This is a genomic window from Acinetobacter gyllenbergii (genome assembly GCF_001682515.1).
Taxonomy (GTDB): domain Bacteria; phylum Pseudomonadota; class Gammaproteobacteria; order Pseudomonadales; family Moraxellaceae; genus Acinetobacter; species Acinetobacter gyllenbergii.
The window spans coordinates 179467-237137 of the sequence record NZ_KV575264.1 but is presented as its reverse complement, the minus strand read 5'-3'; the positions used below and the strand labels follow the sequence as shown (position 1 = coordinate 237137).

General features: G+C 37.4%; 55 protein-coding genes and 6 pseudogenes (1 of these 61 running past the window's edge). 36 read left to right on the top strand and 25 right to left on the bottom strand.

Annotation, left to right across the window (positions count from 1 at the left end):
- Both NG55_RS12810 and NG55_RS12800 read left to right on the top strand, forming a co-directional pair.
- On the top strand, positions 1-21 hold the end of the coding sequence (locus NG55_RS12810; RefSeq protein ID WP_228704185.1) for a pyridoxal-phosphate dependent enzyme. Its footprint begins 888 nt before the window's first position; 21 of the gene's 909 nt are visible here — the last part of the coding sequence; its start codon lies off the left edge, out of view; its stop codon occupies positions 19-21.
- A 188-nt stretch (positions 22-209) separates the two neighbouring features.
- Positions 210-524, top strand: a complete 315-nt coding sequence (locus tag NG55_RS12800) for a DUF5713 family protein (RefSeq protein WP_016543046.1) — start codon at positions 210-212, stop codon at positions 522-524.
- Between the two features lie 33 nt (positions 525-557).
- On the opposite strand, the gene NG55_RS12795 is transcribed toward NG55_RS12800, so the two are convergent.
- A complete protein-coding gene (locus NG55_RS12795) occupies positions 558-2159 on the bottom strand; it encodes an alpha/beta hydrolase family protein (protein ID WP_065343475.1) in 1602 nt (533 codons plus the stop codon).
- A 123-nt stretch (positions 2160-2282) separates the two neighbouring features.
- Entirely contained in the window at positions 2283-3233 is a 951-nt protein-coding gene (locus NG55_RS12790; protein ID WP_065343474.1) for a DMT family transporter, read from the bottom strand.
- A gap of 371 nt (positions 3234-3604) precedes the next feature.
- Between NG55_RS12790 and pnuC the strand changes: the two genes are divergently transcribed.
- Complete coding sequence (pnuC, locus tag NG55_RS12780; RefSeq protein WP_016543050.1) at positions 3605-4210, top strand: nicotinamide riboside transporter PnuC; 606 nt, start codon at positions 3605-3607, stop codon at positions 4208-4210.
- A 43-nt stretch (positions 4211-4253) separates the two neighbouring features.
- Here the strand turns inward: pnuC and NG55_RS12775 are convergent, their stop codons facing one another.
- Together NG55_RS12775 and NG55_RS12770 are read right to left on the bottom strand one after the other, a co-directional pair.
- A complete protein-coding gene (locus NG55_RS12775; RefSeq protein WP_016543051.1) occupies positions 4254-5396 on the bottom strand; it encodes a glycerophosphodiester phosphodiesterase in 1143 nt (380 codons plus the stop codon).
- Positions 5397-5568: 172 nt separating this feature from the next.
- A complete protein-coding gene (locus NG55_RS12770; protein WP_065343472.1) occupies positions 5569-7182 on the bottom strand; it encodes a phosphoethanolamine transferase in 1614 nt (537 codons plus the stop codon).
- A 332-nt stretch (positions 7183-7514) separates the two neighbouring features.
- Here NG55_RS12770 and NG55_RS12765 point away from each other — a divergent pair, with 332 nt between their 5' ends.
- The 3 genes from NG55_RS12765 (at position 7515) to NG55_RS12755 (ending at position 12921) form a co-directional block, all read left to right on the top strand.
- Positions 7515-10619, top strand: a complete 3105-nt coding sequence (locus NG55_RS12765; RefSeq protein WP_065343471.1) for an efflux RND transporter permease subunit — start codon at positions 7515-7517, stop codon at positions 10617-10619.
- A 293-nt stretch (positions 10620-10912) separates the two neighbouring features.
- Positions 10913-12250: a magnesium transporter gene (gene mgtE / locus NG55_RS12760; RefSeq protein WP_065343470.1), complete on the top strand. Its 1338-nt coding sequence runs from the start codon at positions 10913-10915 to the stop codon at positions 12248-12250.
- A 77-nt stretch (positions 12251-12327) separates the two neighbouring features.
- The gene (locus tag NG55_RS12755; protein ID WP_023271418.1) at positions 12328-12921 is read left to right on the top strand and encodes a DUF4112 domain-containing protein; all 594 of its coding nucleotides are present in this window, start codon (positions 12328-12330) and stop codon (positions 12919-12921) included.
- 58 nt (positions 12922-12979) lie between these two features.
- On the opposite strand, the gene htpX is transcribed toward NG55_RS12755, so the two are convergent.
- Both htpX and NG55_RS12745 read right to left on the bottom strand, forming a co-directional pair.
- A complete protein-coding gene (gene htpX / locus NG55_RS12750; protein ID WP_016543056.1) occupies positions 12980-13885 on the bottom strand; it encodes a protease HtpX in 906 nt (301 codons plus the stop codon).
- Positions 13886-14102: 217 nt separating this feature from the next.
- Positions 14103-14981: a lytic transglycosylase domain-containing protein gene (locus NG55_RS12745; protein ID WP_081401612.1), complete on the bottom strand. Its 879-nt coding sequence runs from the start codon at positions 14979-14981 to the stop codon at positions 14103-14105.
- Positions 14982-15478: 497 nt separating this feature from the next.
- Here NG55_RS12745 and ttcA point away from each other — a divergent pair, with 497 nt between their 5' ends.
- Together ttcA and NG55_RS12735 are read left to right on the top strand one after the other, a co-directional pair.
- Positions 15479-16384 carry a tRNA 2-thiocytidine(32) synthetase TtcA gene (ttcA, locus tag NG55_RS12740; RefSeq protein ID WP_004651954.1) on the top strand — a complete coding sequence of 302 codons (906 nt, stop codon included), beginning with the start codon at positions 15479-15481 and terminating at the stop codon, positions 16382-16384.
- Between the two features lie 197 nt (positions 16385-16581).
- Complete coding sequence (locus NG55_RS12735) at positions 16582-16965, top strand: SCP2 sterol-binding domain-containing protein (RefSeq protein ID WP_065343469.1); 384 nt, start codon at positions 16582-16584, stop codon at positions 16963-16965.
- 54 nt (positions 16966-17019) lie between these two features.
- Here the strand turns inward: NG55_RS12735 and NG55_RS12730 are convergent, their stop codons facing one another.
- Positions 17020-18129, bottom strand: a complete 1110-nt coding sequence (locus NG55_RS12730; RefSeq protein ID WP_016660197.1) for an MltF family protein — start codon at positions 18127-18129, stop codon at positions 17020-17022.
- Between the two features lie 373 nt (positions 18130-18502).
- On the opposite strand from NG55_RS12730, the gene greB reads away from it, so the two are divergent.
- Both greB and NG55_RS12715 read left to right on the top strand, forming a co-directional pair.
- A complete protein-coding gene (gene greB / locus NG55_RS12725) occupies positions 18503-18991 on the top strand; it encodes a transcription elongation factor GreB (protein ID WP_005202026.1) in 489 nt (162 codons plus the stop codon).
- A 383-nt stretch (positions 18992-19374) separates the two neighbouring features.
- On the top strand, positions 19375-20586 hold the full coding sequence (locus tag NG55_RS12715) for a tyrosine-type recombinase/integrase (RefSeq protein WP_065343468.1): 1212 nt from the start codon (positions 19375-19377) through the stop codon (positions 20584-20586).
- 127 nt (positions 20587-20713) lie between these two features.
- Here the strand turns inward: NG55_RS12715 and NG55_RS12710 are convergent, their stop codons facing one another.
- The 7 genes and pseudogenes from NG55_RS12710 to NG55_RS12685 form a co-directional block, all read right to left on the bottom strand.
- A complete protein-coding gene (locus tag NG55_RS12710; protein ID WP_065343467.1) occupies positions 20714-21130 on the bottom strand; it encodes a hypothetical protein in 417 nt (138 codons plus the stop codon).
- A 138-nt stretch (positions 21131-21268) separates the two neighbouring features.
- A pseudogene (locus tag NG55_RS20660) lies at positions 21269-21355 on the bottom strand (helix-turn-helix transcriptional regulator); the annotation flags it as partial.
- A gap of 54 nt (positions 21356-21409) precedes the next feature.
- On the bottom strand, positions 21410-21673 hold the full coding sequence (locus tag NG55_RS12705) for a Txe/YoeB family addiction module toxin (RefSeq protein ID WP_065343466.1): 264 nt from the start codon (positions 21671-21673) through the stop codon (positions 21410-21412).
- A complete protein-coding gene (locus NG55_RS12700) occupies positions 21657-21920 on the bottom strand; it encodes a type II toxin-antitoxin system Phd/YefM family antitoxin (RefSeq protein ID WP_065343465.1) in 264 nt (87 codons plus the stop codon). The genes NG55_RS12705 and NG55_RS12700 overlap by 17 nt, the downstream gene beginning before the upstream one ends.
- A gap of 408 nt (positions 21921-22328) precedes the next feature.
- Positions 22329-22595 (bottom strand): helix-turn-helix transcriptional regulator, encoded by a 267-nt coding sequence (locus NG55_RS12695; RefSeq protein WP_065343464.1) that lies wholly within the window; start codon positions 22593-22595, stop codon positions 22329-22331.
- Positions 22596-22674: 79 nt separating this feature from the next.
- Positions 22675-23718 (bottom strand): hypothetical protein, encoded by a 1044-nt coding sequence (locus NG55_RS12690; RefSeq protein ID WP_065343463.1) that lies wholly within the window; start codon positions 23716-23718, stop codon positions 22675-22677.
- Positions 23718-24929: an inovirus-type Gp2 protein gene (locus tag NG55_RS12685; protein ID WP_065343462.1), complete on the bottom strand. Its 1212-nt coding sequence runs from the start codon at positions 24927-24929 to the stop codon at positions 23718-23720. The genes NG55_RS12690 and NG55_RS12685 overlap by 1 nt, the downstream gene beginning before the upstream one ends.
- 938 nt (positions 24930-25867) lie before the next feature.
- Here NG55_RS12685 and NG55_RS12680 point away from each other — a divergent pair.
- On the top strand, positions 25868-26704 hold the full coding sequence (locus tag NG55_RS12680; RefSeq protein ID WP_065343461.1) for a hypothetical protein: 837 nt from the start codon (positions 25868-25870) through the stop codon (positions 26702-26704).
- A 23-nt stretch (positions 26705-26727) separates the two neighbouring features.
- Here the strand turns inward: NG55_RS12680 and NG55_RS12675 are convergent, their stop codons facing one another.
- The gene (locus tag NG55_RS12675) at positions 26728-27048 is read right to left on the bottom strand and encodes a pyrimidine/purine nucleoside phosphorylase (RefSeq protein WP_065343460.1); all 321 of its coding nucleotides are present in this window, start codon (positions 27046-27048) and stop codon (positions 26728-26730) included.
- A 516-nt stretch (positions 27049-27564) separates the two neighbouring features.
- Here NG55_RS12675 and cpaA point away from each other — a divergent pair.
- From cpaA to NG55_RS12620, 12 genes are all read left to right on the top strand, one after another.
- Complete coding sequence (gene cpaA / locus NG55_RS12670; RefSeq protein ID WP_065343459.1) at positions 27565-29343, top strand: metalloendopeptidase CpaA; 1779 nt, start codon at positions 27565-27567, stop codon at positions 29341-29343.
- 15 nt (positions 29344-29358) lie between these two features.
- Complete coding sequence (cpaB, locus tag NG55_RS12665) at positions 29359-29988, top strand: metalloprotease secretion chaperone CpaB (RefSeq protein ID WP_065343458.1); 630 nt, start codon at positions 29359-29361, stop codon at positions 29986-29988.
- Positions 29989-30810: 822 nt separating this feature from the next.
- On the top strand, positions 30811-31068 hold the full coding sequence (locus NG55_RS12660) for a hypothetical protein (protein ID WP_065343457.1): 258 nt from the start codon (positions 30811-30813) through the stop codon (positions 31066-31068).
- A gap of 10 nt (positions 31069-31078) precedes the next feature.
- Entirely contained in the window at positions 31079-31228 is a 150-nt protein-coding gene (locus NG55_RS21025) for a hypothetical protein (RefSeq protein WP_171257972.1), read from the top strand.
- Positions 31229-31280: 52 nt separating this feature from the next.
- Entirely contained in the window at positions 31281-31775 is a 495-nt protein-coding gene (locus NG55_RS12655; protein WP_065343456.1) for a hypothetical protein, read from the top strand.
- 11 nt (positions 31776-31786) lie between these two features.
- A complete protein-coding gene (locus NG55_RS12650; protein WP_228704184.1) occupies positions 31787-32413 on the top strand; it encodes a hypothetical protein in 627 nt (208 codons plus the stop codon).
- 66 nt (positions 32414-32479) lie between these two features.
- Entirely contained in the window at positions 32480-32812 is a 333-nt protein-coding gene (locus tag NG55_RS12645; protein ID WP_065343454.1) for a hypothetical protein, read from the top strand.
- Between the two features lie 107 nt (positions 32813-32919).
- Positions 32920-33210 (top strand): hypothetical protein, encoded by a 291-nt coding sequence (locus NG55_RS12640; RefSeq protein WP_065343453.1) that lies wholly within the window; start codon positions 32920-32922, stop codon positions 33208-33210.
- Between the two features lie 27 nt (positions 33211-33237).
- Positions 33238-34287: a DUF932 domain-containing protein gene (locus NG55_RS12635; RefSeq protein ID WP_065343452.1), complete on the top strand. Its 1050-nt coding sequence runs from the start codon at positions 33238-33240 to the stop codon at positions 34285-34287.
- A gap of 160 nt (positions 34288-34447) precedes the next feature.
- Positions 34448-35575 (top strand): YqaJ viral recombinase family nuclease, encoded by a 1128-nt coding sequence (locus NG55_RS12630; protein ID WP_065343451.1) that lies wholly within the window; start codon positions 34448-34450, stop codon positions 35573-35575.
- A gap of 142 nt (positions 35576-35717) precedes the next feature.
- Complete coding sequence (locus tag NG55_RS12625) at positions 35718-36614, top strand: recombination directionality factor (RefSeq protein WP_065343486.1); 897 nt, start codon at positions 35718-35720, stop codon at positions 36612-36614.
- Between the two features lie 246 nt (positions 36615-36860).
- The gene (locus tag NG55_RS12620; protein ID WP_065343450.1) at positions 36861-37355 is read left to right on the top strand and encodes a CC0125/CC1285 family lipoprotein; all 495 of its coding nucleotides are present in this window, start codon (positions 36861-36863) and stop codon (positions 37353-37355) included.
- A gap of 97 nt (positions 37356-37452) precedes the next feature.
- Here NG55_RS12620 and NG55_RS12615 read toward each other — a convergent pair whose 3' ends face one another.
- Positions 37453-38046 (bottom strand): hypothetical protein, encoded by a 594-nt coding sequence (locus NG55_RS12615; protein WP_065343449.1) that lies wholly within the window; start codon positions 38044-38046, stop codon positions 37453-37455.
- A 380-nt stretch (positions 38047-38426) separates the two neighbouring features.
- Positions 38427-38630, bottom strand: a pseudogene (locus NG55_RS21300) (IS3 family transposase); the annotation flags it as partial.
- Between the two features lie 296 nt (positions 38631-38926).
- Between NG55_RS21300 and NG55_RS21465 the strand changes: the two are divergent.
- The 3 genes from NG55_RS21465 to NG55_RS21460 are packed head-to-tail and all read left to right on the top strand — an operon-like array spanning position 38927 to position 39997.
- Positions 38927-39139, top strand: coding sequence for an alpha/beta fold hydrolase (locus NG55_RS21465; protein WP_081409003.1), 213 nt, complete (start codon positions 38927-38929; stop codon positions 39137-39139).
- Entirely contained in the window at positions 39127-39666 is a 540-nt protein-coding gene (locus NG55_RS20640) for an alpha/beta fold hydrolase (protein WP_081409002.1), read from the top strand. Before NG55_RS21465 ends, NG55_RS20640 begins: the two co-directional genes overlap by 13 nt.
- Positions 39644-39997, top strand: a complete 354-nt coding sequence (locus NG55_RS21460; protein WP_081409001.1) for a metal-dependent hydrolase — start codon at positions 39644-39646, stop codon at positions 39995-39997. The genes NG55_RS20640 and NG55_RS21460 overlap by 23 nt, the downstream gene beginning before the upstream one ends.
- On the opposite strand, the pseudogene NG55_RS12605 reads toward NG55_RS21460, so the two are convergent.
- Positions 39984-40403, bottom strand: a pseudogene (locus NG55_RS12605) (ATP-binding cassette domain-containing protein); the annotation flags it as partial. The gene NG55_RS21460 and the pseudogene NG55_RS12605 overlap by 14 nt on opposite strands.
- A gap of 18 nt (positions 40404-40421) precedes the next feature.
- A complete protein-coding gene (locus NG55_RS12600) occupies positions 40422-41294 on the bottom strand; it encodes a LysR family transcriptional regulator (RefSeq protein WP_065343447.1) in 873 nt (290 codons plus the stop codon).
- A gap of 138 nt (positions 41295-41432) precedes the next feature.
- Here NG55_RS12600 and NG55_RS12595 point away from each other — a divergent pair, with 138 nt between their 5' ends.
- Genes NG55_RS12595 through NG55_RS12585 form a run of 3 tightly spaced genes read left to right on the top strand, consistent with a single transcriptional unit; the run spans position 41433 to position 43856 of the window.
- Positions 41433-42497 carry an alkene reductase gene (locus tag NG55_RS12595; protein WP_065343446.1) on the top strand — a complete coding sequence of 355 codons (1065 nt, stop codon included), beginning with the start codon at positions 41433-41435 and terminating at the stop codon, positions 42495-42497.
- A gap of 29 nt (positions 42498-42526) precedes the next feature.
- Entirely contained in the window at positions 42527-43255 is a 729-nt protein-coding gene (locus NG55_RS12590; RefSeq protein WP_065343445.1) for a pirin family protein, read from the top strand.
- A 13-nt stretch (positions 43256-43268) separates the two neighbouring features.
- On the top strand, positions 43269-43856 hold the full coding sequence (locus tag NG55_RS12585) for an isochorismatase family protein (RefSeq protein ID WP_065343444.1): 588 nt from the start codon (positions 43269-43271) through the stop codon (positions 43854-43856).
- A 48-nt stretch (positions 43857-43904) separates the two neighbouring features.
- Here the strand turns inward: NG55_RS12585 and NG55_RS20875 are convergent.
- From NG55_RS20875 to NG55_RS20630, 3 genes and pseudogenes are all read right to left on the bottom strand, one after another.
- Positions 43905-44053: pseudogene (locus NG55_RS20875) on the bottom strand (IS3 family transposase); the annotation flags it as partial.
- Between the two features lie 127 nt (positions 44054-44180).
- Positions 44181-44933, bottom strand: coding sequence for a hypothetical protein (locus tag NG55_RS12580; protein WP_065343443.1), 753 nt, complete (start codon positions 44931-44933; stop codon positions 44181-44183).
- Positions 44934-44941: 8 nt separating this feature from the next.
- Positions 44942-45118, bottom strand: a complete 177-nt coding sequence (locus NG55_RS20630; protein WP_081409005.1) for a Mov34/MPN/PAD-1 family protein — start codon at positions 45116-45118, stop codon at positions 44942-44944.
- Positions 45119-45253: 135 nt separating this feature from the next.
- On the opposite strand from NG55_RS20630, the pseudogene NG55_RS12575 reads away from it, so the two are divergent.
- Positions 45254-45486, top strand: a pseudogene (locus NG55_RS12575) (helix-turn-helix transcriptional regulator).
- Positions 45487-45584: 98 nt separating this feature from the next.
- Here the strand turns inward: NG55_RS12575 and NG55_RS12570 are convergent.
- The 3 genes and pseudogenes from NG55_RS12570 to NG55_RS21295 all read right to left on the bottom strand — a co-directional run.
- A complete protein-coding gene (locus NG55_RS12570; protein ID WP_065343442.1) occupies positions 45585-47645 on the bottom strand; it encodes a UvrD-helicase domain-containing protein in 2061 nt (686 codons plus the stop codon).
- On the bottom strand, positions 47629-49449 hold the full coding sequence (locus NG55_RS12565; protein WP_065343441.1) for an ATP-dependent nuclease: 1821 nt from the start codon (positions 49447-49449) through the stop codon (positions 47629-47631). Before NG55_RS12565 ends, NG55_RS12570 begins: the two co-directional genes overlap by 17 nt.
- 226 nt (positions 49450-49675) lie before the next feature.
- Positions 49676-49821 (bottom strand): annotated as a pseudogene (locus NG55_RS21295) (integrase); the annotation flags it as partial.
- Positions 49822-49948: 127 nt separating this feature from the next.
- On the opposite strand from NG55_RS21295, the gene NG55_RS21290 reads away from it, so the two are divergent.
- The 6 genes from NG55_RS21290 to NG55_RS21020 form a co-directional block, all read left to right on the top strand.
- Complete coding sequence (locus NG55_RS21290) at positions 49949-50044, top strand: DUF1016 domain-containing protein (protein ID WP_228704183.1); 96 nt, start codon at positions 49949-49951, stop codon at positions 50042-50044.
- Positions 50045-50320: 276 nt separating this feature from the next.
- Entirely contained in the window at positions 50321-51955 is a 1635-nt protein-coding gene (locus NG55_RS12560; protein WP_065343440.1) for a hypothetical protein, read from the top strand.
- Between the two features lie 775 nt (positions 51956-52730).
- Positions 52731-53504 carry a hypothetical protein gene (locus tag NG55_RS12555; protein ID WP_065343439.1) on the top strand — a complete coding sequence of 258 codons (774 nt, stop codon included), beginning with the start codon at positions 52731-52733 and terminating at the stop codon, positions 53502-53504.
- Positions 53504-56113, top strand: coding sequence for a cupin-like domain-containing protein (locus NG55_RS12550; protein ID WP_065343438.1), 2610 nt, complete (start codon positions 53504-53506; stop codon positions 56111-56113). Before NG55_RS12555 ends, NG55_RS12550 begins: the two co-directional genes overlap by 1 nt.
- A gap of 435 nt (positions 56114-56548) precedes the next feature.
- Positions 56549-56896 (top strand): hypothetical protein, encoded by a 348-nt coding sequence (locus NG55_RS12545; protein WP_065343437.1) that lies wholly within the window; start codon positions 56549-56551, stop codon positions 56894-56896.
- A gap of 11 nt (positions 56897-56907) precedes the next feature.
- Positions 56908-57671: hypothetical protein (locus NG55_RS21020; protein ID WP_213029722.1), on the top strand; the 764-nt coding region annotated here is incomplete at its 3' end.

Sequence of the window (57671 nt, the reverse complement as noted above, 5' to 3'; positions counted from 1 at the left end):
GCGCAACAATTTGCCTTATAAAAATCAATTTGGCGGTGTTTCATCTTTGCAAAATGCTGATGATTCAGATCAAAAGGGAAGGCCTGAAAAAGTAGATCATTATCCATGTTCAAAAAAGCGGTCGGAAAAACCGCTTTTTTTATGGCTAAATATCGTGATTTTGGTTGGATTATGTTATAAGCATGGCGTTTTATTGCATATTATTTTTTATGTTTGAAAATTTACTCCTCCCGATGTTTGACGATGAATATTATCCCGATATTCTCGTTGCTGAAGTGAAGCAGCATATCCAGCAGTTTTCCAAAAAGGTCAGTCGTACCGATTTATCTGAGACTGAAATCTATCGTTATGCACATCAAACCCTGATTGAAATTAACGAAATGAAGCCGCAGTTTGAAGACTTGGAGTCAAGTTTAGATGATACCGCCGCAGATTATATTGCTGAAGCCATGATGATGGTGGTGCAAGATGTGGGTTATCTGGACATTGAAATGGAAGAATTGATTGCCAATCGAGAGTGGTAAATTTCACTCTCGTTGGTTTTTCTATAATAATAACTAATTCGCAGCTGCTCCCTGCCAAAGTTTTGGTAACACAATTTGCCCTGAGATCCATGCTTCAATTTTGGGCTGTTGTATTTTTTGATAATACAGACTTTCGTTATTGATCAATAAACCCAGCGTATCTCCCTCATTGAGTTGTCCATACACACTAGGTAATTCGATGCTTTGTATTTTTCCATTCTGAGCCTTTAAACCCAATCGAATTTGATCATAACTTATTTTCTTGGCTGGATTAAATGGGGCAGTTTGATCATTTAAAATCGTATATTTTCCTGTGATCTTGGATTTAATCGCCATGGAAATAAATAAGGTCGAGTCTGCATATTTCGCTGTGGTTTCCATGTTTAAACTTAGCAGCGCTGAACCTGTGATTGAGATAGGCTGTTGGGCAGTATGGATAGGCACAAAGACGGCTTGGGCTGTTGTCGGTGCAATCCATGTTTTTTTCAAATCATAGCTGTTGCTGGGTTGCAGATCGGCAAAATGATTGACGGGACTTTGATCGACACATAACTCGGGTAATGATGCAGTCGCTGATTGATCTTTTAACTTGCGGTTAAACCAGTCCAAGATGGTTTTTTGTAGATTGTAGTGTTGTTGATTACCACAACGAACCGATTGGCCAATATACCAAAAGGGGGTGTTCCCTCGTGGTGAATGTTGGGTAAATGGCTGTAAATGTCCTCCTTGTACTCCAATTAAATGAACTTCATGCTGCGCCTGTTGGATACATTGTGCTGCTTTAACCCCTTCATTAAAAGGGAAGAGCACATCCCTGAAGCCTTGAATAATCAGGGCATCAGCTTGAGGTGCTTGATTGTGACTGCAAAACCAGCTGGCTTGATGAGTGTTAAGAAAATCATAGGTGGACTGTTTTAACTGTCCTTGTTGAGTAGCTAAATACGCCTGCTTCAGTTCAGGGTCAAATTTATTCCAGTTCCACCAGTCTCCAATTAAATTGAGAAAACCAATCCAATTACTTTTAGGTACACCATTGGGTGCTAGACTATCCACGATGTCATACCAAGTGGTAATCGGTACAATGGCCTGTAAACGTGGATCTAAAGCTGAAGCAAGATACTGCACACCACCTGCATAGGATTCACCAATCATACCGGTACGGACACCGTTTTGATTTTTGGCCAGTTGTGGCAAGTTTTTTTCTGCCCAGTTCATCATGGTGATGACATCTTGCGCTTCTTTTTCTGGATCAGTCAGACGAATTTTGCCCTGGCTGCCTCCATGCCCACGTTGGTCGTAGCTGATGACCCAATAACCATTTTGCCAAGCAGTTTTTGCCACTTGCCCTGTGGGTAATAAAAAACCATACAAACTGAGCTCAGGGCGTTTCATTCGAGACAGACCAAAGCCATGGGTATGTATGAGTAAAGGGGCAGTTTGATTCGATGTTAAATGGGGTTGATACACGGTAAATGCGAGTACCGTGCCATCAGGTGCAGTGGTTTTGGCTTGGTAATAGCGCTGTTTGAGTTCTGCTGTTTTCAGCGTTATTGAATGAGGTTGTGTCGTCGCATGTACACAACCTTGTAACACCAATATCAGACTACAGCAAAGCCATAAAACGTAAGAACGCATCGATTATTTCATCCTTGAACAAATCTTTGTGATGTCACGCGGAGCGTTAGCACAGTGTACTTGAGCCGATCAATAGATGCTATCACGGATCAGTATTGTTGCCTGACCGAGCCATTTGCATATTTATTGTGGGCGTGGTCGATTGCGATAGGCGTAAAGAAATAGACCGAAACACAGCAACATTAAGCCAATAACCAGATGTGAGCTGACAGGTTCATGGTTTAACCAAATGCCCCAACAGGTGGCAAACACTGGTGTCAGAATGGTAATCAGCATGACTGTGGTTGGATTGAGTTTCTGAATTAAATGAAAGTAAAAAATCATGGCCAGCACAGAAGAAAATAAGGCGCTATACAGCAGGGCCAAACTGGTTTGCAGACTAGGGAGTTGCGTTGGTGCCTCAGTGAGGAAAAAAGGCAATAAACATAGATAACCGAACCATGAAACTAGCGTTGAACCTGTGGTTTGGATAATGGGGTGAATCTCGGCACCAACTTTGGCAACGGCAAACATGGAAAAGACATATAGTAATACGGCAATCATTTCATACAACACCCCAAGTGAGTCTAATTGAATATGATCAGTACCAATCCCCAGTGTCAGAGACAAACCAAAAAGTGCCAGTGTGAGACCATACCACTGACGTTTTAAAAAGTGTTCACGTTTCAGAATAAACACGGCAATCAGACCTGACCAGAGTGGCGCCGTGCCATAAATAATTGAAATCATACCCGATGAAACACGGGTTGCACCCATATAACAAAAAGTCATAGAACCAAATAATCCAACAGCACCTGCGCTATAACTGATCAAGGCCTGAGGTGTCAGAATAAGCTTTTGTCGAAAATAAAATAGGCAAATCAATGCCAATGGAATGGCGATACTGAATCGGAAAAATAGTCCCCAAGCCCAATGAATCTCGTGCACGGTCAAAACTGCGGCCAAAGGTGTGAATGACCAGATCAGCACGACTGCAATAAATTGACCGACTGTAGCAAGGCGAGGGGAAACAAGGGCCACAGCCGGCTGTATCTGTGTGCTGGATATAAAATTCTTTTCGGGTAACTGGCTCATGTTGAAGTTCCTGTTATAACAACGCTAGATGGGGTTAAAAAATTTAGGCAACAAAAAAGGTCGCTGTTGAGGCGACCTTGGGATTCAAATGATGCTTTTTTTAAGGGGTCATCGAATGAAGCTGTACAAAGTCTCCTCGCATAAAAATGCAGACACGTCGCCATGCTTCATGGGCAGAAATAGCATGCGACATCATGATGAAGGGTGGGGAAGACACTTTGTTGCTGAACATATCAACATTCTTAAATTAGCTTTAGATTTTTATAACATAGGCTTTAGGTGGAAAAATAGTCGTTTTCTCAAATAAAGATAAAAATATAAGCAAAGTAAATAAACAATTGGGCATTGCTAAAATTGCAGATTTTTCCATAATGTTGCCATCAAATTCTGAAAGAAGTTTGCTCTTGTCTGCCTTTGAAATTTTTGCGGTAGTGATTAGCTTGATTGGCGTGACCTTAACCATTCGACGCAATATGTGGTGCTGGTGGTTTAATTTTCTAGCGTGTAGTTTGTATGCTTATTTTTTCTTTAGCATTAAGTTATATGGTGAAACGATCCTGCAATTTTTCTTTATTGCGATGAATGTTTATGGATTCTATTATTGGCTCAAAGGCAAACGTGAAGACCATGATATTCGGATTGAACCAATTGCCAAGACCACTGTTTTGGCGCAAATGTGCTTAGCATTGATCTTTGGTGTGCTGTTTGGTTTGCTTCTGAAGCATTTTACCGATGCTGCTGTACCGATGTTAGATTCACAATTGGTGGCATTTAGTTTACTTGCAACCTATTGGACCAGCCGTAAGCATATTGCCACATGGATTCTCTGGATTTTTGTCAACATCATCTATGTGGGCATGTTTATTTACAAAGAGGTTTTTCTGACCGCGGGACTCTATGCGGCTTTTGTTGGCTTGGCTGCTTATGGTTGGTGGCAATGGCAACAGGTCAAACAAAAACAACAGTTTCACTTATAAATAAAAGGGCAGCTCAGCTGCCCTTTTTATGTGTATTTAAGTCTTATTTCGTCGTTGCTTGATAGGTCTGTACCGCTTGACGGCCTAAGGCTGGATCATCGGTAAACACGCCATCGACCCCCGCTTTAAAATAAAGCTGCATTTCTTTGAGTGATCCTGTAGGGCAACGTTCAGCTGCTTTCGCAACATCAGCACTACATTTCAATGTGTCAGGTAGGAAGTTGTTTTCTGGGCGGAAAGTATAAGGATGTACTTTTAAATTCACTTTATGTGCATCTGCAATAAAAGAGGTGGTTTGTGTCATTGCGGCATCTTTAAAGACATAGACTTTCCATGGACCGACGCCATTGGCATAGCTTGAAACGTCTTTGAGGCCCTGTGCCGTTGCCAGATCTGCATAGGTTTTAGGATTGTTTTGCGCGACATAATCTGCAGGTTTTGCTTCTGGCGCATCGTAGAGTTGAATCAATTGCGCATGCTTAACACTCTTGTGTAAGTCGAGTTGGCTTTTTAAATATTTTAAATTTCCAACTTCAAACGACTGTAAATAAATAGGTGCAATATCTCGGCTGTATTGATATTTGGATAAGGTTTTGAGTAAAGCATCTTCCATTGCCAAATTCTGTTGCTGAAAGTAGGTCGGATGTTTGGTTTCAATATATAGGCCAATGATTTTGCCTGTTTTTTTATAATGTGCTTCTGCCAGTTCAATAATTTGTTCTAAGGTTGGAATGGTATAGAGATCATTATATTTTTGGTTGTCTGGTCGGAATTGTGGAATACGTTCACGGGCTTTTAATTGTTGTAACTCTTTCAACGTAAAGTCTTCGGTAAACCAGCCTTCTAAAGTGACGCCATCAATGACTTTGCTTTTTTTACGATCCGCAAATTGAGGGAGGGTGGACACATTGGTGGTACCACCGATTTCATTTTCATGGCGTGCGACCAAGACACCATCTTTGGTTGAAACCAAATCAGGTTCAATAAAATCTGCGCCGTCATCAATGGCTTTTTGATATGAGGCAAGGGTATGCTCTGGTCGAAGTGCACTGGCACCACGATGTCCAATCACTAAAATTTTTGGCAGTTGATATTCAGGTTGAGTGGTATTACTTTGATTATTATCGTCATCATTACAGCCTGCAAGACTGATCAAACAGAGACAAAGCGCAGCTTTTTTAAACATGAATAAACTCATCATTTTTTATTTAAGCGGCTAGTTTGAAAGTTAAAGTTATCAAATCAATGACAGTTGCATGATGCTTTTATGAAATTATCAAGAATCTTGAAATATGTAGGCAATTAATAGCAACTATCCAGTTGGGCAAGTGATCACAACTGGATAGTTGAGTATGGTTTCAGGATTTCTGCTTCCAATACGGCCAATTGATCTCTGGGGTAAATTGATAGTTTTTATCTTGCCAATAAGACTGTCCAGGCGATGACTTATCCTTGAGTCCCATGATATGCATCAAATTATTATCAAGTTCAGCGGTATTGATGGTTCTGTCTTTATTGACACCCGTAGTGAGCATTTTATCTGACCACATGATCACAGGAACTTGATAGCCAGCTTTGGTATTAGGACTATGCCCAGCATAGTCAATTTCATGTCCAACTTCATTACCATGATCTGACACAACCGTGAATGATCTAAAGTCAGGTATCGCATCGGCTCTCAAGCTATCTAAAAATTGAGCCAGCAAAGTGTCTTCGTATAGCACGGCATTATCATAATCATTACGTAAGGAACGAATCCAAGGGTCAATATCGCGATTCTTCAGCTCGGTCTCTACAGTATCATTACTTTCACTGCTGAATTTATTAAACAAGGCCGGATAACGCTCTTTATAATTTGGATGAATACCGACTAGGTGAAGAATAATTAACTTTTTCGGATCCGGGTCTGCCAGTGCTTGCTGATAATCAGGGAGCAAGCTTTCGTCTAAAGAGGTACTGCTGCGTCCAGAGCGATTGTTTTTATACACGGCCTTGTCCGCATAGGAACCAAATAAAGAGGACAGATAGGTATCATCTTGGTTGCTGAGCCAGTAGATCTTATAGCCAGCAGCGCGTGCGTACGCTAAAACACTTTCAGGCGAATATTGATCATGTTCAGATGCAGGACTTTCGGTTAACAAGACCCGTAATGCATTAATAGTCGATGGTGAGGGTGAAAAAGCATTGCAGAATACTTTGATATCAGCCAGTCGTTTCGCTAATTCAGGTGTGGTATCTCGTGCATAACCGCAAACACCTAGATTCAAACTGGTGAGGCTTTCGGAAAGTATCAAGACATGGGTCTGTTTTCCAACTGCTTGTTGGGTCAATGTTAGATTTTGCCGAGCACTAACATCCCATTGCTGATGAACATCTTTGTGCTGCTTAATTCTATTTCTAAAGTCTTCAATTTTAGTCTCAAACTCAGTCCAAAAAATAATAGGGTGGACTTTTCGAGAGGGCTTCATCACATAGCTGGTAATGGTTAATAACACCAATAAGATCATACAACTACGATAAAGGCGACTGTGCCAGAGTTGGCTAAAATGGACAGGTTTAACCAGTTTAAATACAGAAAAACTATAGAGAGTCAGCACGCTGAGTAAAGCAAAAACCACTGCGGCAATCGTGATTAGATGGAGCTGTAAAAATCCCCAAATCTCTTGATGATTGGTATTGGCAATCGCTTCAATAATAAAATAGGCTTCATTATCACTATTGAATAAAAACCAGGTACTGGAACGTAGCAAGGCATCTAGCCAAGCGATAAACCACCAAGCAATACTAAGCACGTACCAATATATTTTCTGCCGTGTAATGGCCAAATAGATAAACAAAATACCAGGGAGAGACAAAAAGCCGAGCCTTAAACCATCTGATAAATTACCTGCGGCAATCAGCAAGCCGCCTGTAATGAATGCAGGCAGCAAAATCAGCAGCAGAATATTCAAGTTTTTTAAGCTGGCCTTCATATATGCCTAGTACAGTGAGGGAGAGGAGTTAAGCGTGCTAATATCGGTTTAACGAGGGGATGTGTCAATTCTAAATTAAGAAGTATTTGATTGCACAGTGAATTAAATGAGTTAGCACAGTTAAACTGTTAAATTCGTGCAAATACAGCGCATTAATTTATGCTGAACTTGATCAAAATCCATTATTCCTCCTCAATTTCTGCTTTTTGAAATGATATGTTAATAGGGATGGTGTTTGCCTGAAAGCTCAGTAATGATCGTAGATCGAAAGTATTCGTTTTTTAGCTATCTTTTTGAAAAATTGACTGTTTCTAGAATGGAATAAAACAGCCATGTTATCTAAGTTTTTTATTCATCGCCCGATCTTTGCTGGTGTACTGGCAATCATAGTCATGGCTGTCGGTCTGTTTTCAATTCTAAAATTGCCAGTGGAGCGTTATCCCGATATTGCACCGCCACGAATTACGGTTGCGGCAAATTATAGTGGTGCAGATGCACAAGCAGTTGAAGACAGTGTTACCCAAGTTTTAGAACAACAAATTAAAGGTATTGATCATCTGCTGTATTTCAACTCGAGCAGTGATGCCAGTGGTAATAGCCGAATCAGCTTGTTCTTTGACCAAGGTACAGATCCAGATCAAGCACAGGTTCAGGTGCAAAATGCGATTAATGGCGCGATCAATCGCTTACCAGAAGATGTACAACGACAAGGCGTCAATGTCCGCAAGTCGCTGAGCGATTCATTTATGGTGATTGGTCTGGGAGATAAATCAGGGCGTTCAACCAATTTAGATATTTCAGATTATTTAACCAATAACTTTGAGTTAAATCTCAGTCGAATCGAAGGCATTGGCGAGGTCAGTGTATTCGGGTCGCAATATGCCATGCGTATTTGGCTCGACCCACAGCGCCTAGAACGTTATCAATTACAAGTCAGTGATGTTCGTTCAGCCTTGGAAAATCAGAATGCACAGGTAGCAGCAGGTGCGATTGGAGATTTACCTGCCGCTCAAGATCAATATTTAAATGCCAAAGTCACCTCAGGTTCTTTATTACGAACACCAGAACAGTTTGAAAATATCATTGTCAAAGCCAATACAGATGGCAGCTTTGTCTATTTAAAAGATGTCGCTCGTGTCGAAGTCGGTGCTGAAAACTATCAGGTGTTTAACCGTCTAAATGGTTATCCCGCATCGGGGCTTTCACTGTCCTTGACGGTTGGGGCCAATGTAATGCAGGTTGCCGATGCGGTGTATAAGGAAGTGGCACGCTTAGAAAAAGCGCTCCCTGAAGGCTATTTTGTGGTCTATCCACGCGATGATACACCTTTCGTAAAAGAGTCGATGTCGCAAGTGGTATCAACCTTGATTGAAGCCATTGGGCTGGTGGTCTTGGTGATGTTTATCTTCCTGCAAAACTGGCGAGCTACTTTAATTCCCGCGGTTACTGTGCCCGTGGTGATTCTTGGAACTTTCGCCGTTTTAGCGGTTTTAGGGATGAGCATCAATACCCTGACTTTGTTTGCGATGGTACTGGCGATTGGTTTGTTGGTTGATGATGCGATTGTGGTGGTGGAGAACGTGGAGCGGCTGATGCATGAACAGCAACTCAGTGCCAAGCAAGCCTCAATTCAGTCCATGCATGAGATTAGTGGTGCCTTGGTCGGGATTACTTTGGTACTGACCGCCGTATTTATTCCAATGTCTTTCTTTAGTGGCGCAACAGGGATTATTTACCGCCAATTCTCAATTACGCTTGTGGTTGCCATGGGACTTTCCTTGCTGGTGGCTTTGATTCTAACCCCTGCCTTATGTGCGATTTTATTAAAGCCTCAGCACAAACAGGCACGTTGGGCGATCAAGTTCAATCAGGGTTTGGACTATATTAAAACGCGTTATCTTCGTGCTTCACAAAAAGTCATTAACTTAAAAACCATTTCGCTGTTGGGGATCGTACTACTGATCGGTAGTTTTATTTGGGTTTATCGTGATTTGCCAACCAGCTTTTTACCACAAGAAGATCAAGGCTTGTTAGGCGTTCAATTCCGTTTACCGGAAGGGACACCGATGAGCAAGACCGAAGAGGTCGGAAAACAAATTTCAGATTATTTCCTTGAACATGAAAAGGCCAACCTGAATGGCGTGATGGTGATTCATGGGCGTAACTTTTCAGGAACAGGACAAAATCTGGGGCAGGCTTTTGTTTCATTAAAACATTGGAATGATCGCAAAGGTACAGAAAACAGCGCTCAGCAGATTCGTGCGCGTGCAATGAAGTATTTTTCACAAAATAATCAAGCGCGTATTATGGTGCTGATGCCTTCTGTTATCCGTGGTTTAGGTAACTCTGACAAAATGGAGTTTTGGCTGCAGGACACCAAAGGCTTAGGTCGAGAAAGCTTATTGAGCTCTTTCCGAAGTTTACAACAAGAGGGTAATGCACTGCCTTCGGTCGAAAATCTAGATAAAAAGGGCAACGATGATCAGGCGGTACTGAATATCAAGATTGATCATAAAGCAGCGATGATTCATGGTCTCAATGTCAGTGAAATTAACCGCACACTCTCGACGGCATGGAGTGGTAGTTATATCAATGACTTTATTGATCGTGGACGAATTAAACGCGTCTATTTGCAGGGGGATGCGCCGTATCGTTCGAAGCCCGAAGACCTGAATTACTGGTATGTCAAAAATGCCAATGGGCAGATGGTGCCATTCTCACAATTTAGTCAGATTAATTGGCAAGGTGCGCCACCGATGTTGGAGCGCTTTATGGGTTATCCTGCGATCAGCTTGGAAGCAGATGCAGCAAATGGCTTTAGTAGTGGGCAGGGGATGCAGGCCATTCGTGGTTTAGTCGATAAAATGCCAGACGTGGGACTAGAATGGAGTGGCTTGTCTTATCAGGAACAGGAGTCCAGTAATCAGGCAATCTGGTTATATCTGGTGTCTGTGGCCTTTATTTTCCTCTGTCTTGCTGCACTGTATGAAAGCTGGTCAATTCCTTCAGTGGTCATGGCCGCGATTCCGCTCGGGATTGGCGGAACCATTTTGTTTAGTTATTGGTTTGGTTTTGCCAATGATATCTACTTCCAGATTGCGTTACTGACCACTATTGGCCTATCTTGTAAAAATGCCATTTTAATGGTGGAGTTCGCAGCAAGTTTGCAGCAGCAAGGCCAGACTGCACTGGACGCTGCTTTACATGCTGCGGGTCTCCGTCTCAGACCGATTTTGATGACCTCGATTGCCTTCGGCGCGGGTGTGATTCCATTGATGTTCTCTAGTGGTGCAGGCGCATTAAGCCGACAAGCGATTGGCTATAGTGTGTTTGGTGGCGTGGTGTTTGGTACAATTCTGGTGCTGATCTTTATTCCGTTTATGTACGTGTTGGTCAGAACCATGTTTAAGCCAAAAGTAAAAATTGAAACGGCTTAAGCACAGTCAAAATCAGCGGCAGCAATGAACAATTCGTTCCATTCATCAAGGTTCGAATTGTTCATTTTTGTTGTCTAAGTTGAGAATATAAAAAAATATTTGTAGTATTGCGATGCCGCATAAGCGGTTGAATGAGGTTTGATCTCCCAAATGGACACGCAGAGTTGTAGTTTATTTCAAATTACACATTTTTATCTTGATTCACATCTGAATGAAGCTCCCTATTCGACAGTAAAATAATACGCTGCGTCTAGTCACCTTCATTGCAGATGTTTTGTAGTGAAGAGGCAGACATGAGCTACAATAATTTTTTGTATTTATTAAACGACGCACTTAAAAATAATCATATTGATCTTGCATTGGCATCGGTTGAAACCTTTCAGGCGGTGGATATTGCCGATGTATTAACGCAACTTGCGGTTGAGCAGAGTCAATTACTGCTGACGCATTTACCCGATCGGGCCTATGTCTTTTCCTATCTTCCCCCTAGTGAACAGGTCAAACTGGCCCAAGCCATGCCTAGAAATGTCTTGGCTGAATTGATTGGTGAAATGTCATCGGACAAACGTGCTGACGTATTCAAATGTTTGGATGAAGAACAACAAAATGCGTTGTTGCCTGCTTTGGCGCAAGCGGAACGCGAAGATATTCGCCAATTGTCTTCCTATTTAGAGGGCACAGCAGGGGCGATTATGAGCTCCGAATATGCGACTTTAAAACCGAATATGACGGTCAATGATGCAATTAAAATGTTGCGTCTTGAAGCACCAGATACCGAAATGATCTATTTTGCTTATGTGTTGGATGAAGCACGTAAAATTCTGGGTGTATTGTCTTTAAAACAACTGATTCTTGCACCTGAAGAGCAAAATATTAACCAGTTGATGGAGACCAATGTCTTAACCGCTTATGTCGATACCGACCAAGATGAAGTGGCAAAAACCATTGCTCGTTATGACTTGCTTGCATTGCCAATTATTGATCATCAACAGATGATGGTCGGGATCGTCACCTACGATGATGCGATGGATGTGGCGAGTGAAGAAGCAACCGAAGACTTCTTAAAAGTTGGTGCGGTCAATGCATCATCTAAGCTCAGTATTAAATCTGCGCCCATTCTACAACTTTACCAGAAACGGGTGTTTTGGTTGGTTTTCTTGGTCTTTGGTAGCTTGCTGTCGGGGATCGGTATTGCCCACTATGAAGATGTCATTGCCAAAAATCTGGTATTGGTGTTCTTTTTACCTTTATTGGTGGGAAGTGGCGGGAATGCTGGATCTCAATCTTCGACCTTGATGGTGCGTGCCTTAGCCACAGGCGATGTGCAGTTCAAAGACTGGTTTCATTTGTTAGGACGAGAAAGCTTAGTGGCATTATGTTTAGGTGGCACCATGGCGGTTGCAGTGTCATTGTTGGGCTATTTCCGTGGTGATGAGATGGTGGCCTTGGTACTGGCACTGAGTATGATGGGGATTGTACTGATGGGCTGTCTGATTGGTATGAGCTTGCCGTTTATTTTAAATAAGGCTGGACTTGACCCTGCCAGTGCTTCTGCGCCGTTGGTCACCTCAATTTGTGATGCGACAGGGGTATTGGTGTATTTATTTATCGCGTCGATGATTTTATTCTGATTGGTAATAATAATTGTACCGACAAAATGGAAAATCTGCTTTATTCTCAAGCATAAACATCGTTTTAGGTTGTATGAATGACAGCTCCAACAGAACAAAAAAAATTAACTCAGCAGCAAGCCATCGCTGTAGAGCGTGATTTAGCCAAATTTGCCAACACCATGGATAGTTTGGTACGGATTCCTTTTACCAAACAGGGAGTCGGGGCCGATGCTGCATTGAGTACTATTCCTTTTGCTGGCGATATCGCGGGTTTTGTTTTGACACTATATGCCTTTAAAAAAGCCAGAGAAGTGGGCGTACCGCAACATAAACTCAAAGGTGTGCTTAAGCTGGCAATTATGGATATGCTGGTCGGATTTGTTCCCATTGTCGGCACTGTATTCGATGTCTTTATTCGACCAAGCCGCAGGACACTGGAAATCGTACATGCGCATATCCGTGAAGAGTATCAGGTGCATAGTGATATTCATGTGGTGCATCCATTTCTACACGAATCACTGGAACAAAAGCAGAAAACATCAGCTTTTTGGCGTAATCCGATCGTGAGTTGGATTTGGTTAAGAATCCCCGATTTATTGGGTATTGCTGTGCTGATTTTATTGGTTGTCGCGGTGTGGGCTGGTTTTAGCTATCTATGGCAATTTTATCAGTCTTTTCAAGCCCACTAGATTTTTAAGCAAAAATAAAGCCTCCATGATGGAGGCTTTATCATTTATCTGATACTGATTATTGAACATTTAATTGCTGTAAGGCAGCAACACGTTGTTCAATAGTTGGGTGGGTTTGGAATAAAGCCGCTAAGCTAAAGCCTTGTTCCTTACCTTCCGCAATCGCAAATGCTTTCATTTCTTTCGGCATTTGGTCTGGCATTTCTGATTCTGCTTGTAAACGAAGCAGGGCAGAGATCATTGCTTGTTTACCTGCTAAACGGGCACCAGCTTCGTCTGCGCGGTATTCACGTTGACGAGAGAACCACATCACAATCGCAGAGGCCATAATACCGAATACGATGTCGAGTACGATGGTAATGGCAAAATAAGCAAGACCTGGTGCTTCACCTTCTTCACGACCGAACACATTGCGGTCAATAAAGTCACCTGCAATACGAGCAAAGAACATGACAAAGGCGTTCACTACACCTTGAATCAATGCAAGGGTCACCATGTCGCCGTTGGCAACGTGACCAATTTCGTGTGCGAGTACTGCACGAAGTTCATCTTTGTTCATGCGCTCAAGTAGACCTGTTGAAACAGCTACCAGGGCGTCATTTTTATTCCAACCTGTCGCAAATGCATTGGATTGGTAAGAAGGGAAAATACCGACTTCAGGCATTTTAATACCTGCACGTTGCGATAATTGCGCGACTTCTTGTAATAACCAAGCTTCTGCTTGACTACGAGGTGCATTTGGGTCGATTAATTCAGTTCCAGTGGTTTTTTTCGCCATCCACTTCGACATGAATAAGGAAATTAAAGAACCTACCATACCAAAGACAAAACAGATGACCAGTAGGTTGCCTAGATTCAAGCCACCCGCGCCATGGTAACTACCGACACCGAAGAGTGACAAGATAATGCCAGCTACAACCAGTACCGCGAGGTTGGTTAGCAAGAACAAACCAATCCGCATCATTGAGAAAACCCTCTTATAAAGAAAAAGTGATCTGATTTATAAATTATAAATCATAACGCTAATATGCAGGGCGAATTGTAAAAATTCAAGCAAAAAGTGGGCACAGATACATTTAGCCTATAAAACGATGAATTGGCTATGAAACAGTGACTTAAATGAAATTTTGTCTAAAAAATATCAGGCAAAATCATTCTGCGAGAATAGCTGGCCTGAATTGTTAATCACTGAGGCGTATTCTGGCAGAAGCAGTGGCATTGGTCGTGGTATATGTTCCTGATGGTGCATCGGTAAAGGTACCATCGTCAAGGGTAATAATTTGGCGATTATATTGCCTTGGGGCTGGTGTGGTTTCAGTCGTTTCATTGGCAGGGGCTGTGTAATTTGCCGATTGGGCCAATACTTGGGCATTTGTAGGTGCGTTGTTGGAAGTATTGAGCGAGTTGCCTAAGCCTGAGGCATAAAGATTTTGATAACGGCTGGTCACACGACGCACATAATCTTGGGTTTCACGAAATGGTGGAATGCCACCATATTTATCCACATTGCCTTCACCTGCATTATAGGCTGCAATCGCCAGTCGGGTATCGCCATTAAAGCGTTTAAGTAACCAGCTCAGATAACGTGCACCTGCAAAGATGTTTTGTTGTGGGTCATAGGCATTATTGACATTGAAGCGGCGTGCTGTGGCAGGCATGAGCTGCATCAGGCCTTGGGCACCTACCGGTGAGCGTGCATTAATATTAAAACCTGATTCGGTATGCATAACGGCTTTAATTAAGCCTTCTGAAATACCATGTTGTTGTGCTGCTTGGCGAATCAGGTGATCAAAGGCATTTTTATTACGGCTATAGCTTGGCAGTACTGAGGCCTCACTGGCGCCCCAGTTGCTATAACTATGGATATTACTGTCTGGATAATAGGTGGCTTTAATCACTTTTAAATGACTGTATTCGGCTTTTTTCTTATTGGTGAGCAGGGTAGTGCCATTATTGTCTTTAAATTGATAAATGGTCTGCCCCGCATAACTTGAAGTTATGCCATTAAAAAAACCGATTGTCCCCAAGCAAAGGGTAAAAAAATACGTTGTTTTGTTCATCATTATAATATTCACGAAAGGATGAGCATAAGTTCTTCACAGCAGTTTAACAAAAAAAAGTAAAAAAAGAACTTTGGCTACAATTTTTTTATTTTTGGCTGTCGGACAAAAAGCAAGTCTTTTTGTTCGAATGTTCAGCAAAAAAAATTAAAATATTTTTTTTAAAAACCAAGTCTTGACTTATGTAACTAGTTGATTTTATTTTAATAAAATCATTGGTTAAAAAATGATCAATCTAATGGGAAGCCTTATTTTAAGATAAAAACAGTTTGTCAATAGCGAAGAAATCCACAAATTTATCCACAGCTTTTGTGGACAACTGTGGAAAAGTTTGAAATATAAGCAATCTAGGCCAATTTGACATTTTTTGATCAGAATTTTACCAGTATGAAACTGAAATATGACGATTGAAAGAAATTGAAAAATTCTTTAGATGCGCATTTTTTCGGAATGAGATAAAATCTTGCGGTATTTTTGTTTATGAGTAAATCACGTCTATGTACGCGCCAGTGGAGTCCAATCAAGGATTTAATTTCAAGCCAGAACTACCGACAAGTTCAGCGTATTATCGTCTATTGAAAAAGCTTCGTCGTCAGGTTGGGCATGCAATTCGTGATTACAACATGATCGAAGATGGCGATAAAGTCATGGTCTGCGTGTCTGGTGGTAAAGACAGCTATACCTTGCTCGATATCTTGTTGCAGTTTAAACGTATTGCACCGATCAATTTTGATATCGTTGCGGTGAATCTTGACCAGAAACAACCGGGATTCCCAGAAGATGTATTGCCACGTTATATGGAAGAAAACAATATTCCGTATTACATTCTGGAAAAAGACACCTATACCATTACCAAACGTTTAACCCCAGAAGGTAAAACCTATTGTGCAGTGTGCTCACGCCTGCGCCGTGGCTCGCTTTATGGCTTTGCACAAGAAATTGGTGCAACCAAAGTCGCGTTGGGTCATCACCGTGATGACATTATGGCAACCTTCTTTTTGAATTTATTCCATGGTGGTAGCTTAAAGGCAATGCCGCCAAAATTACTTTCTTCAGATAAAAAGAATATTTTGATTCGTCCTTTGGCTTATGTCGAAGAAAAAGACATTATCAAATATGCTGAGTTACGCCAGTTCCCGATTATTCCGTGTAACTTATGTGGTTCACAAGAAAATCTACAGCGCGCCATTATTAATGATATGTTGCGTGAATGGGATAAACAGCATCCGAAGCGCTTACACAGTATTTTTGGTGCCTTACAGAATGTTTCTCCCTCGCAATTGGCGGATCGTGAGCTATTCGATTTTGAAGCATTGGATGGTCAACGTGAATTTGACATGAAAGATCCAGAAGAGCTGAAAAATCGTTTGGATGTGGTGAATCTGAGTTTTGCTGCTGAGTAAAGTGTAAAACTTTTTTTAAAAGGTACTGCTTAAGTACCTTTTTTTTATAAAAAATTTAAAAATTGAATCACGCGTACAAAAAATCATAGCCTAAATTAAAAATTACATGCTATAACAGGGCACAAGCAAATTGCTTCATGAGATGTCGTCTGGATAGATGGCACAAGAAATTGAACAAATACATTTGAGGAATAATCATGGCTGCATTTTTAACTGATGATTGGTTTGCAACTGTTGAAAAACTGACTGCTGAAGCTGGTGATTTAAATTTACCACCAGCACTTGCGAATTTAGCGATTAACTTGGTTGTAACAGATGCAGCAGGTAATACTGAATTGGCTTTAGATGCAGGTAAAATCCAAAAAGGTTTATCTTCAAATGCGAAAACAACTTTGAACATGGATGCTGAAACTTTACGTAAAGTATTCTTGGAGTTTGACATGGCTGCTGCAATGCAAGCATTCATGACAGGTAAAATCAAAGTACAAGGCGATATGTCACAACTTATGGCTTTACAAACAGCGAAGCCAAGCCAAGAACAAAAAGATTTATTTAAGAAAGTACTTGAGCAAACAGTTTAATTACTGTTGCCATAAAAAAAAGCTTACCCAGTGGTAAGCTTTTTTTATCTCTATTTAGACATCAATACGGCTATTGGTTTTGAGGTGTTCTAAATAAGTACGGATACGCGTTACATATTGTACCGCTTGCTTATAGCGACCATTTCGCGCTTGGTTGCGTTGTAAATAGTCATATAAGTTGACCCATTGATTCGGGTCTTTGCCTTGTGCACGAATACGTTTTTGAATCTGGCTGACTGCGCCAGGTCCCATATTATATGCCACTAAGGCGTACCAGTTACGATCTGGATAAGGTACATTGCCAAATTGGTCTAGCATCAGATCAAAATATTTCGCACCGCCTTGAATACTTTGCAGAGGATCTGAGCGGTTGCTCACACCCATTGCCTTGGCTGTACTATTGGTCAACATCATTAAACCACGGACACCAGTGGGAGAAACTGAGCTTGGTTTAAGATAAGACTCTTGATAGCCAATTGCTGCGAGTAAGTGCCAATCTAAATTGTATTTAGACGCGCTTTGTTTAAAGCTGGCCTTATAAATCGGTAAGCGTTGTTTCAAATCTCTTTGAATGGTTGACCACGACTCTGGTTTAACCACATTGCGGTTATAGAACGAGGCCAATTGCTGGGTCATACCCGATTGCTTACTTTGACAGATAAAACCACTTGCGGTCAGGGTGAGCGGATCATCAGCTTGTTTGAATACCCAGTTTAACTGAGGATTTAAACCATTTTTGCTCAAACTTGCTTGGTCACCACAACTTGCTGAAAATGAAACCAGTTGTTTACTTTCAATTGCAGCCAGATTCGCTGTGGTCATCGCGATATTCGCTTTACCTTGTGCAACCCATTTCAATGCCGTGGCATTGTCGGGAACCGTTTTAAAATCGAGCTTTACATTTAAACTTTGTGCGTATTTACGCGCTAAATCGTAACCAAAACCATGTAGGAATTCACCTTCTTTAAACACTGTTGTTGGGGTTTCAACCGCAACCACTGTTAAAATATTGGTGTTCACAATCGTGTTGTATTGATGTGATTTTTCAGCATTCAAGCTATTGAAAGGAAGGATGGCTACTCCTAAGGCTAAAGCTTGAAAAGGTCGTTTGGAAGATAAAGAGTTAAGGCTAGGCCTCGACCCAGAACTTGAATTACTGTGCATGTTGTCTCCGCTACAGATAATTTATGCCCAAAAAGTTCAGCAAAACACTGCCTTAACTTTTAAAAGTTGATAAATTCAATAAGGGGTGGGCAAATCATGAACGTCATTCAAAATGACATTGATTAAAGGGAAAAATGATGCAAATGTTTCACAACATTTACAAAGTGTATAAAAAATAAACAAAAACAAACTTAGGGGCGCATATTAAGCGGCAAAACTAAGAATGTCAAATTTTGCACAATAAAAAACTGAGAGTTGCATCACAAACCTATGATTTGGAAAAGAATAAAATTTATACACTTTAGTGGTGGCGAAATAAGGAATACAATGCAAAAACTTGTAAATGGACTGTTGTATTAACGTATTTGGGCTTATGAAATCGAATTTAATTACGCGTACTGGACATGATTTATTGGTCGCCGAGCTCAAAAAGCTTTGGCATGATGAACGTCCTGAGATCACCAAGAAAGTGAATTGGGCCGCTAGCCTTGGAGATCGATCTGAAAATGCAGATTATCAATATAATAAACAAATACTTAGAAAGATTGATCGTCGGGTCCGTTACTTAGGAAAGCGTTTAGAAGAATTAAAAATTGTTGACTATGTACCTGAGCAGGAGGGGAAAGTCTACTTTGGTGCTTGGGTTGAAATTGAAAATGATGCAGGGGAGCAAAAAAAATTGCGTTTGGTGGGGGTCGATGAAATTTACGATCATCACCCGCAACATATTTCGATTGAGTCACCAATGGCCCGTGCTTTACTGGGGAAACAAGTGGATGATGAAGTAGAAGTACATACACCCTTGGGAAAAAAACTGTGGTATATCAATTCCATTCGCTATGAAAAACCTGAAAATGCTTAAAATTACAGGCTGTTGATTTTATTTTGAGCGGTTGATGCATTATTTTGAATAAAAGATTTGCCAAGTTGAACTTTTATTTATATGATAGCCGCCATTGGAAGCGTGGCAGAGCGGTTGGAAGCGTGAAGCGTGGCAGAGCGGTTTAATGCACCGGTCTTGAAAACCGACGAGGGTGTGAGTCCTCCGTGAGTTCGAATCTCACCGCTTCCGCCACATTGAAGTTTCTGACACTGTTTAACACTGCATAAGTTATTGACTTATAAGGTTAAAGTTAGAAACGAAACGATATGACAAGCTGTGACGCACTACGCCAATCAGTAGTTATAAAGTAGTAAAAAATGCAGTAAGATAATTTCTTACTGCATTTTTTTTGTTTATACGCTATGACTGCACGTGGAATCAATAAACTGACTGCTTTACAAGTTAAAAAAGCAAAAGCAAGTCCTGATAAAATGTATAAGCTTCCTGATGGGGGCAATCTTTACTTACGTATTGACTCTAGTGGCAGCAAATACTGGATTTTTAATTATACTCGGCCATATATTGGCAAACGCAATGATTTGTCTTTAGGGACGTATCCAGAAGTCACTTTAGAAGAAGCACGAAATATTCGTGATGAATATAAAAAATTGATCAAACAGGGCATTGATCCAGCAACAGTACGTTTAGAGACTAAAAATCAAAAATTGAAAGAAGCGGAACATACGTTTCGTGTAGTTAGTGCAGAATGGCTTAAAAAACGAGAATTAGAAGGTAAACAAGACGAGGAAACACTTCGTCGATTAAATCATGATGCGTATCCTTACATTGGAGATATGAGTTTTCCTCAGCTCACCTTAGATGTACTAGAAGTCAAAGTATTCCAGCGTATTATAGAGCGCGGTGCCTTATCGGTAGCTAAACGATTAAAGTCAGATTTGAACCAAATCTTTAAATCGGCTAGAAAAAAGAAGCTAATCCAATATAACCCAATAGAAGATATTGAATTACCTAATCCACAAGGTGGAAATTTTGCAGCAGTGACAGAAGAGCAGGACTTAGCTCCATTGCTGAATAAAATTTGGAACTATTCATCATTACATGCTAGATGCTTAATCACTACACAGGTTGCATTAAAACTTTCAGTATTAACTTTTCAAAGACCTGGTGAAATCAGAAAACTTAAAAAGAGTTACTACTATCCTGAAGAGCGATGCTTTAAATTTATAGCTAGTAAAACCAAGCAACAGCACGTAGTTCCATTGTCAGATCAAGCTTATGAATTGGTTGAGTCGATTATTGATCTTTATCCACATAGTGAATACCTATTTGTTGGACGTGATGCAAAGAGTTATCTATCAGACAATACCATCAATACGGCTTTAAAACGCTTAGGGTATGGTGGTAAACAAACAGCACACGGCTTAAGAGCAACAGCAAGGACAATGCTTGATGAGATTCTTGAGCAACGTGTGGATTTTATTGAGCATCAACTGGCGCATAAGGTTAAAGACAATAATGGTACTGCATACAATCGAACAAAGTTCCTGAATAACCGTCGGGAGATGATGCAAGAATGGGCTGACTATTTAGAATCTTTCCTTGAGCTAAATTAGTTAAAGAGGGTATCTACTAATTAAACTTGTTATGCTTTCTTAATGTTCAGTATTAACCTAAAACTACTTGCACAGCTAACAAGGCAATAGTTAATTAAAGAGAAACCCTAATTGAATAAAATAGTGTCTAAATTAATTTCTGACATAGGTTTTTATCTTTTTCTAGCTTGATATTAATATCTTTTACTGAATCTAAAGGAAGAGATTTGCAGTCAACGGCATAATCACCTAAAGGGTATTTGGTATAACATTGTTCTGAAGCTGTTTTATAATCAGCACCTTGGTTTTTTAGGGTATTGATACATAGATCATTTTTCTTAGATACAATCTCAAATTGTTCCTGACAACGTAGGCTCCATGTATCATTGTAGTATTGATATGCTTGATCAATACATGTGTCATATTTTTCTTGTTTAATTTCGAGTTGCTTATTTTTTTCTTTTTGGATGCTTGGTAAATAAATAACATATCTATAAAAGAAAGCAGAACCAATCAAAAGCAGAGCAATGGATATTGAAAAAGTGAGAGTTTTTGATTTGAGCATATGTATTATTTACGATGATTTATAAATATATTTATTCTATCTTAAAGATGATAGTTTATTGTACTAATTCAGAAACAAAGTACGATATTAATTTAAGAATTTTAATAAAACAGCCTGCTATCGATAGGCTGTTTTGATTTATGCAGCTTTTAGCTCCTTCAGTTCAAGCCAATCATTTATCTGGCTTTCAGTCCAAGTGGGTATACTTGCTGTTAAGTAGGTGGGTTATGTAGTAAATGTTTTATGTAAAGAAGGCCTAACATTAAGTTAGGCCTTCTTTTATTCGTAGTGATAACGACAAGAAATGATAGTTATCGCTACCTCAGTTGCTTCATAGACTAATCTATTTTTTTCATCTATTCGTCTGCTCCAAAACCCAGCTAAATCACCGAGTAATGGTTCAGGCTTGCCAATACCGTCAAAGGGAGTACGAAGACACTCTTTGATTAATGTATTGATGCGCTTAAGAGTCTTTTTGTCTTGGCTTTGCCAGTACACATAATCTTCCCAAGCTGTTGGAGTAAAACTAGTCTTCCGTTTCATCTAAAAGTTCTCTTTCGATTGCTTTAGATGCCCGTAATTCTGCAATTGATTTCGATAGGTGTGCTGCGTTACTTGGAGAAGACATGAGGTGCAATGTTTCCATTATACTATTGTAATAGTCTTGTCCCATTACAACTGCATGTTGACCTTCTTTCCTCGTAATTACTGCAACATCTGAATCATCAATAACACGGTCTAAAACAGTTTTCAGATTATTGCGAGCATCGGTATAAGTGAAAATTTGCATAGTCTTAATTTTCCTATTACTCAAGCATTACAAGTCATTAATTACGATCTGTAGGATATTCGCCACTATATTTTGACATTTCATTTAGCACTATTTTGGTCACTTTTTAGATACATTGATCATTACATTTGGACACTATGGCTGGCTGTATTTGCATCATTCATTTCTGGGCATTAATTTAGATACTTAGGTAGACACTAGTTAGCTTATTACTCTTACAATTGCGACTAAGCATACTAACTATAAGTCTAATTAATTAAAGTGTCAATATTCTGTACAGACAATATTTTGTACATAATCTACAGATGGAAGGAAAAAGCTGTACCAAAGTCGCTGTGCTTTGAGGTATTGATGTTTTAATTATGGATATAAATACAAATAGCCTGTCATAAGACAGGCTATTTCAGTTTATGCAGCTTTAAGCTCCTTCAGTTCAAGCCAAGCATTTATCTGGCTTTCAGTCCAAGTGGGCATACTTGCTGTTAAGTAGGTGGGTTCTGGGAAATCACCTCGTCGAATCATCTTCCAAAATGTCGACTCTGCGATATTCAATAATCCCTTACTCGCAGGCTTGTGTGAGAGCTTTCTTCTACGGCCCTTCCGATCAACATAGTCCTTTGCAGGACGTTCAGGATAGTTGACGAGGTCTTTTACACGGTAGCGCTTTTCAATCATATCTTTGTACCTATTCAATCAGCAATCTTTGCTGATACAAATACCGTTGAGATTTATTGTATTCTCGACGGTATCCAAGTTATTCGGCTAATGCCTTGTCTGCTGGGGTATTGCTGTATATAAAAGGCTCTTCGGCTTGATAGAACACCTCAAATGAGGGTTTATTATCAAAAATCCGAACATAGTGGTCCGTACCAATAAAATAAGCCTTGAGAATCTGAAGTCGTTTACCAATATTGATTTGATTGACGTTATAGAAAATTGGCGTCATCACATTTGGTAGAGGAGTCCATGCCGAGTGAATTAATCCAGTCTGGTCGATGAATTGATTTAGACTTTGATAAATTATGGTTTCTTCAAAAGGTATGAAATCACTTGTTTTTCTGGCAACAAAGAAAAATAAGTTAAGATTCACCTGTTGAAAATGAGTGGCTTCCCATTTACCAACAATAGCCAGAATATTTGCCTTTTTAGTGTCATGAGCAACTGCAACGATCTCTTGAATATGATGATCGAATAGCAAATAAGTTCTGTTTAGATCCTCATGACTGATTTTGCCGACATCATTGATCAAGGTCATACAATAAACATCAAAAGAGCGTGTCATTCCCAACAGCTTGGTTATGAAGTCTTCATAAAGCCAATGTCCCTTTCTTTGCTCTCGTATCCATGCTTTTTCCAGGCTTTTATGTTTCTGAGTCAAAATAAGCATTTTGTAATGCGCCATATACATATCAACCGCAACTTCAAAGTTGGGATGTAAATGATCCATCATAGGCAACCGATGTTGTTCTATAAGATCCTTTTGCAATTGAATCTTGGGAGCAAGTTGAACACATGGAACTGTCCCAAGAATATATGGATTAGTTTTCATTCCATTTAGGGCTGCACAGAATCTGAGCCCAAAAGGCAGCAATTGCAACGTTGGGGCATCACCAAAACTTCGCATCACTTTAAAAACCTTGCTAGATTTTTTGTTTTCCATCTCTGTCCCTAAAGTATCAATCTCACGCAGTGTGGCTTGATGAGATGTTGCCAAGGACAAAGAACCAGGCATAGGTACGTGTTGAGGATTTATACTCGTAAGGAAGTGCTCAGCATAAAATAATTCGAATTTATCCATTAGCGTTTCCCCTTATAGAACTTCTTGACAGAATCAAAAGTTAGAGGTGTACTTTGTTTCTCACGAGGTCTGCCAAGCCCTGATTTCTCTTTAGGAGCTACACTTTTTTGGATGGTACGAAAGCAGGTGAGTGGTCCAAAAAGAAAATATTGATCAGCCTTTGTTAAATAGGCGAGACAACGACACAAATTATGAATTTTTTCATGATCGTCATAAGAGATCGTTCCTGTACAAGGATATTTATAATCTGAGCTGTTCCGATTGCAATTATGATAAGTACCTCTGCCATTGGTAAGCTTGACCCAATGTTGACCAATATTCTCAGCCCACTTCACATCTTTTTGATGATCGTGCCCATCCAGTAGAAAGATACAATGCACATGCTGTCCCTTGTACGGCCCGTGCTCAAATTTCAAATAGTATCCAATAATTTCTTTCAATATAGGATCAGAGCGGAAATCACCAAGCAACTGTTCTACATCTGCTTTAATGGTCATTAGACAATGTACATTGTGTCTAGGACTATTAAAGTCTGGAGAGGTATTGGTCAGCTCGGAAATATCATATTTGTAGTAGAGGTCTAAACGAAGCACCAGCAGTTTACTGTGAGTGTTTAAATATTTACCCAACCATTTAACACTGCCACGGTAATTCTTACGGCAGTGCTTTCTACGTTTTCTGAGTTCACGTTTAGTTTCAGGACCTAACATGTTCTCTCGGATACGGTTTACAAATAGGTTTATTCGCTGAATTATTTCGATATGACAAGGTTCTAAAGGAACACCAGCAGGAGGAAGCATCTGTAATAACGGCGTGTCTGGATAAGCTGATGTGGCATCAGCATAACAGAGAATCTCCCTCCCAACTTTAAAATGTCCTGACTTAAATAAAATACATTGATCAAAAGTACTGCGAGATGGTTCAAACCATGGTGCATATTGATAGGTAACAATTTCACCTTTAGCAGTCCTTTTGGTCTGAAGCACAATTGCAGGAGTTTCATTTTCCGCACAATTGATGGATAGACGAGAGATAGCTGTCATCGTTGTGTATTGACGTTCATCTGGTACCCTCAGATGAAAAGGTACGTTATCAAAGGACTGGAGGTTGAATAAGTCCAATTCACGCTCATCCAGTAACTCTCGATCCGATAACTCAAAACAACCAGCAGCAGAGAGAGCTTGAGCAAGCGGGTTAAAGGGAAGGTTCATATAATTCCTCTTAGCAGAATTTTAGGCAATAGAGTGCCTGCATTGATGATTCAAAAGTCATCAATGGCGGTTAATCAAAGAGGATATTCATCGGTTCGAATTATTTAGGCATGAGAAAACTCCAGACGCAATTCATAGTAAATGCGTAATTGATTTTCTGCTAAGAATGGGCTAGTTTGTATTGGCTTCAATGTCTGAGTTTATGTGTGATTCACTCATTCATATGATAGTGATAACAATCAATGAGTTTGATCGACTGGAATCTCTCCAACTCATTTCAATATCTAATAAATATATCCATATAAATATTATTAATAAATAAGTATTAATATATTCATATAAATATTACTAATATATAAGTATTAATATATTAATTAAAATTAATAACCCGAACTCTTAAGCGCCAATAAATCGAAAATCCATATGGATATCCATTGCGTTTTCATTCGTTTGTTGCGTTGATCACTTCAATAGTTAGTGTCCTTTTCAGAAATGGTTGAGGTGCAAAATATGTATTTGATGATCGGGGATTAGCAGGTCCAAGCATTAATTTTCCATAGCAGATCATCAGCAAAAGCGAGTAGCTCATGAGCACTAGTGTACTGGATTAAATAGTGAGTTTTATTTTCAGTAAAATCTAAAAAGATTTGGCTAGCGTCATATTTTTATTATTGATTTTTAAAGGTTATTTCAATGATTCTTTTATGGGTTAAATTTATGTTTACAACTGAGATAATCAGTGATTTGATGTAGCTTGAAGTGTGATTTGGATGATTAGCTAGATCAATTCAAGCCAATAACCGAGTGGTTGAAGGTATTAATATTAAAACTCAATATGATTCTCTAAGCGGTATAGAGCTTGATAGTAAATTGTTGAAATACAATTGAAAGATATTAACTTAAATGGTACGGGTACTAACTTTAGATTAGGTGAATAAGTGGATGTAGGTATTCCAAGCAAAGAAGAGTTGAATCAATTAGAGCGACATCTCTATGCTCAGGCATTTTATTGCTTTGGTGTTGGAGCTGATCAGGAGGTTTATGCCGAGATTGAAAAGCGAGAGATTTTAGAAAAGTTAAGTGAAGGGGTGCAGGCTGTCAAATATGCAATATGTACCAATAGTATTCTATTAGCTGAAATAATGAATACACTTCATCAATTGCAAGAAAATATAGATGATACAGCTGACCTAGATCAAAAAGTTGAAACATTGAAGTTATTATTTAACAAATATAGTGATACTTTCAGTGAATTATATGGATTACCCAGTGCTTTTATAGATCGAGTGAAGGGAAGTCGGGGGGCTAATAAGCGTAATCGTAATTATCTAAATCGAAAATATGAGATTTTTTACAAGATCTTAGGACAAGAAGTTGCAGCACAGGGTAAATTTAAAAATGCTAAACAGGCGGTTGAACATGTTATAAATGAGGTCGAGCTTGCCTTTAAAGAATTTGATTATCACTATGCTTCAGAAAGAATAAACGAAATAAAGAAAAAAATTGAAGATGAAAGACAAGCGCTTGAAAAGTTTAAAGTATCCAAGTCTCCAGCTTTTTCTATAAGGCCAAAATCAACTACGAAACGAATTGAGAAGCTTGAAGAAGATTTAGAGAAGTGGTCTGAAGCCTTAAAAAAGGACGAATTGTATTCGAAATTTCCTAGTATCTTTTTGCTTAAGCCAGATGATTTTATTGATGACATATTAGCCAGAAAACTTAGAAAGCAGGAAGTGCTTTATGCTCAAGTTGTAGAAAAAACATCAAAAACTTAAATTTAATCTTTTGGATTTAAGTGTTATTCAAAATGACAAACATAATCTACGACTTCACTGGTCTGAATCTTGAATTGGCTATTAGCTGGGATTTGAAAAGATTCGCCTGAAGCATAGATTTGCATTTCAGGATCATCACCAACTATAACAGAGCATTGTCCGGATATTATTTCAATACGTTCAGCTAAATGAGTCTTAAAGGTGAGAGGATCATCGGATGGAAGAATGACACCTAAAGTTTTTTTGGTTCCATCTTTTAATACAAGAATGTGGCTAATGGATGTGCCATTAAAATGAACATTAGCTTTCTTCTTAATCGAAACAAAATCGAATTGCTCAGACACAGTTGCGTTCCTAGTTTTTATAGTAGATTAGGATGAATATTAATGATTTGCAGTAGCTCATTTCAATATTTTTAATATGCAGAGAAACTAAGTAATTGTAATACTGATTAAAATATATTTTTAAGTGTGTTTAATAACCTAAACGTATCGATATCCTAAAAATATCCTCTATATCGCTAATTATCATTTGTTTGATGCTCTACTTTTGGAAATACATCAAAGGTCAGGATGTTATAATCAATCTAAGAGAAAAAGAATTTTTACATTTAGATTTAAATTTTCGTGGTCTATTGCTCATTTTTTAGTTCAATCCCATATAACAACAAGCTTGGCAAAATTTCTATAGCCTATTTGGATATCTAATCATTTGTTTTGAATGGATAATCAGATTTTTAAGAAAGTGAGATTTTGGTAAGATATTGATTGTTAATTTTATTTTTTGAAATTGAATGTTGAGCTGGATTGCACTTCTTGCTATTGTGTATGTGCAAAAAAAGCACAAAATAGGAAGAATAAATGAATTTAAGTCTTAGAGTGATTTGCATAGCTGGACTAGTAACTGCTTCAGCAGTTTATGCTTCTACTACATTATCCCCAAATCAAAATACGAATAGTGGCAATATACCAACTGGTTATGCTGATCTAAAATTTGTTTTAGCAAATGGCAATTGGGTAAAAAATATTTATTTGCCAAATAATGCGAATAACTTAGACAAGGTAACCATTCAATCAACTGCGGGCTATAAAAGCTATTTAGATACTTCAAACACAAACTTACCTATTGAAGTGCTGGAAATACAAAGTGGAGACACTTTTCAATTTGTCTACAATTCCTCATCGAAGAAATGGGTTGCTCAACTTGCTACTGTAAGCCCAAGTAATAATTCGCAAATTGAACAAATCGTCTTGAGTAATGTTAAATTACAGCAGGTTTCACTTGCCGATGGAAAGTGGGCAAAAACAATTGTTTTGCCAACGAATGTGATGGACGGTGCATTAGTTCAAATCGTTTCGACGGCGGCTTATGCTTCTGAAATTTCGAAAGATAACTTACTTTTTGCGAGTAGTTATAATCTAAATAATGGCAGTGAATACTGGCTCAAATATAATGCTGCTTTACAGAAATGGGTTCCTGAGTTTATTAAACCCGTGAAAATAAACGTTAAGGATATTGGAGCAAGCTTAAATGCTGTAACGACACCTGTAACGGAAGTTAATTTTGCAGATGCAAATTGGGTTTCAAATTTCACATTGCCAACTACTGCAAATGATCGTGATCGTATCATTATTAAATCAACAGCAACTTGGGCTGCAAAAATTAATAATACGAATACCAATAGTGGTGCGACATTGAGTCTGAAAACTGGTGACCAATATGAGTTTATGTATGTAACAGATAAGGCTCATTGGGTTCTAATGTCTGCTCCAACAAAAACTATTAGTTCAAGCAGTGCAATTGCTTCAACTTTACCCAATATGACTCAGCCTACACTCAAAGTGAATATTTCTGATTCTAATTGGAAACAAAGCATCAATTTACCGACAACTGCACAGGTTGGCGATAAGGTCATTTTGTCATCCACAGCTGGCACAGATAGTTTTATTACAGCTGCCAACGGCTTATCCACAACAATTAAGACGGGTGAAAATCGTCGATTTATTTTTACCGCTCAAGGTTGGGTAACTGATAGTTATACCATCGATATGTTGCTAGTCAACAGTCCAGAAGTTTCTACGATTCTGGGTGAAAGTGCATCAAAACTTCGTATGATTGAAGGATTGAATTTAACCAATTTAACTGCGGAAAATTCATCAGCCAAATTTTATTTAAGACAAACAGGCTATTTAACTTATAAAATTCCTGCATCAACTTTATTAGATGCGATCAATGTTGGGCGTTCGGATACAACTGTTCAAGCGGAGCGTAAACGTGTCTTAGCGGATGGAGTGTATTACCAAGGAAATGAGCCTGGCGCTGGCGGCTGTGGTTGGGCTTGGATCAATGCGAGTTCATATAACATGATCGGTGCTAATGATATTGCTGGCTGTTCAGTTGCAGCAATGCGTCATGAAGTCGGTCATAACTTAGGTTTGTATCATGGTGACTCAACCAATATCGGTTCAGGTTTTTCTCATCCATTGGGGAGCACTGCTTTGGGTGGAAATAACTTAAACTTTTATTCGAGCCCATATCTTTATAACCCTAAATACGGCGTACGCTTAGGTGAAGAAGGTAAGAAAGATGCTGTTAGTGTCATTAATGCTAACGTTATCCGAATCTCACAATACAATTAAGTTGTTTTCAAACATATGAAGCATTATAAAATTTTAACTTTACTTGCAGTCACGTTTATCGTGACTGTGGGTTTATTTGTTTTTTTTAAGCCAGATCAAGCTGGGGCATCTACACAGAATGGCTCAAGTCAAGAATCGAATCGTTTTAGTTCCTCTGATCAATCCACATCTAATTTTCCGCGAGACAATTTGAATATTTCAAAACAGGAGTTAGAAAGTGCAAAGAAAGAAATGGTCTTGTTTCATGAAATTCAAGACAATGATTTGAAAAATAGTGAAGCCTTACCACTCTCTAAAAGCAATAAAGGAATGGCTATTAACTATAATCAAAATATCATTGAAACCAAAAGCATAGGAGATGTGGTTAAGTTCCAAATGCTTGAGTATGGACTCAATCGTAGTGGGAAAATTGTTGAAATTGAAAAAGTAGATGATGATATCTTACGTTGGCGTGGCGAGTTTGAACAAGGTATACCAGAACGAAACTATTTTACGATTACTCAAAGTCAAAAAGATCAATATACGATTATTCAAATTTATAGTGATAAAGGAAACTATACAGCCGAGATCAAAAATGGGCAGGGTATTGTGCAAGTGATGGATCAAGGTGTTGAAGATAAAGAATTGCATGCACATGATGACTAAAACATGGATGTATTTGAGGTTTTTACATAAATTGAATATGTATGATGATTTGAGATATTCTTCACTTCAGCCCTGACATGATCTATTTATAAGAGTCTTCTAAATTGCTAAAAATACCAAGCGATGACTTGGTATTTGTTTACTTATTTTTTTTCTACTACAATTTTTGAAAAACCAGGCTAGAGTAATTTTGTATTTTAAGAAACGAGATAGGTCTAATATAAGACGAATTGAGTTTGTATTTTATTCATTTAAATCTTAAAGATTGACACCCTCTCTATCGCTGATTATCCTTTGTTTGCTGGCCTACATTGCCAGTCGGTTTTGACAGACCGTTTTCATACAGCACATCAGATTTACTCCTTCTGAGGGGGAAGTCTGTGTGAAACCCACTCGTCCCCCTCACGTTGCGGTAGGGCGGGAAGGGGACACCCTAGGGTGTGCTGGGTCTGTATGTCCAGTCTGTCAACCCCTTTTCGTTCTGCCACCCTAATCAATTGACAGTGATTTGGTAGAACTTCTATTACATACAGGAGTCCGCCATGCGTACTATTTCTATTCTTAACTTCTTCTTTTCTTCTCACTATTTGTCTGTGCTTGATCGCAGAACATAGCTTCTGCTGATTTCACTGAAATCTTTATGACGATTGAAAGCAATAATGAACTTGGGATTTACCCAGGATAAGTCATGTCTGGGCTTTATAAAAACAACTTCATTGATTTCGTTCTAATCTTAATTAAAGCAATTTCACTTACACATTACCTCAGTGAAGCCATATCCGAATATGGACTGGCATGCATATGTATTGATAAGAGGAAGAGATGAGATTAACACGATTATTTTTATTATTCGGCTGCGCCTTACTCACAGCCTGTAGCAGTTCATTTGAATCCGAGTTTAAAGATGGTTGCCGTAACTTTGGCGGCAATCGAAGTTTCTGTTCCTGTAGCTATGACAATGTTGAAAAGCACTACGGTGTAGATCGGCTGAAACAGATCAAAGAGCCATGGCAATTCCCTGAAGACTGGGAGGATAAAGTTCAACAAGCAGGCTTTGCCTGTATGGCGAAATTGAAATAGGGAGCTGAATATGAAGAACGTTCTTATTACTTATTTGCTGATCATGGTGGGCTATTGGATCAAACTGATTTGGAGTTTTCCTGCGGGTTATTCCAAAGCCTATCTCTTAGGCCGAGCTTTTGTTTGGCCCTTTAGCTTTCTGGAGTGGCTGTTCTCATAGCCACATTGAGTCATTCCTCACCCAGTAAGAATAGAACAATGAATAGGTAAAAATGATGAAAAAATTAATTGCTACGGCAGTTTTCGCCTGCGGTTTGAGTGCCCTAAGCCATGCAGCACCTTCTTATGGATTAGGTTCAGCAGAAACCATGGCGCATTTAGTCAATGTACAGCAAGGCAGTGGTTATACAAGTGTTTGTACCTACCGCTCTGCAACACGCCATTATGGTGTACATGAAGTTCAAGCCTCAATGTCCAATGGTTGTGAACAACAGCTTGCCTATACCGCAACTTGGGAAGGAGGTGGTGTCTTAAGAGTATTCGGCACAAGTAACAATTTAATTGTTCGACGAGTCGGCTACCGAGCACCTGCCAAAGCTTCACAACCTGCACCAACCGCAAGCAAATATAAAAAGTTATGTGACAACCCGAATATGTCGAAAACATTTAACCAAAAAACGGGTGAGACCACAGACTGTCGAACAGGAGAGGTGACAATTGATCCTCAAATTAAGGCACTTAAAGAACAGGGCCTATGGCCGCATTAAGGGAAGGATAGATGATGCAAAAACTTCAAATATCCAAGCTGATGATGCTTGGGCTATGTATTGCGGTGATTGTTGTGGTCGCAGCTGTTTTATTTAATCAGCATCAACAACGTAAAACTGATATTGAGTTGGCACAACTTGCACTAGAACAATCCAAAGTCCAGAACCACACAACGGATATGGCTCAAGCTGCATCTGAACTAGTTGAGCATAGGCTTTCAGGTATTGAAGGCTTAACCGAAGATCCCGAGACCCAAACAGCGCATCTAGAAGTCAGTGCTGATGAAGTGGCAGGTGCCTTAGAAGCGGTACAAAACGCCAAAGCAACAACACAGGCTCAGGCGAAGAAGAAAGCCACATCAGGCATGATTGCTTATGCTGATTTGCCTCATGCCTTACAGGAGCAACTGCATTGGCTGAACCTAAAAATGATGGAGCAGTTTGCCGCTCATTTTAATACCCGTATTGGTGCCGTAGGTGCGGATGAGGGGAAAGCGTTCATCATTAATGAGCAGACTCCAGACATCATCTACGAAAATAACTTCTATTTAGACAATGGGACTTGCCGTAAAGCGGAAGCAGGCTTTAACCGACAAACAGGACAAGCGACAGCGATTGAATTCTACCCATGTTCTTAGTCTCAGACATCAACATGGTGCAATACTTTAAACCTTTCAATGATTTAAAAATATAGGCATATTGATATGAAAAAACTCAAAGTGATTTTAACTGCATGTGTTTTCTCAGCACTCTCAACAGCTGCAATGGCCAAGGCTGAACAGATTACCTTAAAGGCTAATGTACACTATGGCGAGGAAGCCGTGATCTTCCCAACGACTAAGGGTGAAGTGATCCTGAATAGTTATGCATTGCCAAGTCAAGTCGCCAAGCAACTAAAACTATTCAAGAAAGGCCAGTGCCTTGAAATTCAATCCAAGTATGGCTTCTATAAAGATACAGGGGATGGTGCCTATATCCAAAGTATCCGTCCCTGTAAAAAGAACAGTCAACCCACAGCAAGTAACGTAAAGCGTTAATAGCAATCAAGCACCAAAATTCTCCATACTACATAACCTTAAAAACCACGAGCCGATGCTCGTGGTTTTTTTATGCCTCAATTCTTCAATCTTTAAAGGAGCACGCCATGCCGCAATGTCCCTATTGCCATTCACCGCATGTGCAACTACTCAGGCAAAGCCAAAACAAACAAGCCCGAAGCAAGATTTCCTTTTCCTCCTGTTCACCGATGTCTCTAGCCACCGTGGGGATGCAAATCTCAAAACGACTTGGGATCAATCCCATCATTGGTGGCTTCATTGGATTGGCAGCAGGAGGAATGTTTCTGCTCTATATCCAGCAAGAAGACAACCTCATTACTTTGCATTACCAATGTGAGCAATGCTTAGACCACTTTGAAATTCAACAACCTGAATAAAATCAACCGACTTAAAAGGACAACATCATGGCCCATCAACTTGAACAAATGGCCTATATCGGACAAACCCCATGGCATGGCTTAGGCAATCAACTGAGTCAAAACCAACCTATCGAAGTGTGGGCACAGCAGGCGGGCATGGACTGGCGTATCGAATCCTCCAATGTCAGTTATATGGCACAAAACCATCGTGGGCAAAGTATTATCATGCCTTTTGAAGAACAGCGAGTGCTGTATCGCTCTGATACCCATGCACCACTATCGGTGGTCAGTCAACGCTACCAAGAAGTCCAACCCCTTGAAATTCTAGAATTCTATCGGGATCTGACCGAGCAATCAGGCTTTGAACTGGAAACAGCAGGGGTACTCAAAGGCGGTAAAAAGTTCTGGGCATTGGCGAAGACTGGACAGACCTCAGCCCTTAAAGGTAAGGATGTCAGCAATGGTTATATCCTCCTTGCTACAGCTTGTGATGGCACACTTGCAACCACGGCACAATTTACTTCTATTCGCGTGGTATGTAACAACACTTTAGCTATTGCTTTAAAAGGCCAACAAAGCAGTGCAGGTGTAGTCAAAGTGCCTCACAGTACCAAGTTCGATGCCGAGAAAGTCAAACAACAACTGGGGATTTCAGTACGTGCATGGGATGAACACATGTATGAAATGAAACAACTCAGTCAACGTAAAGTCACACAGCAGGAAGCCGCAGCCTACTTTGATGCAGTATTTAACAATACCAGTCTCAGTATGGCTGAACAGGACGAAAGTATCATTCAGTTCTATCGAAATGTAGCCATGCCGAATCAAATAAGCTCAACGCGATCAGACAATAAAACTGAACCCAATGGACGTGCCATGTCGAAAGTCATGACCATGTTTAACGGACATGGACGAGGGGCCGAACTGAGTTCAGCCAAAGACACGGCTTATGGATTACTCTGCGCCATAACAGAATTCACCGACCATGAACGTCGCGCCATGAGTACGGATCACCGACTCGATTCAGCATGGTTTGGGGCAGGGGCCGCGATTAAACAACGCGGTTTAGAACAAGCCCTTCGTATGGTGGCTTAACAGACTGAATGATTATTAAGTTTTATTTAAGAAAATAAGCCTATTTTAATCATCATGTACAGCTTAACCCGTATACCCCTTTCGCCACGTCCCCTCGATGTGGCTTTTTTTATGCCCAAAATTCAGCTTTTACGATTTTACTCATACAGGAATAGTTACAATGAATAGCAATACTCAAATTCAGAACACGATAAATCATCCACCCTTACAACCTTATGTACCAAACTTAAATCAGCCCACTCAACAGGTTGAGGTGGGAACTCGAACTAGACGAGACCGACTGAACAAACAGCCAAGAAAGACCAAAGCTCTGACAGCGAAAAGACTCGCCAACACCAAGCAAATGAACTACCAGCAATGGCTAGAGGTCAGAAAACAAGGCATTGGTAGTAGTGATGCCGCTACCGCATGTGGACTCAATCCCCATATGTCGATGCTGGAATTATGGATGATTAAAACAGGTCGAATGCAACAAAACATCGAAGATGAAAGTGCAGGTTATGCACCGTTGTACTGGGGCAAACAGTTAGAACCTTTGGTTGCGCAATACTACAGCATGCACACCAATAATAAGGTGCGTCGAGTCAATGCAGTCTTACAACATCCTGATGAAGACAAGCACTTTATGTTGGCAAACCTTGATTATGCGGTAGTCGGTAGTGATGAAGTGCAGATTCTCGAATGTAAAACGGTCGGGGAATATGGCTCAAAGCTTTGGCGAAATGGTGTACCGCTTTACATCCTCTGCCAAGTTCAGCATCAACTGGCTGTTACAGGCAAACAGGCAGCGCATATTTGTGCCTTGATCTGTGGACATGAAACTAAAATTTATAAGGTCACACGAAATGAAACCGTGATCCAGCACATTATTAATGCAGAACGTCACTTCTGGCAATGCGTGGAATCAGGTATTCCACCCAGCGTTGATGCTTCGGATTCAGCAGCCAAAGCTTTGCAAGAGCTTTATCCTGAGCAAATTCCATTAACAGTAGAAGACCTGACTCAAAATGAACAAGCTAACTACCTATTTAACCAGTTACTTGAGGAGCGGCATAAAGTTGAGCAACACCAACAATATTTTGATGAGCTAAAACATCAATTGCAAATGATGATGAAAGACGCTGAACGGGCTGTATTTACTAGTGGCTCAGTGACGTGGAAGAAATCTCAAGACTCTATTAGTCTCAATAGTAAAGCCTTACTTAAACAGTATCCTGAATATCTACAGCAATTCCCACAAACTAAATCAGGAACACGACGCTTTCAGATTTATCCAAATGGTGGATAAAACATACTTACAACATCCAGAATCCATTTCAACCACCCAAACAGCAACTGATCCCATACCTGTTTTGGTATGGGATTTTTTATGCTCAAAATTTATTAACTTCAAATTCAAATACGACTTCAACCTTATAGAGGAAAACACAATGATTAAAGGTCTAGCTATCACACCACCCGTATTGGGCCGTATCAGTATTGGTAAAATTGTAGAAAAGAATGGTAAAAGACAGCCTGAACGTGATGACCAATTCACCATTACCAGCCAAATCCAAAACAAAGAAGGATGGGTGAAACATCCCCTCGATGAACAACTGCGGGCTAAAGCACAAAACCAAAAGCTCAGAACCATACCAGTACGGATGATTTTCAATGATCCAGAACTGAATCTACGTGCAGAATACAGCCTATTTGACCGACAAACAGGACGATTAATCTGCTCAGGTAATGGCGAAACTTGCCAACGACTTAGTCAAAATGGGATTGAACAACATCCGTGTCCATCCCCTGATTTATGTCCATTGGCACAGGGCGGATTATGTAAGCCTAATGGCAGACTATACGTCAATTTAGGTGAATCGGATGAATTTGGCTCATTCATCTTTAGAACCACAGGCTTTAATAGTATCCGTACTTTGGCAGCTCGACTGCGTTATTACCAAGCAGCTTCAGGTAATTTACTGTCATGTTTGCCATTGCAATTGACCTTAAGGGGGAAGAGCACTACCCAAAGCTACCGTACCCCGATTTACTACGTGGATTTATCCTTACGTGATGGCACAAACCTGAAAGATGCGATTACCTCAGCCAAGCAAATTGATGAACAAAGCAAGGCAGCAGGATTTTATCAGGAGGGATTAGATCATGTGGCACGACAGGGTTATAACAATGCCTGTTTTGAGATAAATGGCGAAGAGGGTTTGGATATTGTAGAGGAGTTTTACAATGATGAATTAAAGCCAGAGCAACATCAGCAGACTCATGACCTAACCAATGTTCAGGATATTCAGCAAGGTTTGCAGCAGAGTGTGAAGTCTGTAAATTAAGAACGGACGTTCTATATTCGGTTGAGAGAATAAAATTTAGAATTGATAGCGAAGTTTACAGCATAGACAGAACTGTATTGTTTTTGTGATTGAATATTTATTTTGGTTTTAAGTATGTGATAAAAAGCACACTTAGCGATACATTTCTCCAATGGAATATCAATGTCGTAATCCCATGTCCTTCCCCAAGGGTTTGGGATTTTTTTTAATTTAAGTAATTAACTTTTATATTTATTGGGTATTTGCATGAAAAAAATTTTATTTGTGGGACTATGTGTTTTAGGAATACAAGGATGCACGACTCCGTATCAAAATATGGGAGCGTCAGGGGGAGTTGAAAGTACAATTATTGATGATAATGTATTTCAAGTGAAAGCATCTGTGAATGGTTATACTCAGAAGTCGGTAGCAACACAATATGCAATTAGAAAAGCTGCTGAAGTCTCAAAATCATTAGGATGTAACTATTATTCAGCAATTAATAATACTAGCCAGAGCTACGATCAAAATACATCAAAAACGAATACTGGTCTTATGACGGAAGATGGTGGTGTTTACTATACTTCAAGTGTAGGAACACGATATCGATTAGTAAAACCTTCAAGTCGAAATACTTATGTTTGTTTTAATGAGAAACCAAATACAGTGTTACCAGGATTAGTTTTTAATGTTAAATATGTTTTAAGCTCAGAATTGCCTAGTGGTAGTGGGAAGTTTAAAGTACCGAATAGTTGGCGCTAATATTTTTATATTTTAATTAAGTAAACTCTTGTAGATAAAAATCCTACCCTCCCTTGTTTTAATATACTAAAAAAAGGGGTGTAGGATTTTTTTTCAATTAACCGTTAATCAGTGCGTCTAATCGTCCTATCCATAAGCTTTGTTCTCTGTCACTGGAAACAGCGAATCTTATTTCAGGTATTTGGGGATCAGCAGTACGTACAGTAATATATCTAGCAACGGTTAAAGATTTAGAGCCAGCATAAGCACCTTCACTATTTCTATATTGGGTTTCATGAACATCTGAGCCTGAATACCATTGTCTAACATCATCAAAATTACAAATATACACAATTGGTTTCGGGTCTAAGGTAAAAATAAGTTTTCTATTTTTCTGATCGACCAATAATCCAGTTGTAGAAAAATCAATGTTAAACCCATGTTTTTTTATTTCGGCTTCTTTTTGTTGATGTAGCTTCTTTATATCTAACATCAGCATGGTTCTAAAGAGAAGGTATACGGAATAAGGAACTGTACACAAGGCACTTACGCCTAAAAAGGCAAGAAAAAACGTACCAAAAAATCCTCCTCCATCTCGAGTAAAAGTTACAATTAATGCAATTACTAAGATGACAAGAAAAAAATTTTTCCAATGAGAGCCTTGTGACTTAAATTTACCTATATTCTGGAGTTCTTTAATTTCTACAGTCATGTTTGTCTTCATTCTCAGATAAAAAATTTGGAATCAGTTAGAAAGCTAAAGAATCTAACTGCAATAATTAACTTAATTTTTGTGAGTTTATTATTTAAAACTGGAATTAAAAAATCAACTCAATTTTTAAATTATTAAAATACGAATTTAGTAAAATGAATAGTTGCATAACTTATTCAAGTAGTTGTTAGACAGAAATATAAGGTTGAATAGTTCCAAAGGTTTTGGTGAAATTAAAAAAGTAGGTCTTTTCGATTAATCAATTGTAATGCCATCCGTTCTGCAAAACTTCTTTCAATTAGATTCGTTATGAAGAACATATGCTCATATATTTTTTTGTGTGTTTTGCGTTATCTTGCATCGGCAAGATGGCTTTACTACTTCTTTGCTATAGCTTCCTGAATGATTTCAGCTTCAAGTTCTTTCAGATGAGCAATTAGAGATTAATCCATTCCTCCGAATTTTATACACCACTTATAGAAAGTAGCATTCCTCATACCATCTTCAGGGCAAAGGGGTGTACTTAATTCAGCTTACTTCTAGATGAGCATGATTTGGCTGCCTGTAAATCTAGATGCTTTCATGCAGAATCTACTGATTATTCTTTAAGAGAAAACTCTATTTTTTACATCCATTTTTCAGAGAGATTATACTTGGCATAAAAAGTCAAACGATATGAAAAGTGTCAAGACAGCTCCAAGCTGCATCATTATCATCACTATCAAAGCTAAAGATAATCATATCTGATCGTTATTAAGAGTGTAGTGTCATGATGGGATAGAAACGTATCACTGAATATAAAAACGAAGGATTAATTTTTAATGTCAAAGATCAAGGTCCTTTGGATGGAGAGGTGATTGTACTATTACATGGTTTTCCAATGACGAATATATGTTGGGAAAATATTGCATCAATACTTAATCAACAAGGTTATCGTACTATTGCACCTAATCAGCGTGGTTATACCAACACTGCATATCCAAAATCTATTTGGGCATATAGTATCACTAAACTCGTAGACGATATTTATATATTAGTCCAGTTAATTAATAAACCCAAAATATATTTGGCTGGACACGATTGGGGGCGCTAGTAGCATGGGGTTTTGCAGCTAAATACCCAGGTAGATTATATCATCTTATTACAGTCTCTGTACCCACAAGTGCTGCATTTGTTAAAGCATTATTTACTAGTGATCAATTGGCACGTGTTTATTACATGGGACTTTTTCAGATACCAAGATTTCCAGAATTATTTATAAAACATAAATATCCAGTATTTAAAAAAATGTTAATGGGTACTGGACTAAGTTCGGATGAGGTGGAATGGATTAATGATCAAGTACTAAAACCAGGATTTTTAACAGGCAGTTTAAATTGGTATCGTGCAATGCCATTTACCTCATCATTGGATTTAATTAAAAGAATACATGTACCTACAACATTTATCTGGGGCGAAAAAGATGCCTCTGTTAATAGATGTAGTGCTGAAAATGCAGTATTAAGTGTATCGGCAGAGTATCAATTTATACCATTGGCACAAGTAACACATTGGATTCCTTTACAACATCCTCAAGAGCTTGCTGAAATTATATTAGATGTTAGCCGCAAATATTCTTAAATACCTAAAGCTTATGAAAATTGTGAGTAAAAAAATGAATCAACATATCAAAAGTATTCAAGAGCCTCATTCAGTTTCTTCTTCTGATTGCGAAATTAAACTTCGAAATATCATATTGGATTGGTCAGATGTACCCTTGAGTTGGATATATAATGATCGATTTTCTAGTAATGCTATGAATGCTCTTAGTTATTTTTTGGTAGATGCTGAATTTTCGATGTGTCGATTATGTCATGAGTCCATACCTTATATTAAGGATGAAAAGTTAATAGATGATTTGAAAAATTTTGCTAAACAAGAAGTATTACATGCTCGTGCCCACCAATTTTAATTTCACCGTACTCAGGTGTTAAGTTACCTAATAGCAGATTCATAAGCGTGATTTTACCACAACCCGTAGGGCCAACAATTGCTACAGATTGTCCTTCTGGAATATTAAAGTTAATGCCATGAATGATCCAAGACTCATCTTCTGAATACCTGAATCTTAGAGATTTAACATCTATCTCTGTTTTTTGTAGTTCTGACGATTCAGATGCAAATAAATAGCTATCTGTTTTTTCTTGATCAGTAAGAACGATGTCCGCTAGACGCTCACCATGTAGGCTGAGCATCTTGACTTCAACATACTTATCAATATGGGAGCTGACTCGACCACTGAATTGATTTTTATAGGCAAGAAGGGCCATTAATATACCAACAGTAAACTCGCCTTTAATGACTAGAGTCGCGCCTAAACTCTCAAAACAACTTATTTAAGTTGATAACTTATTCCTTAAAAAATCAATAAAAATGCGAACTTTTGCTGGTAATAAACGTGTTTCTGTCAGAGCATAGACGGGCAAGACATCGCCTTGCCATTCTGAAAGAATGGGCAATAATGAACCATTATTTATATCATCTTGCACCACTTCATAAGGTGTAAATAAAATGCCTTGACCAAGAAGAGATAGCTTTCGTGTCATGCCTACATTATTCAGCATAAATCTAGCCCCAATCTTTACTTCAACTGTTTCTTGAGCTTGATATAGCTTCCAAAGTATATTGTTTGGAAAGCTCAAACACTCATGATGAATCAAATCATTCGGATGTTGGGGAATACCATGTTGTTCTAAGTATTTGGGCGATGCAAAAAGTTGTCCCCTGAATTGCATGAGTTTATGTGCAATTAGATTGGAATCAGGAGGATTGCCCATACGAATCGCTAGATCAATATTCTGGGCAACTAAATCAACTAATCTAGGCGTGAGATCAATTTCGAAATTAATATTTGGGTAAAGCGCAGCAAACTCTACCAAAAGTTCAGTTAAAAAGATCGTTCCAAAATCAACAGGCAATGATATTCGTAATGTTCCGCTTGGTTTAGAAAGCATCTCACCTAATTGTTCGTGAGCAAGCTTCGATTCTTCTACAATTCGTTTACAACGTTCAAAATAGATCTGCCCCGCTTCTGTTAATTCAACTTTTCGTGTAGTTCGATGCAGCAACCGTAAACCAATTGCTCCTTCCAAATGGCTAATTCGTCTTGAAAGCGTTGAACTAGGCATTTCTAAATTCTCTGCGGCCTTTCTAAAACTCATGACTTTACAGACTTCAACAAACAACGCCATGTCATTTAACATTTCCATTATTGTTCCATTTATGCATTAATCATTTTCATTTTAGCTTATTTATTCCTTTTTTAAATTAATTAATACTAATGAACATACAGTAATGATGAAATCAGATTTAAGCTTGATTGTAAAAATTCAGAGGAAAATTCTGACATGAACAAGATATTCAAACCTGCAAACTTTGGTCGCTACACCTTAAGTAATCACCTAGTGATGGCACCAATGACCCGGTCTCGCGCGCTCTTTGATGGTACTCCTGATGAGTTAGCCGCAGAATATTATTCTCAACGAGCAAGCATTGGCTTAATTATTACAGAAGGTGCCCAACCTTCAGATGATGGACAGGGCTATCTTGCTACACCTGGTATCTACACAGATGCGCATATTCTAGGTTGGAAAAAAACAATCGACGCTGTGCATGCAAAAGGGAGCCATATCTTTATCCAATTGATGCATGCAGGGCGTATGTCACATCCAGACAATACACCTCATCATCGTTTAGGGGTTGCGCCTTCAGCCATTGCACCAGGAACGGGTATGTTTACAGCCACTGGTATGCAAGATATTCCAACACCTAAAGCCTTAAGCATCGACGAAATTAAACAAACGATTCAGGACTTTAGACATGCAGCTAAATCTGCAATTGAGGCTGGCGCAGATGGTATTGAGATTCATGGTGCTAATGCGTACTTAGTTCAACAATTTTTTGCTCCAAGTGCCAATACACGTACCGATGAATATGGTGGTTCTATTGAAAACCGTGCTCGCTTTGCTATTGAAGTCGCTACAGCAATTGCAGAAGAGATTGGTGCAGATCGCACAGGTATTCGCCTGTCACCTGGAACAACTATATGGGGAATTGATGAAGGTGAAGAAGGTCCAGAGTTATATCGTTATCTAGTGAAAGAACTGAATAAATTAGGACTTGTTTATGTACATGTGATGCATCAAGGCAATGAAAAACTCTTAGCAGATATTCGTAATCTTTGGACGCAAACACTCATTCTTAATCGCCCTGGCCAACCACGAGAAAAAATTGGAAATGATCTTGAAAGTGGTTTAGCTGATTTAGAAGCCTATGGACAAATGATCTTAGCCAATCCCGATTTTGTAGATCGTTTAAAAATCAACGCTCCCATGAATGAAGCAGATCGTATGACGTTCTTTGGTGGAACAGAGAAAGGCTATATCGATTATCCAACATTTGCTCAAACATAAGCCAAGTCAATTGAAAGGAGGAGAAATCCATGTCTGAAATCTTATCACTTGAACGCATGAACATTGGTAGCCATTTTAGAGCGTATGGCTTAAGGGGAACGTACAACGCAACTAATCCATTTATTGGTGTTGATCATGCTTGGATGAGTGGACCGACTTTTCCTCCCCATCCACATCAAGGCTTTTCAGCAGTTTCATATTTATTCCTTGATTCAGAAACAGGAATGAATAATTGTGACTCAATTGGAACTAAAAACCTTATAAAACCAGGTGGTCTACATTGGACTACCGCTGGTCAAGGGATCGTACATGAAGAAGTTCCTGCTGAAACAGGAAAGACCGTACATTCCCTACAAATCTTTATTAACTTGCCATCGCACTTACGAGAAACAGCACCAAGCTATCTGATTCTTGAAGCTGAAGATGTCCCTACAGTACATCGAGAAGGGGTTAAAGTTCGTGTGCCTTTAGGTCATTTTGAAAATGTTCAATCACCACTGACCCCACCTACTGAAGTCACAATGTTGGACATTAGTTTTGAACCAAATGCAGAACTTATATTGACCTTAGCACCTGAACATTCTGGCTTTATCTTACCTGTCTATGGCGAAGTTTGTATAGATGATCAGACTTTTAAGCTTGATGATTTACAAATTCCTATTTTTAAAGCAAAAGAAGTAACTCAGTATATTTCTTTGAAAGCTCTCGAACGAGGAGCAAAACTCGTTTTCTTTAGTGCAAAACCATTATCAAATTAAATGAGGTGTTCAAATGACTTTTAAAAGATTTACAAGCGAAGACTCAGCATTATTGTTGATTGACCATCAAGTCGGAACTATGAGTTGGGTGAATTCGATCTCATTCGAAGAGATGAAACGCCATGCAATTATGTTGGCTAAAACAGCAAAAATTTTTAATATTCCAACGTTACTTACCTCAAGTATGGAAGAATATGCTCAGGGTCCTTTGATAGAGGAACTTAAAGAGATTTTCCCCGTTGAATTTGAGGCACGTATTAAACGTTTAGGTATAGTTAATGCCATGGATGATGAAAACTTTGCCAAAGCTGTCATAGCAACTGGTCGTAAACGTATTATCATTGCAGGTGTAACGAATGATGTCTGTACTGTTTATCCAGCACTAACTTTGATTGATCAAGGTTATGAAGTTCAAGTGGTGGCTGATGCAGGTGGTTCTCCAAGTAAAATGGCAGACGATATTGCTTTACAACGTATGTTAAAAGCAGGTGTTACATTAACAAGCACAAATCAATTAATCGCAGAATTGACTGGCAATTGGAGTACTCCAGAAGGTATGCAAATTGTGCAAGAAGTTATGATGCCAGCGTTGCAAGGTTAAGTTATAGGGTAATCCTCCTCAACTGTAATGTATGGTACGATAGTATCACTCGATATATACATTATGTTGAGGCTTGTAGGGCTGAATATAATCAATACGGATGTCATACCGAGGCAAGGATAGCCCTGCTTCAATTACAATCCTTCACAGCGATAGTCATCAATCACGTTCTGTAGCCGATAACTTCGCCCATTATTGCTGGTTTTAGGGTGATATGTTAATGAAGATCTTCGTACCTTAAAGGTAGGGCATGGAACCCTTTGATTTTCTAGGAATAGGGCAATGGAATTCATTGCTCTTTGAACAATAATTTTTAAATAGATATTATTTTTTAGACTTATTGTCTTCATATTCATTTATGGTTCGCTCTAAAACTTTTTTTGGAATTGCCGTGCTATAGCCTTCGGGTAAGTATGTTTTGATTTCTAAGCTATTGACTTTTATACCCGCACATTTGTAATGCCCACAAGCTAAATTATATACATGTAACTTTTCTTTACCCTCTTCTAGTGTACCAATTCCTGTTAAGAGCATTTGTTGAGATTTTTTTTCATTATCTATTATTTGTTGATAATATGCGATTTCTAAAGCTTTATGAAAATCATCTTTACCATGATTGTAATAGCTTAAATACAAAACAATTAATAATGTAAATAAAATTAGAAGAAGATATGATTTTGCTAAAAATTCAAGAACTTTTTCAACAAAGTCATTTCTTTTTTGGTGGAATTTTATATTGCAAGTTATTGAATAGTAAATATATCTTAGTTGTTCTTTTTTTCTTTCATTTGTTTCTGGTTTCCACCAGTACCAGATAAAAAAAGGATAAAATATTAAATAAAAAGCCTTTAGAAGTACTTTGGGAGCAAGTTCAATTATTCTATTTAGAGCTGCTAGAGTATTTGCCAATAATTCATTAGCACCTAAAAAGGTAACTTCATAATTGTTGAGTCCGAGAGAAAATACTTTAGATTCTGATATGTAAAATAGACCAAAATAATAAAAAAGCTGACACCCGTAACAGAGTGTAGGTATATAGATAATGAGAATGGATAATCGTTTTATAAAACTTAACATAGAGTCCTTTATACCTGCTGTAAGGTACTTATCTCTTTAAACAATTGTTTACCGATCCAGAAATTAGTTCGACCAACAATGATGAGTACTAGTTCCTCATTTGAAACTAAATTAGTTCTCCAACTATTTATATCTGTTGGTGAGGGGGAGGGAACATCTTCTGGGTGTGTGTGCCACTCTCCTATATAAAAAGGGTTACAGCAGTCAGTTCAAGCTTTGAACTAGATGAGCTTGGACTACATTGGACCCGTAAAATTTTACTGGACTGACCTATCATCTGAGCGAATACTCGCTCGCATCAATGATTAGGAGAAAACATCATGAATGCGTTTTTCACAGGTCAAACTTTTCAGATGAATCAAATAATTAATATACATCAAGTTGTATTATTTGTTGGTGTTAGCCCTTCAACAATATACGAAATGATGGATGAAAACTCGCCTTACTATGATCCAACATTTCCCAAACAGACAAATTTAACAGTCGGTCGTGTAGGATGGGGGCTGCTTGGGAAATCAATGTATGGATTGAGTCAAAGCTGGGAAATCGATAAATGATGGGAGCTTATGCTCCCTTATTTTTTTAGAAAATAAAATCTTAAGATACTCATGGCATTCATAGAACTCGAGAAAATTATAAAAATCAATTCTTTTAACAGGATATATCCTTAATTTCCCATATATCTCGATCTATTGTGCTAAGATGTTGCACAAACCTATCTTTGTGAATCGCTATACACAGTAGCTGAGTCGCTCGTGAAAACCCTACATATGCCATTTTTGTTGATTGTTTCGCTCTTTCTGTAGTTAGATTAAAGGAATTTCCTAAAAATTGATTTGCTAGTCTTTGCGACTCATAAGATTTAGCATTAGTGCCTTTTCCATCTTCATAATAATACGATTCTAAATATAGCGTTGCATCATGTGTTTGACCTTTAACAGAATGTACACTAGTAATTTCAATTTTTAGATCATTTTGTTCAATAATATTTGAAGCGGAGATATGATTTTGACTAGTCTGGTCAATGCCAGTTGTGTCATTATTGATAAAGTCACTGCACTTTGAAGAAAGTCTATGATTTTCTCTAAAATAAGAAATGAATACAGGAATATAATTTTTTAAGTCGTACAAAGCCTGATTATTTTCATTTCTAATTACTTTTAAACAGCATTGATAAACTTTTAAATTTAGAGTTGTATAATTTGGCTCTGAGGTTGCCTTTAAGTAGTTAATTAAGTTAGAAATGGTATAAAGACGATTTTCATTTGTCGAAATATTTTCAATTTTTAAAACTTTAAGTAGAGCGTAAAAAATATTTTTTCTAATCATAGATAGAGTGGTGTGTTTTTTATCATAGAAATGGAGGTAACTTTTTAAACACTTATAATCCTCTTTTGGTTTTTGCTCATTTTTTTTAAAAACTTGATGATAATCTTCTAATCTCAGTTTAGTAGGATTAGCTCGGCTTGCTTCATCATCTTTCCAATCAGTATTCCAACTTATGACTTTTATTTGTAAATGCTTGTCTTGACGAAAGTTAAGCTCACCAGAATCTTTATATTGTTGCACAAGTTGAGAGAAGTGTGAAATAACATTCTTAACAGATGAATCTGAAAATAATAAGATATGTGGTTTAAGTAGGCATTCATTCATGCCTTGAATATCCGTACAATGATCAGGATACAGAGCAAAATTTTTAACAATATTTGCAATAGGTCTACTTAAACGTTGACTATTAGAAAGATGAAGAACCTGATCTCTATCTTGCCAAATTGATTCTACTTTTACAGAATTATATATAGATTGATTTTTGTCTCCAATTCTTTGAAGAATTGATTGGCTATTCCCATCATCATAGAATATTTTTTCTATTAAACTATATTGATGAGTATCTATATCTTGCATTTCATCGATATATACAAAGCTAAATCTTTTTTGTAATAAAACTTTGAGTTTAATGTTGGAATTAAGGTAATAATCACCTAATTTGTATGCATAATCAAATGATGTAATTCCTTTATTAAGAACTTCAAAAATTGCCTTTTTAAGACCAATAAACTTTTTATTTGTAGTTGTTTTAAGGCTGAAGTCTGACTTAAAATTCTCAATTTTGTTTGTATTGAAATTAAAATAGAGATTTTTTACTTCATCATCAATATGCGATTGTATTAATTTTTTTCCTTCTGGTGTTTTTAAAATGTGCTGCTGTACTTTATTTTTATGCCTTATATAAAAGAGAGTTGTTGGTTTTTCATATGTTTCATCCCAAGCAATCTTTTTAAATTCTTGAAGAATTTCATCTTGGTACTTTTCTTGGTCCACCCAAATTAATTTTTTATTAAGATAATTTTGAAAAAAAAGTTTTGTAAGAAATTCATCTACGAAACTTTGTATAGTTCCAATAAAATTGGGATAACGAAAAAGTTTTGGACAGTACTGTTGAATTCTTTCTCTAATTTCATCCACTGCTGCATTGGTATGCGACAGAACTAAAATTCCTGAGCCATCATGCAAAGGGAGCTTAGTTTCTAAAATTAATAGTTTTGCCAAAAGAGCAGTTGTTTTTCCACTACCTGGAACAGCTTGTAAATCTATTGTAGATAAATTTCGGATAAAGTCACGTCGCTCATCATCAAAGATTTTACCGCTTGGTAGTAAGATACTTTCAGCATAACTAATATCTTCATCTGTGATTTCAAGTGCTTGTGACATATCGAATCGCCTCAATTAAATAATAAATGCTGTCTGTTGAATCTGTTTCATGAAGATTTAATGATTGATGAGAGAAATCTTTAGCGATTTCATCTAGATCATGTGAAATTTTGTAGGCAATTTCTGTTTTTTTAAGCCCTTGATTGAAAAGTTGTTTTGCTAGTTCTAATTCAAAATCATTATCGTCAGAAAAAATTAGAGGATGCGTAGACTTTGCATTTGATTGAAAAATTTCAGTTAACTTAGGTGATTTAAATAAACAATATTCAAGTGTCCACTGAGGAGCAGGAAAATATTTTAGATTACTAGATGATTTAGCTTTAATTTCAGCTATTTTTTCTAAGGTTTCTAGAGAATTGTCTTTTTTTACGTATCTTATAACGTCTTTTTGTTCAATTTTTTCAATAATTTTTTCATAGGTACGAATATCTGTATCTGTAATAACTACAACAGGGATCGTCATATATGGGGGGGTTTGTCTAAGGAAAATATTTGCATAATGTTGAAAACCAACCCCACCAATATTAACTACTGAAACCCCTTTTGCTGTTAAATCGATTCCAAAAGCTTTAGCAAAGCTTGGAATCAATATTTCTTCAGCCCATCCTTCAACAAGAATTACTCCCTTAGCGAAGAAAAGGTTTGCTTTTGTTGTATCAAGAAATTTTTCAAGATATATATAATTTTTTTCATCTAATTTTGTATAAGATTTTCCTAAAGGAAAAGCATTACCTTTATTGCAAAGAATTAAATTTTCCAGTTTGACTTTTGACGCTAAATTGGGGCTATGTGTTGAAAGAATTAATTGAATATTTGTTTGTCTTTGTAAAGCTTCAATGACTTGCATTTGGGCTTGAGGGTGTAAGTGGGCCTCTAACTCTTCAATTAATCCTAAACGTAATCCATGCCAATCTTCTTTATTTAGATGAAGCAACTCTGCTGCCATAAAAAGTCGATTTAAAGTGCCTAAACCTACATTTCTTTGTGATTCTAAAAAAAGAGAAAATTTTTCTAAAATACTTTTTAGTTCTGTTGAGGAAACATTAAATTCAGTAAAAATACCTTCGCTATAGAAATCTTTAATGTAACCATCAATTTTATCTTTAATTGCTTTTCCGTCATTGTATGTTTCAATTGTTTCACTACCATCTTTATTAAAAAATTTTATTTCTTCACCTTTAAAATATTTTTTCAAATTTCTATTAAGACCTTCAAACATATGAACGAGTTCATGGTTTTGATCTTTATTTTTGAAAGTAGGATCACCTAATAAAATTTGAGAAAGCCGAGAATTGCGTTTTGAAACCAACTCATTTTCAGCATCTCTTAAGGGTCTTAAATATGTTGTTTTGAGATACTCTTTAGCCTCTGCAGTTAACAAATAACCCTCTGAGTCAGCACCTGCTTTTATATCTGATGGATTAATTTTGTTATTATTACGCGTAACATCATAATTTAACTTTAAAAATGTTTGGGCATCAGCTCCCGTACCTTTCCATCCTAACCATTCTGTAAAATTTTTTGCTTCATCATCAGTTAAATCACAAAATTCAAGCTCAATCCTAAATCGTGTCGAACCATCAAAAAAGTCCTTATCTTCTACTTTGATGTAATCGTAACTATGAGTTTTTAAAACTAATTTAATGGCATCTATGATTGCAGTTTTTCCTGAATCATTTTCACCGATTAGCAGATTGAGACCTTTTGTAAAATTAAGGTCTAAATTAGGTTCAGCTAGATCAAAAGGATTTCCAACTTTACCGTATTTTCTGAAATTCCAAAGTTTTATGTTTGATAAGTACATAAGTTATGCTGTTTTAGGTAAGTAATTTCTATATCAATTATTTATATCATAAACTTATGATATAGATAATAAAATTATTATAAACTTCAGTGAATTTAGTTTTATTTATTATTTAGTTAAGATGTTCTTAATTTATTAAATAAGAGGTTTAATTTGTCGAGATATCGTTTGCTTATATACACCCCGTTAAATAGCTAATTTATCTAAGTCAGCTAGTATTAGTTGTCTATGAAAAAGTCTTTAATTCATCACAGTAATCTGCCCACCTTTGCATTATCTCTTCTCTAAATGCTTGGTATGGTTATATGAACGGCCATGCATGTCTTTCACTTGGTGTGCAAGTTGTTGCTCAATCAGTTCAATAGGAAATTCTCAAATTGTACCATTACAGTACCTCTACGTTACTACCAAGCAGAATCAGGTGATTTATTCGTAATCAGTATGAACTGGAATATAATGGAAAAAATATTTTATAGGCTTACTATTCATTGATCGTATTTTGCTAAGTCTCTTTGTAATTGAATTAAAGATAGGATATTTTAAGGCGAATTATGTTGGTAAAATGAATCTATATCTATCTTTTTTGATGGAGTAGAAAAAGATGAATACGAAAATCAGTTTATTGTCATAATTTTTTGTTCCTTTTAATATCCTTTAGATGTGGAACTTGCCTTGCTGGATGTGGTTTAGCCTCTCGGGGGAGAGGATAAGTATAAATTCCTACTATCTAAAAATAAACTGCAAACTTTTGTATCCAATGAATTAAAAAAATTGAGTTGATTGGTGATGAGCAAGGTGAAGGTGACGCTTAATAGATAGTTAGGTCCACTGAATAGCCTATTTAAGTAGCATATGGAGTTAACATAAAAGTATGTCTTATACACAAGATAGTAAAGAGAAGTCACGTCAGGAATTGTGGCGCCACGCAATATCAGCAGTTACTGTAGATAGAAAGTCCTCGCGAGTACTCAATTCAGAATATTTAGAGACACTTTGGAACTATGCATGGGATGATGTGCTGTCTAATGTTCTTCATGATATGTCAAAAGAACAACGCCATCGTATTGCAGAATATTTTGACAATTGGGCAGAATATTCTGAATCTTGCTATGGTCAGAAATCCCCCAAGGATCTTCGTGTAGCATATTTTTCTGGACCCGAGCCTGAAAATGATCTCCGTATCCTCCTTTCTCTCGGAGTTCGAATTGAAAACGTTTGGGCTTTTGAGGCAGACAAAAATATTTATAGCAAGGCTTTGGATAAAGCGCGGGAAAACTTTCCTTCTTTAAAGATATTTCCTGGTTCTTTGGGGGATTTCTTTAAAACAAATCATCTCACCTTTGACATCATTTATCTTGATTTCACAGGATCACTGGTTGCAAAGAATCTCAAAACACTGTCGGTTCTCCATGCTACTTTTGATGAGCAAGCACTTTCAGATTTAAGCGTATTAGTAGTAAACTCATGCGAGCCTGACGCTACACAAGATAATTGTGACTTTTTGTCAGCCTACTATTCTTTTCAACCAATGGTTGAATGCTCTGTTTATGGAGAGTTACCACAGCAAGAGCATAATAAGCTTGTTTCTTGGTTCAGCGAATCAGCATTGGCGCATGGATATGAGCCAGAACACTTATCACAAATGGTTTCCAAAAACATGCGTGGAGTTTACTCTGCATTCGCTACAAGTTACCCACTTTACTACTCAAATTTTATTAGCCCCACTCTAAGATTTTTAAGAAATTCCTCGCTACGGAAGCAATTGTTTAGCTCTGATCAAGCAACCCACAAAGAAGCGTTTGACCGAATGGGCGATGTTTCATCCTTATTGTCTGAGTTTATAACTGATTCAGAGTCAAATGATGACAATATAATCAGTGGGGATCGCATTTTTAATCCAGACAGCTTCCCGTTTTGGAACTTCATAGACTCATTGCAATCGATGGGAGGAGCTTTAGGGCAGTACTGGTTTAATGAGTTTTCTAAGCCCAAAGATGGAGCGTCAGTTCTTGATGCTGCTAAATTTAGGGAGTCACTAGCAGAAACTCTCTCAGGCTATGATGGTTTACTGTCAGATAATATTAAAAGGGAAATTAGGCGAGTTAATTCGGCAATTCCAGATGCTCGTGGTGGCTTGTTCTGTGACATTCCCATGGCGCACTTATGGCTAGAGTTAAGTTTGAACCAACTAGGTGCACCTTACCACTCTAATATAAATAATCAGCGGAGATGGACTTATAAGGCTAAGGTAAGACAAATGCATTTGGATGCATTTACCTTTGATCGATGTCGAAGTATGTATGACTACTTGCCGATGGTGGATATGTATGGAGACGTCCTTCGGGATCTTCTTCCTCAATTAATTATTCGTTGCTGCATTGACGCCATTGGAAAGCAGATTCGATGGCCACTTCCCAACCTTTATTATGGTTCAAATATAGCGTGCATTAATGAAGATATTAAAGGGGCAGACTTTGGCGAGTTGGAGGCTAGAGTTGAAATATAAACCTAACAAATGCTGCTCTCGGACAAATTTTCAGCTGTACTTCAAATTTGGCGCAGAGTGTAGCATTATCAGGTTATTCACAGTAATTGAGTTTAGAATGAACAAGGATTGAATTAGTGGAGTTTTGAAGTAGTAAAAATATTAGTAAAAAAATAAATTAAATTATTTTTAGTGTTGTTAATCAAACAGTTATTTTAAAAAAGCCCATGTTTTTACATGGGCTTTTTTATAAAATTCAAAATTTCCTATATGCAATCTGTTAAGGCAAATGGAAAGAGTGAAAAAGCAATTCATTTTTACCTATGCATAAAGAATTGATCAAATCATTTTTAAGCTTTAATTCTTTTTTGTCATCTACACTCAACTGATAGATTCTATTAAATTCTATAAAGATTCATGTATGGAAAAGACTTTCCACTATTGCAGATATTTTCCTTAAGTAAAAGTAATTCAGCTAACGTGAATCAATACTTAATGTTGAACAGTTTTGTCTATTAATTCTATGAAAGGCATTTTAGTAATCTAATAAATAAATTTAACGTACACTTAAGCTAAATATTTAGGGTGTAAAGGATAGTCGTAATTGGGGAGAGCTAAACTAAGAGTACAAAGTTAAACACTTAATTATTGAATAAAAATTAAAAAACGTGATTTAATTCACATTTATCTTTTTGTTTTCTATAAGAATTAAAAAATTATATATACAATTCTGTATGAAAAAAATACAGAATAATAGTAATATGCATATTACGAAAAGCTTAAAACAAACTTAAAAATGCATATTCATTTTACTATTGAAGACGATCAAAAAAATATCGGGGAAGGGCCAATTCAGGTTGGCTGGTTTTTAACAGAGGATAAAGCATCCATTCTATACGAACCGCCTTATCGGATGCGTTCGCAGTCACAGACCAAACATGCCAAGTCAGCAAGCCGTTGTCCTGCGGTATTACAGTTGGAAAGCCGCTATTTCGCGGTGAATTGCCCATTTGATTTTCACCTACGTTTTGCAAGTGATGCACAGGGCAAGCCGACTTTAGTTAATGTATTGGGCGATCAGTCACCTGTACGTGCCAATAAATTGCGAGAGTTGCTCACACTCGTTAATGAAAATGAATGGCGTATGCCTCAAGTCCCAATCTTACAACTAAAACTCCCATACTGCTTTATTGCAGATGAGGTGGTGTATCTAACCCAATTGGATGCATTTGGTCATTACCGTAAGCATCCATTGCCAGGAACAATCTTTGGCGGACGTTTTCCAATTCATATTTGGCCTAGACCATTGATGTGGGCATTTGAATGGCATGACACTTCTAAAGATTTAATTCTAAAACGTGGTGAACCATTATTTTACTGCCAGTTTGATGGTTATGACCCATCACGCACTATAAAAATACTTCAAGCTGAGAAAACGCCTGAACTTATGCAATATATGAATCAGATTTCAGGTGTGGTGAATTATGTCAATCAGACCTTTAGTTTGTTTAACGAACTGGAAAAAGTCCGACCTAAAAATTTATTATTTACAAGTAAGGAAGTGAATTGATGAATAGTTTTATTAAAAATACTATAGAAGATGATATGGTTAATAATACATTAAAAATTCTTGATTATAGCAAGGCTAACAAAAAATGGTTTGATGAGCGTGGATTTGTTGCTGGATATCATTCATTTACTTTAAATAATCAGTTTTTCAAAGGCCAGAGAAATATTGAAGAAAGAGTCTGTAATATTGATGAAAAGTACTACTTAGATAAGAATATTCTAGATATAGGCTGCTCTACAGGTGGGCTTTTATATCATTTGTCAAATAAAATTAATAAAGGTGTTGGTGTGGATTTTAATACAAAATGTATTAATGCTGCGAATTTAATTAAGAATAATTTTAATCTGGATAATCTATCTTTTTATACTTTTGACTTGGATAAAGAAAATCTTGATTTAATAAAAAGCTTTACTAATAGTATGAAAGTGGATCTATGCTTTTTTATGAATCTGTCCTTGTGGGTAAAGAAGTGGAAAGAGGCTTTTACATTTCTTGCTGATATAGCAGAAATAATGGTCTTTGAAGCTCATGGGAATCCATCACAACAGGAAGAACAACTAAGCTTTATAAAAAGTGTGTATAGAGAAGTTGAATTAGTTAATGAGCAGTCGTCTGATGATGAGTCATATCTAAAACGGAGTATGTACATCTGTAAAGATAGAATTACAGGTACTGAAACTAAAGAAGTACATCAGATATCATCGTATGATATAGAACCTATTGGTGAATTTTATAAGAAATTCTTTGGTACAGATTTTAATAAAATATATAAGTTTAATGGTACACATGAGTCACACGTTTTTGAAATAGATGGCTATATTTTAAAATTTCCTAGAGCAAAAGATTATAGTTATATAAATAAGGAAATTAAGCTTGCACAGCTCTTAAAAGATAGAGTTGGTATCAAAATCCCAGAAATATATATTTATGAAGCTGATAATTTATGTTTCTGTAGATATAAAAAAGTTGATGGCTATAATTTTAACTTAGCTCAGTATGAAAAATTAAGTGAAGAAATTAAAAATAAGCTGGCATTACAGCTTTCGAATTTTATGTATGAACTGCATAGAAGTACAAATGATGTTTCTGAAAAAATAAAAGAGAATTTACAGGGGTCTTGGTCTATAAATTTAGAGAAAATAGAACATGAGTTTAATAATAGTAATATTTTTGCAATAGATAGTTTATTAAAAGAAATTGTTAATAATCATAAAAATTTATCTGTCAGCCAAGAAAATCTTAGATTTGGTCATTTTGATCTTCATGGTTCGAACTTCTTGTTAGATAAAGAATACAGGAATCTTATAGGAGTCATTGATTTTGGTAATGCAAAGTATGGTGACATTCATCAGGATTTTTCTTCTATTGCATTAAGTTCAATAGATTTGATGGAACGAGTGATTATTAGTTACGAAAAAATCTCAAATCGAAAAGTTAATAAACTTTTAGTCTATCATTATGTCACTATTTTTTATTTAAATCTTTTGGCTGGTCTAAAAAGTAAAAATGCCAAAAATTATGATAGTTGGTTAAATAGATATCAAGAATGGTATATCTATTTAATTAAGAAAAAAGCAGAAGTAACGATTGGTACATATAAAACGAATTTACCAAAGAAATGGGTTAAATGGATAACCAAGGCTGAGTTAAAAAATATACCACATTTGCATATTTTTAAGGTCTTATACGACAATGGATATTCTAGTTTAGATGTTGCTACAACCCTGTTAGAGCTAAAAGATGATCCTTGTTTTGAGTTATTAAAAGAAACAGACTTTACTTTAAGAAAACGTGAATGGCTAATTGATACTGTTGATCAGTTAGCTCGGTTGAACCCTGCGTATAGTCAAACGATTGATAGAATTAGTACGCCCGATTTTCAATATTTCATGAATCATTATTATAGCCGCCATTTACCAGTAGTGCTGACCGATGCAATAGAACATTGGGAAGCATTGAAAAAATGGTCTCCTGAATACTTCTACAGTGTAGTAGGAGATACACAGGTTGAAGTTCAATATGGTCGTGAAAAGGATCCATTATTTGAAAGAAATGCTGGTAAACATAAAACCAAGATGTTGATGAAAGATTTTGTTGAAGAAATTTTATCAGTTGATTCTTCTAATAACCTTTATATGACTGCGAATAATACAAAACGTAGTTTTGATGGTATTGGAAAATTATTTAATGATATTGATATATTTGGACGAGACTATACGAATCCTGAAAGAATTCACGAGCAAAGCTATTTATGGCTAGGGCCGAAAGGAACATTTACTCCTTTGCATCATGATTTAACTAACAATCTATTAGTGCAAATATATGGTAGAAAGAAAGTAACATTGATTCCAGCCTTACAAGTACCAAACTTATATAATGATAAGGGTGTATTTAGTGAAATTTATAATCCTGATGATCTAGCTGAAAAGGAAAAATTTAAACTTTTAGAAAAAGCTTCAAAACTTGAATACATTCTTAATCCTGGCGAAAGTATATTTATACCCGTTGGTTGGTGGCACTATGTGGAAAGTTTAGATATTTCTATTAGTCTAACCTTAACAAATATAAATTCAGAAAATGGAATGTTTTCAAAGTTTTTTGTGAGATGAAAATTAATAATATATTTTTTATTAATTTGATGATTTTTATGGAGAGAATAGTATGCATAAGATTGCTTTCTTAGTTTTGTTTTTTTGATTTTTTATCTAATATATTTGTTTTTTTTATCTTAATGGTAAAATTTATGAGTCTTTGGTTGATGGTGATTAGGTTAAAAAATGTGGTTGTTTCTTAGGTATAAAAACTGTAAGTCCACATTGTTTTTCTAAAGATATTAATAATGTGGAGTATTGTTTTTTTGAACTGGAGGGTTGGGAGGTGCGGAAATTTAGATTCATTCCTAAAATTCATAAAAATATGGTTTTAAATTTAAAAGTTGGTAGTAGAGTTTGTTATTATTATTCTCTTAATTATAGGGGTGATTATGAAAACTATATTATTAGTAATATTGAATATTAATTTAATTTATAATTTTAGGTTTTTAAATGAAAAATTGTGTTTTTTTTATTTGTTTAGTTATATTGGTGCCTTTGTTTTTTTGGTACAGCAATTGGGCTCCAAAAAAATCTTTTGAGAATATTAAAGATTATGATTTGGAAAAAATGTGTGGAGTATTTTTGGGGTATTCTAAGAATCGTAAAAGAATGGATGATAATGAGTTTTTTAATTTAAAGACTGAAAGTGGGGTGGTTAAATTTAGATATATTAAAGAGGTGCATGGTGATTTGGAAGTTCTTAAGTTTCTAAAATTGAATACTAAGGTATGTTTTTACTATTCTAATAAAACAGCACTTAACTATTCATTAGTAAAAAAAATATTAATTCAGAATTAATGAGGTGAGAAATGTCAGGTAAAACTGCCCTGCAAAGTACAGATGCTTCAATTGCATTTGCAAGAGCTATAAAAGATCATAATGATATTATGTTGATAGAAAATCAAGGCATGCAAGCAAGTAATCATAACTATGCTTCATTACTTGGAAATAGTCTGGTTGGAATGGGGGAGACACTAGCTGCTTTGAATATGCCTAATACTGGCACAGGTCCTGGTACAGTTGTTAGTGTTGCTAATAATGCTATTCTTATTGGTAATAAATTAAGAAACAATCCTGATTACAAATTAACAATTCAAGAAAAAGCTTTAATAGCAGAAACAGCCTCATTAATTGCACAAAACACTCCTTTGAATAAAAATCCTTATGTTAAAACAGGTTTAAAATTGACAGAATGGGCTTCAATAGGTGTTCAGTATTTAATGCCAGATGGTACGACAAATACTTCTCCTAAATTACCTCCTTATTCTAACCCTGAATCTTATAAACTTTATAAAGATTTACAAGATGCAGAAAGAGAAAGGAGTATTCAACAACAAAATGAATGGGAAAGAAGAAAAACACCAGATGGAAGAGCAGAGGATTTTGAAAAAACTAATCCTGGCAGTGAAGTAACTGTTATTAAATTTCCCGATGGAAAAATTGCTTATAAAATTATACACCCTGATGGCAGTACTGAGTATTCAGATCATCTAGAACCAAAAGATACTAACGAGGAAAACACGCCGACACCAACCCCGACCCCGACGCCAACCCCGACGCCAACGCCGACACC

Coding starts and splice junctions, on each gene's coding strand:
- NG55_RS12800 (WP_016543046.1), top strand. CDS start 210: ATGTTTGAAAATTTACTCCTCCCGATGTTTGACGATGAATATTATCCC.
- NG55_RS12795 (WP_065343475.1), bottom strand. CDS start 2,159: ATGCGTTCTTACGTTTTATGGCTTTGCTGTAGTCTGATATTGGTGTTA.
- NG55_RS12790 (WP_065343474.1), bottom strand. CDS start 3,233: ATGAGCCAGTTACCCGAAAAGAATTTTATATCCAGCACACAGATACAG.
- pnuC (WP_016543050.1), top strand. CDS start 3,605: ATGTTGCCATCAAATTCTGAAAGAAGTTTGCTCTTGTCTGCCTTTGAA.
- NG55_RS12775 (WP_016543051.1), bottom strand. CDS start 5,396: ATGTTTAAAAAAGCTGCGCTTTGTCTCTGTTTGATCAGTCTTGCAGGC.
- NG55_RS12770 (WP_065343472.1), bottom strand. CDS start 7,182: ATGAAGGCCAGCTTAAAAAACTTGAATATTCTGCTGCTGATTTTGCTG.
- NG55_RS12765 (WP_065343471.1), top strand. CDS start 7,515: ATGTTATCTAAGTTTTTTATTCATCGCCCGATCTTTGCTGGTGTACTG.
- mgtE (WP_065343470.1), top strand. CDS start 10,913: ATGAGCTACAATAATTTTTTGTATTTATTAAACGACGCACTTAAAAAT.
- NG55_RS12755 (WP_023271418.1), top strand. CDS start 12,328: ATGACAGCTCCAACAGAACAAAAAAAATTAACTCAGCAGCAAGCCATC.
- htpX (WP_016543056.1), bottom strand. CDS start 13,885: ATGATGCGGATTGGTTTGTTCTTGCTAACCAACCTCGCGGTACTGGTT.
- NG55_RS12745 (WP_081401612.1), bottom strand. CDS start 14,981: ATGAACAAAACAACGTATTTTTTTACCCTTTGCTTGGGGACAATCGGT.
- ttcA (WP_004651954.1), top strand. CDS start 15,479: ATGTACGCGCCAGTGGAGTCCAATCAAGGATTTAATTTCAAGCCAGAA.
- NG55_RS12735 (WP_065343469.1), top strand. CDS start 16,582: ATGGCTGCATTTTTAACTGATGATTGGTTTGCAACTGTTGAAAAACTG.
- NG55_RS12730 (WP_016660197.1), bottom strand. CDS start 18,129: ATGCACAGTAATTCAAGTTCTGGGTCGAGGCCTAGCCTTAACTCTTTA.
- greB (WP_005202026.1), top strand. CDS start 18,503: ATGAAATCGAATTTAATTACGCGTACTGGACATGATTTATTGGTCGCC.
- NG55_RS12715 (WP_065343468.1), top strand. CDS start 19,375: ATGACTGCACGTGGAATCAATAAACTGACTGCTTTACAAGTTAAAAAA.
- NG55_RS12710 (WP_065343467.1), bottom strand. CDS start 21,130: ATGCTCAAATCAAAAACTCTCACTTTTTCAATATCCATTGCTCTGCTT.
- NG55_RS12705 (WP_065343466.1), bottom strand. CDS start 21,673: ATGAAACGGAAGACTAGTTTTACTCCAACAGCTTGGGAAGATTATGTG.
- NG55_RS12700 (WP_065343465.1), bottom strand. CDS start 21,920: ATGCAAATTTTCACTTATACCGATGCTCGCAATAATCTGAAAACTGTT.
- NG55_RS12695 (WP_065343464.1), bottom strand. CDS start 22,595: ATGATTGAAAAGCGCTACCGTGTAAAAGACCTCGTCAACTATCCTGAA.
- NG55_RS12690 (WP_065343463.1), bottom strand. CDS start 23,718: ATGGATAAATTCGAATTATTTTATGCTGAGCACTTCCTTACGAGTATA.
- NG55_RS12685 (WP_065343462.1), bottom strand. CDS start 24,929: ATGAACCTTCCCTTTAACCCGCTTGCTCAAGCTCTCTCTGCTGCTGGT.
- cpaA (WP_065343459.1), top strand. CDS start 27,565: ATGAATTTAAGTCTTAGAGTGATTTGCATAGCTGGACTAGTAACTGCT.
- cpaB (WP_065343458.1), top strand. CDS start 29,359: ATGAAGCATTATAAAATTTTAACTTTACTTGCAGTCACGTTTATCGTG.
- NG55_RS12660 (WP_065343457.1), top strand. CDS start 30,811: ATGAGATTAACACGATTATTTTTATTATTCGGCTGCGCCTTACTCACA.
- NG55_RS21025 (WP_171257972.1), top strand. CDS start 31,079: ATGAAGAACGTTCTTATTACTTATTTGCTGATCATGGTGGGCTATTGG.
- NG55_RS12655 (WP_065343456.1), top strand. CDS start 31,281: ATGATGAAAAAATTAATTGCTACGGCAGTTTTCGCCTGCGGTTTGAGT.
- NG55_RS12650 (WP_228704184.1), top strand. CDS start 31,787: ATGATGCAAAAACTTCAAATATCCAAGCTGATGATGCTTGGGCTATGT.
- NG55_RS12645 (WP_065343454.1), top strand. CDS start 32,480: ATGAAAAAACTCAAAGTGATTTTAACTGCATGTGTTTTCTCAGCACTC.
- NG55_RS12640 (WP_065343453.1), top strand. CDS start 32,920: ATGCCGCAATGTCCCTATTGCCATTCACCGCATGTGCAACTACTCAGG.
- NG55_RS12635 (WP_065343452.1), top strand. CDS start 33,238: ATGGCCCATCAACTTGAACAAATGGCCTATATCGGACAAACCCCATGG.
- NG55_RS12630 (WP_065343451.1), top strand. CDS start 34,448: ATGAATAGCAATACTCAAATTCAGAACACGATAAATCATCCACCCTTA.
- NG55_RS12625 (WP_065343486.1), top strand. CDS start 35,718: ATGATTAAAGGTCTAGCTATCACACCACCCGTATTGGGCCGTATCAGT.
- NG55_RS12620 (WP_065343450.1), top strand. CDS start 36,861: ATGAAAAAAATTTTATTTGTGGGACTATGTGTTTTAGGAATACAAGGA.
- NG55_RS12615 (WP_065343449.1), bottom strand. CDS start 38,046: ATGACTGTAGAAATTAAAGAACTCCAGAATATAGGTAAATTTAAGTCA.
- NG55_RS21465 (WP_081409003.1), top strand. CDS start 38,927: ATGACGAATATATGTTGGGAAAATATTGCATCAATACTTAATCAACAA.
- NG55_RS21460 (WP_081409001.1), top strand. CDS start 39,644: ATGTTAGCCGCAAATATTCTTAAATACCTAAAGCTTATGAAAATTGTG.
- NG55_RS12600 (WP_065343447.1), bottom strand. CDS start 41,294: ATGGAAATGTTAAATGACATGGCGTTGTTTGTTGAAGTCTGTAAAGTC.
- NG55_RS12595 (WP_065343446.1), top strand. CDS start 41,433: ATGAACAAGATATTCAAACCTGCAAACTTTGGTCGCTACACCTTAAGT.
- NG55_RS12590 (WP_065343445.1), top strand. CDS start 42,527: ATGTCTGAAATCTTATCACTTGAACGCATGAACATTGGTAGCCATTTT.
- NG55_RS12585 (WP_065343444.1), top strand. CDS start 43,269: ATGACTTTTAAAAGATTTACAAGCGAAGACTCAGCATTATTGTTGATT.
- NG55_RS12580 (WP_065343443.1), bottom strand. CDS start 44,933: ATGTTAAGTTTTATAAAACGATTATCCATTCTCATTATCTATATACCT.
- NG55_RS12570 (WP_065343442.1), bottom strand. CDS start 47,645: ATGTCACAAGCACTTGAAATCACAGATGAAGATATTAGTTATGCTGAA.
- NG55_RS12565 (WP_065343441.1), bottom strand. CDS start 49,449: ATGTACTTATCAAACATAAAACTTTGGAATTTCAGAAAATACGGTAAA.
- NG55_RS12560 (WP_065343440.1), top strand. CDS start 50,321: ATGTCTTATACACAAGATAGTAAAGAGAAGTCACGTCAGGAATTGTGG.
- NG55_RS12555 (WP_065343439.1), top strand. CDS start 52,731: ATGCATATTCATTTTACTATTGAAGACGATCAAAAAAATATCGGGGAA.
- NG55_RS12550 (WP_065343438.1), top strand. CDS start 53,504: ATGAATAGTTTTATTAAAAATACTATAGAAGATGATATGGTTAATAAT.
- NG55_RS12545 (WP_065343437.1), top strand. CDS start 56,549: ATGAAAAATTGTGTTTTTTTTATTTGTTTAGTTATATTGGTGCCTTTG.